50 protein-coding genes and 1 pseudogene (1 of these 51 cut by a window edge) are annotated in these 56446 nt (G+C 67.9%); 23 read left to right on the forward strand and 28 right to left on the reverse strand.

The features are described from left to right. The 5 genes from ACN469_RS14055 to ACN469_RS14075 form a co-directional block, all read left to right on the forward strand. On the forward strand, positions 1-352 hold a 352-nt coding region (locus tag ACN469_RS14055), incomplete at its 5' end, for an NUDIX hydrolase (protein WP_498768043.1). Between the two features lie 153 nt (positions 353-505). Beyond that, positions 506-1348, forward strand: coding sequence for an energy transducer TonB (locus tag ACN469_RS14060; RefSeq protein ID WP_498768045.1), 843 nt, complete (start codon positions 506-508; stop codon positions 1346-1348). A gap of 8 nt (positions 1349-1356) precedes the next feature. Continuing rightward, on the forward strand, positions 1357-2973 hold the full coding sequence (locus tag ACN469_RS14065) for a PepSY-associated TM helix domain-containing protein (RefSeq protein WP_498768047.1): 1617 nt from the start codon (positions 1357-1359) through the stop codon (positions 2971-2973). Positions 2974-3195: 222 nt separating this feature from the next. Continuing rightward, positions 3196-5409: a TonB-dependent receptor gene (locus ACN469_RS14070; RefSeq protein WP_498768049.1), complete on the forward strand. Its 2214-nt coding sequence runs from the start codon at positions 3196-3198 to the stop codon at positions 5407-5409. Between the two features lie 16 nt (positions 5410-5425). After that, entirely contained in the window at positions 5426-6106 is a 681-nt protein-coding gene (locus ACN469_RS14075) for a Fe2+-dependent dioxygenase (RefSeq protein ID WP_498768051.1), read from the forward strand. A gap of 6 nt (positions 6107-6112) precedes the next feature. On the opposite strand, the gene ACN469_RS14080 is transcribed toward ACN469_RS14075, so the two are convergent. Further along, complete coding sequence (locus ACN469_RS14080) at positions 6113-7834, reverse strand: DEAD/DEAH box helicase (RefSeq protein WP_498768053.1); 1722 nt, start codon at positions 7832-7834, stop codon at positions 6113-6115. A 288-nt stretch (positions 7835-8122) separates the two neighbouring features. Between ACN469_RS14080 and sitA6 the strand changes: the two are divergent. Then, positions 8123-8683 (forward strand): annotated as a pseudogene (sitA6, locus tag ACN469_RS14085) (SitA6 family polymorphic toxin lipoprotein). 7 nt (positions 8684-8690) lie between these two features. Beyond that, the gene (gene sitI6 / locus ACN469_RS14090) at positions 8691-9431 is read left to right on the forward strand and encodes a SitI6 family double-CXXCG motif immunity protein (protein WP_498768055.1); all 741 of its coding nucleotides are present in this window, start codon (positions 8691-8693) and stop codon (positions 9429-9431) included. Positions 9432-9509: 78 nt separating this feature from the next. Here sitI6 and ACN469_RS14095 read toward each other — a convergent pair whose 3' ends face one another. Continuing rightward, positions 9510-10250, reverse strand: coding sequence for a metallophosphoesterase family protein (locus tag ACN469_RS14095; protein ID WP_498768057.1), 741 nt, complete (start codon positions 10248-10250; stop codon positions 9510-9512). Positions 10251-10443: 193 nt separating this feature from the next. On the opposite strand from ACN469_RS14095, the gene ACN469_RS14100 reads away from it, so the two are divergent. Beyond that, a complete protein-coding gene (locus tag ACN469_RS14100) occupies positions 10444-11904 on the forward strand; it encodes a hypothetical protein (protein ID WP_498768059.1) in 1461 nt (486 codons plus the stop codon). A gap of 15 nt (positions 11905-11919) precedes the next feature. Here the strand turns inward: ACN469_RS14100 and ACN469_RS14105 are convergent, their stop codons facing one another. Next, a complete protein-coding gene (locus ACN469_RS14105; RefSeq protein WP_498768061.1) occupies positions 11920-14676 on the reverse strand; it encodes a phospholipase D-like domain-containing protein in 2757 nt (918 codons plus the stop codon). A gap of 192 nt (positions 14677-14868) precedes the next feature. On the opposite strand from ACN469_RS14105, the gene ACN469_RS14110 reads away from it, so the two are divergent. Further along, positions 14869-16575 carry a glycoside hydrolase family 99 protein gene (locus ACN469_RS14110; protein ID WP_498768063.1) on the forward strand — a complete coding sequence of 569 codons (1707 nt, stop codon included), beginning with the start codon at positions 14869-14871 and terminating at the stop codon, positions 16573-16575. Positions 16576-16647: 72 nt separating this feature from the next. Here ACN469_RS14110 and ACN469_RS14115 read toward each other — a convergent pair whose 3' ends face one another. The 7 genes from ACN469_RS14115 to ACN469_RS14145 all read right to left on the reverse strand — a co-directional run bounded on the left by ACN469_RS14115 (position 16648) and on the right by ACN469_RS14145 (position 24370). Then, positions 16648-17856: a DNRLRE domain-containing protein gene (locus ACN469_RS14115; protein ID WP_498768065.1), complete on the reverse strand. Its 1209-nt coding sequence runs from the start codon at positions 17854-17856 to the stop codon at positions 16648-16650. A gap of 530 nt (positions 17857-18386) precedes the next feature. Then, entirely contained in the window at positions 18387-19397 is a 1011-nt protein-coding gene (locus ACN469_RS14120) for an MlaD family protein (RefSeq protein WP_498768067.1), read from the reverse strand. Beyond that, positions 19390-20148 (reverse strand): ATP-binding cassette domain-containing protein, encoded by a 759-nt coding sequence (locus ACN469_RS14125; RefSeq protein ID WP_498768069.1) that lies wholly within the window; start codon positions 20146-20148, stop codon positions 19390-19392. Before ACN469_RS14125 ends, ACN469_RS14120 begins: the two co-directional genes overlap by 8 nt. Next, positions 20145-20891, reverse strand: a complete 747-nt coding sequence (locus tag ACN469_RS14130; RefSeq protein ID WP_498768070.1) for an MlaE family ABC transporter permease — start codon at positions 20889-20891, stop codon at positions 20145-20147. Before ACN469_RS14130 ends, ACN469_RS14125 begins: the two co-directional genes overlap by 4 nt. Next, entirely contained in the window at positions 20888-21694 is an 807-nt protein-coding gene (locus tag ACN469_RS14135; protein WP_498768072.1) for an MlaE family ABC transporter permease, read from the reverse strand. Before ACN469_RS14135 ends, ACN469_RS14130 begins: the two co-directional genes overlap by 4 nt. Beyond that, entirely contained in the window at positions 21691-22389 is a 699-nt protein-coding gene (locus tag ACN469_RS14140) for an ABC transporter ATP-binding protein (protein WP_498768074.1), read from the reverse strand. Before ACN469_RS14140 ends, ACN469_RS14135 begins: the two co-directional genes overlap by 4 nt. A 25-nt stretch (positions 22390-22414) precedes the next feature. Then, positions 22415-24370: a MopE-related protein gene (locus tag ACN469_RS14145; RefSeq protein ID WP_498768076.1), complete on the reverse strand. Its 1956-nt coding sequence runs from the start codon at positions 24368-24370 to the stop codon at positions 22415-22417. A gap of 201 nt (positions 24371-24571) precedes the next feature. Here ACN469_RS14145 and ACN469_RS14150 point away from each other — a divergent pair, with 201 nt between their 5' ends. The 4 genes from ACN469_RS14150 to ACN469_RS14165 all read left to right on the forward strand — a co-directional run bounded on the left by ACN469_RS14150 (position 24572) and on the right by ACN469_RS14165 (position 31034). Continuing rightward, complete coding sequence (locus tag ACN469_RS14150) at positions 24572-26029, forward strand: TolC family protein (RefSeq protein WP_498768078.1); 1458 nt, start codon at positions 24572-24574, stop codon at positions 26027-26029. Positions 26030-26034: 5 nt separating this feature from the next. Beyond that, entirely contained in the window at positions 26035-27246 is a 1212-nt protein-coding gene (locus ACN469_RS14155; RefSeq protein WP_498768080.1) for an efflux RND transporter periplasmic adaptor subunit, read from the forward strand. Beyond that, the gene (locus tag ACN469_RS14160; RefSeq protein ID WP_498768082.1) at positions 27243-30377 is read left to right on the forward strand and encodes an efflux RND transporter permease subunit; all 3135 of its coding nucleotides are present in this window, start codon (positions 27243-27245) and stop codon (positions 30375-30377) included. Before ACN469_RS14155 ends, ACN469_RS14160 begins: the two co-directional genes overlap by 4 nt. A gap of 198 nt (positions 30378-30575) precedes the next feature. Beyond that, a complete protein-coding gene (locus tag ACN469_RS14165) occupies positions 30576-31034 on the forward strand; it encodes a DUF2267 domain-containing protein (protein WP_498768084.1) in 459 nt (152 codons plus the stop codon). Positions 31035-31095: 61 nt separating this feature from the next. On the opposite strand, the gene ACN469_RS14170 is transcribed toward ACN469_RS14165, so the two are convergent. The 5 genes from ACN469_RS14170 to ACN469_RS14190 all read right to left on the reverse strand — a co-directional run bounded on the left by ACN469_RS14170 (position 31096) and on the right by ACN469_RS14190 (position 34880). Then, positions 31096-31647 (reverse strand): glutathione peroxidase, encoded by a 552-nt coding sequence (locus tag ACN469_RS14170; protein WP_498768086.1) that lies wholly within the window; start codon positions 31645-31647, stop codon positions 31096-31098. A 50-nt stretch (positions 31648-31697) separates the two neighbouring features. After that, positions 31698-32195 carry a hypothetical protein gene (locus tag ACN469_RS14175; protein ID WP_498768088.1) on the reverse strand — a complete coding sequence of 166 codons (498 nt, stop codon included), beginning with the start codon at positions 32193-32195 and terminating at the stop codon, positions 31698-31700. A gap of 61 nt (positions 32196-32256) precedes the next feature. Beyond that, positions 32257-33198, reverse strand: coding sequence for a protease modulator HflC (hflC, locus tag ACN469_RS14180; RefSeq protein WP_498768090.1), 942 nt, complete (start codon positions 33196-33198; stop codon positions 32257-32259). Next, positions 33195-34262, reverse strand: a complete 1068-nt coding sequence (gene hflK / locus ACN469_RS14185; RefSeq protein WP_498768092.1) for an FtsH protease activity modulator HflK — start codon at positions 34260-34262, stop codon at positions 33195-33197. The genes hflC and hflK overlap by 4 nt, the downstream gene beginning before the upstream one ends. 306 nt (positions 34263-34568) lie before the next feature. Further along, positions 34569-34880 carry a hypothetical protein gene (locus ACN469_RS14190; protein ID WP_498768094.1) on the reverse strand — a complete coding sequence of 104 codons (312 nt, stop codon included), beginning with the start codon at positions 34878-34880 and terminating at the stop codon, positions 34569-34571. A 189-nt stretch (positions 34881-35069) separates the two neighbouring features. Between ACN469_RS14190 and ACN469_RS14195 the strand changes: the two genes are divergently transcribed. Beyond that, a complete protein-coding gene (locus ACN469_RS14195; protein ID WP_498768096.1) occupies positions 35070-35513 on the forward strand; it encodes an RCC1 domain-containing protein in 444 nt (147 codons plus the stop codon). Here ACN469_RS14195 and ACN469_RS14200 read toward each other — a convergent pair. Next, a complete protein-coding gene (locus tag ACN469_RS14200) occupies positions 35501-35707 on the reverse strand; it encodes a LysR substrate-binding domain-containing protein (RefSeq protein WP_498768098.1) in 207 nt (68 codons plus the stop codon). The two genes, ACN469_RS14195 and ACN469_RS14200, sit on opposite strands and share 13 nt — an antisense overlap. Positions 35708-35862: 155 nt before the next feature. Between ACN469_RS14200 and gspG the strand changes: the two genes are divergently transcribed. The 3 genes from gspG (at position 35863) to ACN469_RS14215 (ending at position 37272) form a co-directional block, all read left to right on the forward strand. Continuing rightward, positions 35863-36282 (forward strand): type II secretion system major pseudopilin GspG, encoded by a 420-nt coding sequence (gspG, locus tag ACN469_RS14205; RefSeq protein ID WP_498768100.1) that lies wholly within the window; start codon positions 35863-35865, stop codon positions 36280-36282. Between the two features lie 88 nt (positions 36283-36370). Further along, positions 36371-36652 carry a hypothetical protein gene (locus tag ACN469_RS14210; RefSeq protein WP_498768102.1) on the forward strand — a complete coding sequence of 94 codons (282 nt, stop codon included), beginning with the start codon at positions 36371-36373 and terminating at the stop codon, positions 36650-36652. 290 nt (positions 36653-36942) lie between these two features. Next, a complete protein-coding gene (locus ACN469_RS14215) occupies positions 36943-37272 on the forward strand; it encodes a hypothetical protein (RefSeq protein ID WP_498768104.1) in 330 nt (109 codons plus the stop codon). Between the two features lie 69 nt (positions 37273-37341). Here the strand turns inward: ACN469_RS14215 and ACN469_RS14220 are convergent, their stop codons facing one another. Continuing rightward, positions 37342-37563 (reverse strand): NAD(P)H-binding protein, encoded by a 222-nt coding sequence (locus ACN469_RS14220; RefSeq protein ID WP_498768106.1) that lies wholly within the window; start codon positions 37561-37563, stop codon positions 37342-37344. A 25-nt stretch (positions 37564-37588) separates the two neighbouring features. On the opposite strand from ACN469_RS14220, the gene ACN469_RS14225 reads away from it, so the two are divergent. Then, on the forward strand, positions 37589-37825 hold the full coding sequence (locus ACN469_RS14225) for a Hint domain-containing protein (protein WP_498768108.1): 237 nt from the start codon (positions 37589-37591) through the stop codon (positions 37823-37825). Positions 37826-37954: 129 nt separating this feature from the next. Here the strand turns inward: ACN469_RS14225 and ACN469_RS14230 are convergent, their stop codons facing one another. Continuing rightward, positions 37955-39478, reverse strand: a complete 1524-nt coding sequence (locus tag ACN469_RS14230) for a DUF8189 domain-containing protein (RefSeq protein WP_498768110.1) — start codon at positions 39476-39478, stop codon at positions 37955-37957. 182 nt (positions 39479-39660) lie between these two features. Here ACN469_RS14230 and ACN469_RS14235 point away from each other — a divergent pair, with 182 nt between their 5' ends. Genes ACN469_RS14235 through ACN469_RS14250 form a run of 4 tightly spaced genes read left to right on the forward strand, consistent with a single transcriptional unit; the run spans position 39661 to position 41302 of the window. Then, a complete protein-coding gene (locus tag ACN469_RS14235; RefSeq protein WP_498768112.1) occupies positions 39661-40047 on the forward strand; it encodes a hypothetical protein in 387 nt (128 codons plus the stop codon). Continuing rightward, a complete protein-coding gene (locus tag ACN469_RS14240; RefSeq protein WP_498768114.1) occupies positions 40044-40577 on the forward strand; it encodes a M15 family metallopeptidase in 534 nt (177 codons plus the stop codon). The genes ACN469_RS14235 and ACN469_RS14240 overlap by 4 nt, the downstream gene beginning before the upstream one ends. 12 nt (positions 40578-40589) lie before the next feature. Continuing rightward, positions 40590-41042 carry a hypothetical protein gene (locus tag ACN469_RS14245; protein ID WP_498768116.1) on the forward strand — a complete coding sequence of 151 codons (453 nt, stop codon included), beginning with the start codon at positions 40590-40592 and terminating at the stop codon, positions 41040-41042. Then, positions 41039-41302 (forward strand): hypothetical protein, encoded by a 264-nt coding sequence (locus ACN469_RS14250; RefSeq protein WP_498768118.1) that lies wholly within the window; start codon positions 41039-41041, stop codon positions 41300-41302. Before ACN469_RS14245 ends, ACN469_RS14250 begins: the two co-directional genes overlap by 4 nt. Before the next feature lie 403 nt (positions 41303-41705). Here ACN469_RS14250 and ACN469_RS14255 read toward each other — a convergent pair whose 3' ends face one another. From ACN469_RS14255 to nhaA, 4 genes are all read right to left on the reverse strand, one after another. Next, on the reverse strand, positions 41706-42644 hold the full coding sequence (locus ACN469_RS14255) for a 2-hydroxyacid dehydrogenase (RefSeq protein WP_498768120.1): 939 nt from the start codon (positions 42642-42644) through the stop codon (positions 41706-41708). An 84-nt stretch (positions 42645-42728) separates the two neighbouring features. After that, the gene (locus ACN469_RS14260) at positions 42729-45803 is read right to left on the reverse strand and encodes an NACHT domain-containing protein (RefSeq protein ID WP_498768122.1); all 3075 of its coding nucleotides are present in this window, start codon (positions 45801-45803) and stop codon (positions 42729-42731) included. A 202-nt stretch (positions 45804-46005) separates the two neighbouring features. Next, positions 46006-47697 carry an ABC1 kinase family protein gene (locus tag ACN469_RS14265; RefSeq protein WP_498768124.1) on the reverse strand — a complete coding sequence of 564 codons (1692 nt, stop codon included), beginning with the start codon at positions 47695-47697 and terminating at the stop codon, positions 46006-46008. 35 nt (positions 47698-47732) lie between these two features. Continuing rightward, complete coding sequence (gene nhaA, locus ACN469_RS14270) at positions 47733-49088, reverse strand: Na+/H+ antiporter NhaA (protein WP_498768126.1); 1356 nt, start codon at positions 49086-49088, stop codon at positions 47733-47735. A gap of 151 nt (positions 49089-49239) precedes the next feature. Here nhaA and mutS point away from each other — a divergent pair, with 151 nt between their 5' ends. Then, on the forward strand, positions 49240-52014 hold the full coding sequence (gene mutS / locus ACN469_RS14275; protein ID WP_498768128.1) for a DNA mismatch repair protein MutS: 2775 nt from the start codon (positions 49240-49242) through the stop codon (positions 52012-52014). An 11-nt stretch (positions 52015-52025) separates the two neighbouring features. On the opposite strand, the gene ACN469_RS14280 is transcribed toward mutS, so the two are convergent. The 6 genes in view from ACN469_RS14280 to ACN469_RS14305 are tightly spaced (at most 41 nt apart) and all read right to left on the reverse strand, a layout consistent with a single transcriptional unit that may run on beyond the window. Then, positions 52026-52403, reverse strand: a complete 378-nt coding sequence (locus ACN469_RS14280; RefSeq protein WP_498768130.1) for a DUF4150 domain-containing protein — start codon at positions 52401-52403, stop codon at positions 52026-52028. A gap of 41 nt (positions 52404-52444) precedes the next feature. Then, positions 52445-53017, reverse strand: a complete 573-nt coding sequence (locus ACN469_RS14285) for a hypothetical protein (protein ID WP_498768132.1) — start codon at positions 53015-53017, stop codon at positions 52445-52447. A 9-nt stretch (positions 53018-53026) separates the two neighbouring features. After that, positions 53027-54091: a hypothetical protein gene (locus ACN469_RS14290; RefSeq protein ID WP_498768134.1), complete on the reverse strand. Its 1065-nt coding sequence runs from the start codon at positions 54089-54091 to the stop codon at positions 53027-53029. A gap of 25 nt (positions 54092-54116) precedes the next feature. Continuing rightward, the gene (locus tag ACN469_RS14295; RefSeq protein WP_498768136.1) at positions 54117-55172 is read right to left on the reverse strand and encodes a beta-ketoacyl synthase N-terminal-like domain-containing protein; all 1056 of its coding nucleotides are present in this window, start codon (positions 55170-55172) and stop codon (positions 54117-54119) included. Continuing rightward, positions 55169-56194: a DUF2169 family type VI secretion system accessory protein gene (locus ACN469_RS14300; RefSeq protein WP_498768138.1), complete on the reverse strand. Its 1026-nt coding sequence runs from the start codon at positions 56192-56194 to the stop codon at positions 55169-55171. Before ACN469_RS14300 ends, ACN469_RS14295 begins: the two co-directional genes overlap by 4 nt. Positions 56195-56219: 25 nt before the next feature. Next, positions 56220-56446, reverse strand: the end of a protein-coding gene (locus ACN469_RS14305; protein ID WP_498768140.1) for a TIGR02270 family protein. It continues 1045 nt past the right edge of the window; the window shows 227 of its 1272 coding nt (coding positions 1046-1272); its start codon lies off the right edge, out of view; its stop codon occupies positions 56220-56222.

Genomic DNA, 56446 nt, shown 5'->3' on the forward strand with positions numbered 1-56446 from the left:
GCGCGACGAGGACGTGGCGGCGTGCATGCGCCGTGAGATTCGCGAAGAGGCCGGCATCGAGTGCACGCGCATGGTCCTTCGCGGCACGCTGTCCTGGCCCGGCTTCGGCAAGCACGGAGAGGATTGGCTCGGCTTCGTCTTCCGCATCGACGCCTTCGAGGGCACGCCGCTGGAGCGCAACGCGGAGGGCACGCTGTCCTGGGTGCCGCTCACCGAGCTTCCTGGCCTGCCCATGTGGGACGGAGACCGGCACTTCCTGCCGCTCGTGTTCGATGCGGACCCTCGGCCGTTTCACGGTGTCATGCCGTATTCCGGGGGACGCGCGTTGAGCTGGAATTACACGCGGCTCTGAAACACGAGATGTCTGGGTTTTTGCTCGGGCAGTGCGTGTATTTGCGAGGGTGATGAAACAAATGTCTCAAGGTTGACCTGGCGCGTTGACGAGCCCTGGCTTGTGGGCGTAGTTCTAGGGCTCCTGAACATGAGAATGATTCTCAATTTCGACATGGCCTCCGTGGAAAGCGGCCCGCTGGCCGAGCGGAGCGTGGAGTCGTCCGGGCGGTTGTTCCGCCTGGGCGAGTCGTCGGAAGGAGAAGGTCTCTGGGCGCGCTGGAGCTGGGCGCTCGTCACTGCGGTGGTGGTGCACGTGGGCGTGCTCGTGGTGGGGCTGGCCCTGCCCGCGCGCGCGGAGAAGGCCCCGGTGGAGGAGGAGCCGGAGTTGGTGTTCCTGTCCTTCGCGCCTCCGCCTCCCGCGTCGGGAGGTCCGTCCCGTCCCGCCTCGGCCGAGCGCGCTTCTCGGCAGGCCCGCCCGCGCATGACTCGTCCGGTGGTGGCGCCTCGGGCCCTGGTGCCGACGCCGAAGCCCGAGGTCGTCGAGCCCACGCCATCCGAGGAGACTCCCGCCGCTCCCGAGGCTCCGACGAATGAGCCCGAAGCCTCCGCGCAGGCGGCCTCCGAGGACACCTCGGCGCCGAGCGTGCCGGGCGGTGTCGCCGGTGGCGTGGCGGGTGGCACGCAGGGCGGCATCGTGGGCGCGCCGGGTGGCATGGGCGAGGCGGTGGGCTTGGGGCAGGTGCTGCGGCCTCCGTCCGTCCTGAAGCAGCTCACGCCGGAGTACCCCCGACGGGCTCGCGTCGACGGCGTCCAGGGGCTCGTCCTGGTCCGCATCATCGTCGGCACCGACGGTGAGGTGGAGACCGAGCACACGCGGATCATCCGCTCCATTCCCATGCTCGACGCGGCGGCCATCGCGGCCGTCAATCGGTGGCGGTTCTCGCCGGCCATCGGACGCCAGGGCAAGCCCGTGCGTGTCATCCTCGAGCTTCCCGTCCAGTTCTCCTTGAAGTGAAGCAGGCCATGGCCCTCCCGTTACGCAAGACGCTCTTCTGGATTCACCTCGTCGTGGGTGTCATCGCTGGCCTCGTCGTCGCCATCATGTCGGTGACAGGGGTGGCCATCGCCTTCGAGTCCCAGATGCTCGAGTGGGCGGAGTCGGACGCTCGCACCGTGCTCGTTCCAGAGGGTGATGCACGGCGGCTGCCAATCGAGGCACTGGTGGCCAGGGTGCGCGAGGCGAAGCCCGAGGCCCAGGTGTCTGGCGTCACGGTGTATCCGTCCGCGACGGCCGCCGCGCAGGTGGCGTTGGGGCGCAGCGGTGTCGTGTTCGTCAATCCCTACACGGGCGAGGTGCGGGAGGGCGGGGCGAAGGGGTGGCGCGACTTCTTCCATGTAATGGAGGAGTGGCACCGGTGGCTCGCGACGAGTGGTGACGGACGCCCCGTGGGCAAGGCCATCACGGGTGCCTCCAACGCGGGCTTCCTCTTCCTGGCGCTGTCGGGGCTCTACCTGTGGTGGCCGCGCAAGTGGACGCTGAAGACGGTGCGCCCGGTGGTGTGGTTCCGCGGTGGCTTGAAGGGCAAGGCGCGCGACTTCAACTGGCACAACGTCATCGGGCTCTGGAGCATGCCGGTGCTGGTCGTGCTCACGGCGTCGGGCATGGTCATCTCGTACAAGTGGGCCTCGGACTTCGTCTACACGGTGACGGGAAGCCCGGCGCCCGCGACGCAGGGTCCTCCGGGATCCGCTGGAGTGAAGGTGGCGCCGCCGGAGGGCGGAGCGCAGCGCAAGGAGCTGGGTGTGCTCCTCGCGACGGTCCAGGAGCAGGTTCCCGATTGGGCGAGCATCACGTATCGACTGCCGTCGCCGCCCCGAGGCGCTGGTCCGCAGGGCGGGCAGGGCAAGCCGTCCGAGCCGTCGGGTCAGGCGCCTGCCGCGCAGCCCGCGACGACGGGGCAGGGTGATGCGGGTCCTCGCGCCGCTGCTCCTGTCGCCGAGGGTGAGCGTCGCCCGGGCGTTGAAGGTGAGCGTCGCGTTGAAGGTGAGCGTCGCGTTGAGGGCGAGGGCGAGCGTCGTGGCGAGGGCGAGCGTCGTGGCGAGATCGAGCGTCGTGGCGAAGGCGAGCGTCGTGGCGAAGGCGAGCGCCGTGGCGAGGGTGAGCGCCGTGGCGAGGGTGAGCGCCGTGGCGAAGGCGAGCGTCGTGCTGAGGGCGAGCGTCGTGCTGAGGGCGAACGCCGCGCCGAGGGTTCATCGCGCGGAGGGAAGGGCGACTCCGATGGCAAGGTCGACGCCGTCACCTTCGCGGTGAAGCAGCAGGATGGCTGGCCGTTGTTCGCGTCCACGCAGTTTTCGGTGGATCCGTTCTCCGGCGCCGTCGCGAAGCGCGAGGGCTTCGCGGACTTCAACACCGGCCGCAAGCTCAGGACCTGGCTGCGCTTCCTCCACACCGGAGAGGCGCTCGGTTGGGTGGGCCAGTTCATCGCCGCCCTCGCCTCGTTGGGCGGTGTCTTCCTCGTGTGGACCGGCTTCGCCCTGTCGTGGCGACGCTTCTTCCCGAAGCGCCGACCCCAGGCCTCGACGCCTGTGCCCGTCTCACCCGAGCCCGCGTCCGCGAGCTCGTCGGAGACCCCCGCCTAGGACACGTCGACACGGGCGGGCGATGTCCCCGCGACGCCTTCGAGGCGTCTCTCAGCTGATTCTGAAAATCGTAGTCATTCGCAATTTACCTGGAACGGGCCCTTCGGGACCGCGGAGTGGGAGAGAGTCATGTCGTTCATCAAGTCACGCAGCCCTGGAATCCGGACGAGCGCGGGTCACACCGGTGGAATTCGTTCCGCGCTGAGGCCGTGGGGTCCCGCCATGGGCCTCGCGTCGGCGCTGGCGGCCGGTGGGGCGGTGGCGCAGGAGCAGGCGCAGCAGGTGCCGGTGGCCGAGCAGTCCCCGTCGGCGCAGGTGGAGGGTGCGCCCGTCGCCGCTCCCGTGGAGCCCCAGGCCACCCCGGAGACGCAGGGCACCGAGGGTCAGTTCACCCTGCCCACCGTGCAGGTGCAGGGCGAGTCCGAGGGCTATCAGGTCCGTGAGAGCTCGCTGCCCCGCGTCCAGCGCGCTCTGGTGAACACGCCGCAGTCCGTGACGGTGGTTCCCGAGGAGGTGCTCGAGGAGCAGCAGGCCACCACGGTGCGGGATGCGCTGCGCAACGTCTCCGGCATCACCATGAGCGCGGGCGAAGGTGGCCGTCAGGGTGACGCCTTCATCCTGCGTGGCTTCTCCGCGCAGAACGACGTGTCCCGCGACGGCGCGCGAGACCTGGGCTGGTTCACCCGCGACACGTTCAACCTGGAGGGCGTGGAGGCGTACTTCGGTCCGTCCTCCGTGCTCTTCGGCCGTGGCTCCACGGGCGGCGCCATCAACCTGGTGACGAAGAAGCCCAAGCGGACGTCGTTCCAGGAAGTCGCCCTGAGCGGCGGCACCGCGCCGTCGGGCCGCGTCGAAGCGGACCTCAACGAGGCGGTGTCGGAGAACTTCCAGGCGCGCCTCAACCTCATGGGCCAGCTGGCCTCCACGGCGGGCCGCGACGTGGTGAAGGACAACCGGTTGGGCCTGGCGCCCTCGCTGCGCTTCAAGGTGGCGGAGCAGACCACGCTGGAGCTCGACTACCTCTTCCAGCGCGAGGACGGCCTGCCTGACTACGGCGTGCCCTACTTCAACGGCAAGCCCGTCACGGAGACGCTAGATGTCCCGCGCGGCAATTTCTACGGCGTGAAGGCGGACGCCGAGCGCGTGGATGCCCACGTCGCCACGGCGCGTATCACCCAGGGCCTGGGCGAGCAGCTCCAGTTCACCAACACCCTGCGCTTCGGCCGCGTGGACCGCTTCGCCAGTCCCACCGCGCCGCGCGGGCTCACCCCGGCGGGCGCGCCGACCACCATCGGCCGGCAGCGCTTCCAGACGGAGACCGACAACTCCGTCGTCTCCAACCAGGCCACCGTGGGCGGCGAGGTGGAGACGGGCTTCATCAAGCACACCGCGAACGCGGGCGTGGAGCTGTCGTGGGAGAAGCGCGGCCAGTCCCGTGACAACCTCAACGCGGTGGGGCTGCCTGGCGGCCCCAACATCCCCGCGGACCTGTTCAACCCGGACGCGGAGCCGGACCTGTCCGCGGTGTCGCCGGTGTTCTCCGGCTCCAACGTGAGCATCCAGCGGACGCTCGGCCTCTTCGCCGCGGACCAGGTGCAGCTCGGTCAGTACCTGGAGCTGGTGGGCTCGCTGCGCTGGGACGTCTTCAACACCGACTACTCCACCACGGGCAACACCGGCGCCAAGACGCGGCTGCGCAAGAGCGACCACCTCTTCAACTGGCGTGCGGGTGTCGTCCTGCACCCGACGGAGAAGGTGAGCGTCTACGGCATGTATGGCACCTCCTCCAGCCCCTCCGCGGAGCTGGGCTCGGTGTCCGCGGACACCGTGAGCCTGGACCCGGAGAAGAACGCCATCCTGGAGGCGGGCGCGAAGGCGGACCTGTTCGACGGCCGGCTCGGGCTGACGGGCGCGGTGTTCCGAATCACCAAGACGGACGCGCGCGTGCCCAACACGGACCCGGAGGGGCCGCCGCAGGTGCTCGAGGGTGAGCAGCGCGTGCAGGGCTTCAACGTGGGCATCGCCGGCACCATCGTCGAGCGCTGGAAGGTGCTCGCCAACTACACCCTGATGGACTCCGCCATCCTGGAGCACACCAACGCGTTCCTCGTGGGCCAGCGGCTGCCCAACACGCCGCGCCACAGCCTCTCGCTGTGGACGACGTACTCTCCGCTGAAGGACTTCACCGTGGGCGGCGGCGCCGTCTACCAGGACGTGACGAGCGTCAGCAATCCGGCGGCTGCCACCACGGCCACCAGCTACGTGCCGAACTTCTGGCGCTTCGATGCCTTCGCCAGCTACGCGTTCGGAAAGGCACAGGTCCAGCTCAACGTCTACAACCTCACCGACACGCTGTACTACGACCAGTACTACGGGGGTCACGCCGTCCCCGCGGATGGCGTGTCCGCGCTGCTGACGGCGCGCTACCGCTTCTAGCGAAAGGCTCGCGGTCATGATGTTGCACATTCCCAATGTCCTGACCGCCGCCGAGGTGGCTCGCTGCCGCGCGGTGATGGAGCAGGCGGACTGGACGGACGGCAAGGTGACCGCCGGCCACCAGTCCGTCCAGGTGAAGAAGAACCTCCAGCTCCCCGAGGGCGGCGCCGCCGCGCGGGAGCTGGGGGAGCTGGTCCTGGCGGGGCTGGAGCGCAGTCCGCTCTTCATCTCCGCCGCGCTCCCGCAGCGCGTGTTTCCTCCGCTGTTCAACCGCTACGACACGAGCATGTCCTTCGGCTCGCACGTGGACGGCGCCATCCGCTTCATGCCCGGGACGGGGCAGCGCGTGCGCACCGACGTGTCCGCGACGCTCTTCCTCTCCGAGCCGGACAGCTATGACGGCGGAGAGCTGGTGGTCGAGGACACGTACGGCCACCACGCGGTGAAGTTGCCGGCGGGGGACCTCATCCTCTATCCGTCCACGAGCCTGCACCACGTCACCCCGGTGACGCGGGGCGCGCGGCTGGCTTCGTTCTTCTGGATTCAGAGCATGGTGCGCGACGTGTCCCAGCGCGCCCTGCTGTTTGATTTGGACACCGCCATCATGCAGCTCAACCAGGAGGTGCCCAAGAGCGCCTCACTGGTCATGCTGACGGGCGTGTACCACAACCTGCTCCGCCAGTGGGCGGAGCCCTGACGTCCCTCAGTTGCCGCGGTCCTTGCGGACCACCACCTTGCGACCGCGAATCGTCGCCGCCTTCAGCGCGGCGATGACACGGTTGGCATCCGGCTCCGGGACTTCCACGAGCGAGAACGCGTCGGCGATCTGGATGGCGCCGATCTGCGACGACTCCAGGCCCGCCTCTCCGGCGATGGCGCCCACCAGGTCCGCGGGACGCATGCCGGCCTGACGGCCCGCGCCAATCCACAGCCGGGTGGTGTCCCACGACGGAGGGCCGGCGGGGCGCTTCGGCGGGCCCCGCTCCGAGCGGGCAGGACGTCCTCCCGGCCCGGCCGAGGGGCCACTGGACCGGGACGTCCGCTCCGACGAGGGCGCGCTGGCGGGAATCTCGTCCTCTTCCTTCGCGCGTCCTTCATCCTGCGAGTCCTGGAGCAGCTTCACGGCGGCCGCGGCGATGTCGAGCGGCTCGAACTCGCCGGCCAGGTCCTCCACGATGCTGCGCAGCGACTCCAGTCCGCCGGCCACCAGCGTCTCGCGCAGCGTGGCGCGCATCAGCTCCTGGCGCCGGGCCCGGAGGTCCGCCACGGTGGGGATGGTGGACACGGTGATGCGCTGGCCGGTGACCTTCTCGATGTTGCGCAAGAGCCGGCTCTCGCGTGCTTCGACCAGGGTGATGGCCACGCCCTCGCGTCCCGCGCGGCCCGTGCGGCCGATGCGGTGCACGTACGCCTCCGGGGCGTTGGGCACATCGAAGTTCACGACGTGGGACAGACGGGGGATGTCCAGGCCGCGCGCCGCGACGTCGGTGGCGACGAGCAGGTCGGTGCCGTGGGACTTGAGCTGCTTGATGACGCGATCCCGCTGCTCCTGCGTCATGCCGCCATGGAGCGCGTGCGCGCGCCAGCCCCGGCCGTTGAGGGAGACGGTGAGGTCATCCACCTCCGTGCGGGTGCGGCAGAAGATGATGGCGGCGGTGGGGGACTCCACGTCGAGCAGCCGGCCCAGCGCGGCGATCTTGAACGAGCGCGGGACGACGTAGGCGGTCTGCCGGATGCGGGGCAGCTCACCCGGCTCCACCTTCTCCTTGGCGATGCGCACGCGCACCGGCTCGTGCAGGTGGCGCTCGGCGATGCTGGCGATGCGCGGAGGCAGGGTGGCGGAGAAGAGGGCGGTCTGCCGGTTCTCGGGCGTCCCGGAGAGGATGGCCTCCAGGTCGTCGGCGAAGCCCATGTCGAGCATCTCGTCGGCCTCGTCGAGCACGACGGTGCGGACGTTCTCGAGCTGGAGCGTGCCTCGGCGCAGGTGGTCCAGGGCGCGGCCCGGGGTGGCGACGACGACGTCCACGCCGCGCTTGAGCACGCGCAGCTGCTGGCCGATGACCTGGCCGCCGTAGAGGGGCAGGACGGTGGCGCCGAGCTTCTGGCCGTAGCGGTGGATGGCCTCGGACACCTGCATGGCCAGCTCGCGCGTGGGGACGAGCACCAGGGCGGAGGTGTTGTGGGGGCCCGCCTCACCCGGAGTCAGGTGGTGGAGGAGGGGGAGGGCGAAGGCCGCCGTCTTGCCGGTGCCGGTGGCGGCGATACCGAGCAGGTCCTTCCCGGCGAGAAGGGGGGGAAGGGCGGCCTGCTGAATGGGCGTGGGCTCCTCGTATCCGAGGGCACTGAGCGCCTCCACGAGCTGGGGCTTGAGGCCCAGGGATTCGAAGGAAACATCGGGGGGCGAGGACGGCGGTGCGGAAGTCACGTCGGGGCTTGTACCACCGGCTTCCACCCTCGTGGCTCTAAGAATCACCGTTCTGTCCCACATCTATCGCGGCCCTGGTGGGCGCTGGTGGGCAAAAAGCCCGTGTTCCGAGGGTCCGTGAGGGGCCGAGGCGACAGAAAGACCCGATGGGGCAGGCTTCTTCGTCCGGAAGGAGTGTCCGGAGAAGCGCATCGTCGGAGCTGAGCGGCGCCAACTCGCGGGGGGCGGATTCGCGAGGAGCGGCACTTGGATTGCGGTCTACGATGATCGAATCCCTTGGGGAGACACATGCGCGCCACTCTCACCCTCACGCTCCTGCTCGCTGCATGCGCGAGCACCACGCAACCTCCTGGCGGAGAGTCGCGCAAGGTGCTCCAGCGCCCCGCGGGCGTCATCGCGCCTCCGCAAGCACCATCTTCTCCCCACCGTAACTGGGGGGCCGCACAGGCCAGCCGGTCCACCAAGGCAATGGTGTTCAACTGGTACCCGCCAGAACCCTTGCCATCCCAACGTGAGGCCGAACGGCGCTATGCGCTCTGGCGAAATCGGCCGCATGAGCGGCACCACATATTCCCCCAAGCTCAAGAGGCGTAGTTTCGGTCCAAAGGCATCGCCGTGCATGACTGGACCGTTATCATCGACGTGACCCATCACCGGGCCTTGCACAAGGACGGAGACGGGGGCCCGTGGAATACCGAGTGGCTTGAGTGGCGCCGCAGGACGGCGGGCCGCGCCACCAAGGCGGAGCACTTCGATTTCGCTCGCGAGCTGATACGCAAGTACAACGTGTTTGGTATCCCGGTGACGTACTATCAACACCTCTACCTCCCGCCTCTCCCGCCCCCGTGAGGACGTCATGCGCGTCTACGAGCTACGCCCCCCAGCGCGTCGGCGGTGGAGCGCGGCACTCCACGCCACGCGCAAGTGGAGCCTCCCTGGGGTCGAGGACTGTCCAGGATGTCGAGAGACTTGGGGCGGCATCCTCGCGTATCCATCCGTTGACCTCTCGGGCGCGGATTGGGCGAGACGCCTGGAGGAGCCGCGACCGGCGCAGTGGGGTGAGGTGGTGGAGTTGCGCGAGTTGGTGCGGCCCCTATGTCCTCCCGGAGCGCTCCTCGAGCCCGGGACGGAGTTTGGCCCCGCAACGGGGACCGCTCTCGGGCAATGGGGCCCCGTGACGCTCACGGACCCCTGGACGGTCTGGGTTCGCGCAGACGCGCTTGAGTATCTATCGGACCTGCGCGGCATATCGCCCGTCCGCCACGAGCTGCGCCGCAGCGTCGCGGAGTTGCTCGAGCTGCAGATTCTGCCACATGGACGACTGGCCCCTGAGTGTCTTCCATCCACCGTCCAGGCGCCGTGCGCCGTATGCGGCCGCACCGGTTTGGAACTGCCGCAGCGGTACTGGCTCGATAGCGCCCAGGTCCCCGACCTGGACCTGTGGAGGCTCGAGGACGCTCCCACCGTGGTCTGTGCGTCCGAACGATTCGCGCACGCACTCGACGCGATGGAGGACCCCAGTGACATCCTCCTGGTCGAGCTGGCGTCGAAGGACTTCGCCGGCCACCCTGATCGTCCACCACGGCCCGCGCCCTAGCGCCGAGGGGATAATCCAGCGTCGCTGGTAGCCGTTTCGGAAGAGCGGCGTGAGGGTCCACCCCCGCCGCCCCGGGCCTCAGCCCTGCTCGGGAGCCCCAAGCCGGGTGACCTCGAGAAGCCCCATCGGGGTGGCGTGGAAGACGGCGAAGGCGTCCGCGCCCTGCTCGACGCTGGCGAGACAACACACCTGGGAGACGCGGCCGGAGGCATGGGCAAGCGTGCCCCGGTAGCTCTTGTGCAGATGTCCACAGAGCACGAGCGAAGGCTCCAGCGCTTCGGCCACGAGCCTCGCGTAGTCGTTGCCCACGGCTTCGGCGTTGGGGCTGCGGCGCTGCTGCTCGAAGTCCTCGCGGTCCTGGGGCGCGATGATGCCGGAGGGCCAGTCATGCACGAGGAGGACGTCGGCCCGCTCCATCGCCATCGCGCGGTCGATGTCCTCTTCGTTGAAGCAGGTGAAGTCCTTGGAAGAGACACTCCCGAGCCGGGACAGAGGCAGATGGGGCTTCTGGAAGCCGCCCTCGTCATGGATGCCGGAGACGCCGACGACGCGCAGCCCTCGAGGCTCGACGACGCCCACGTGCCCCAGATTCTGGTGGTAGTCCGCGAAGTCGCCCAGGTGCTTGTAGCGGGCGGGGGCGGCCATGGTCGCCAGGTCCGCCTCGTCGCGGTGGGGCTCGAAGTCTCCGACCTGGAGGACGAAGGCCAGCTCCCGGTGCGCGTTCTTCGTCCAGGACTGGAGGAAGGACACCATCCGGTTCATCCGTCCGTGCACGTCACCTACGGCGGCGAAAAGGAAACCAGCGGAGCCCAGGGCCATGGTCGCCTCCCAGCATGACGCGTCCTGGCGTCGAGTGGCGCAGCGACGTTCCGATGGAGGGGAGGCCTGACTGGGAGGAGGAGTTGTCCGGGTTTCGCAACTTCTCCGAGGGTGCGGAGATAATCCCTTCAAGAAGTCGCGGCCGAGGTGCCCCTGGGGCCCGGCTGCCATCCAAACCTCCGGAGAACTCCCCATGACGCGCATTTCCTCCAACGGAGGCACGCCGACGCGCGCCTCTCGCAGCGAGACGTCCGCCCCCGTGGCGCAGCCGAAGCCGGAGGTCCGCAACTCCGTGGTGGCGTCGCAGGACTGCTTCTCCCGTCCGACGCAGAAGGGCGTGGAGCGGGCCGCGGTGGCCATCAACCCGGATGAGTTCGTTCCAGGACCCACGCGTCGGGATGTCTTCAACGACCTCGACGTCCAGAAGATCCGCCAGCAGTCGAACGTCAAGAGCCTCCACGACGGCGAGACCACGCCCCGCACGCGCGAGGAAGCGCTGGCCAAGGCGGACCGCCTCCTGGGTGGCGCGGACTTCCTGCTCCAGCGGGAGACGGCGCAGGGGGCCACCATCACCCGTGACGCCAAGGACGTGAACGACGCGGCGGACACGGACCCGACGTCGCCGCGCCACCAGGCGGCCGTGGCCGAAGTCGAAGCCAACGCGGCGCTGGAGCAGGAGGCGCTGCGGAGCCTGTCCCCCGAGGAGCAGCAGCAGTACCAGGCGGTGCGCGACGGGCTGATGGCGGTGGAGCCCGCGGGCGATCCGGTGGCGGCGCTCGCGCTCCAGAAACTGCTCCTGGAGGGCAAGCTGCCGGGTGAAGAGGCGCTGGGCGGCGAGGGAAATCTCCTGGAGCAGCTCCACACGCTGCAGACGCAGGAGCTGGGCGAGGGGATTGACCGGGGCGCGCTGCTGTCGGACGTGGTGCAGGAGCTGGCGACGCCCGAGTCCGTCAACCAGCGCAACAAGGGCACGTGCGCGGCCACCGCGGCGTCCATCCAGCTCATCCTGGAGAACCCGGCGGAGTACGTGCGCCTCGTCGCGGGACTGGCGAGCGAGTCGGGTGAGGTGACGCTGGCGGACGGCGAGACGGTGATGAAGCGCGAGGCGCTGGGCGCGGAGGCCAAGAACGGAGAGGACGTCCGCTCGGAGAGCCAGGAGCTGATCGCGCCGGCGTTCATGGAAGTCGCGAACGGCGGTGAGAGGGATTACCAGGACAAGACGGACGCCCACTACGAGGACGGGGAGAAGACGCACAGCGGCCTGTACCCGTCCGAGTTCGACCGGCTCGCGGAGGCGGTGTTCGACCGGAAGGTCGACACGGTGTCTGGGATTGGCGGGGCCGAGGAGGAGGCGGAGGCGTGGGACCTCATCCAGGAGCGCACGGCCGCCGGTGAGACGGTGGCGGTGGGCATGACCTGGGGCACCGGGGGCCACCAGGTGGTGGTGACGGGCACGGGCGTGGACCCGAAGACGGGCGAGGAGTACGTCGAGTACACCAACCCCTGGGGCCGCACCGAGCGCATGCCGAAGGACGAGTTCCTCGGCCGGCTCAACAGCATGCACACCCGCCCGGAGGAGAAGGTGAAGGAGAAGGAACTGGACCGCAATCCGAGGCACCCGGAAGCGCCCGACCGCATCGCGAGGACGGGGTAGTCGAGCGGGTGCGGCTCAGCCGACGAGCGATGGCCAGTTCCGGCCGACCCAGGCGCGCTGTTCGACTTCGTCGCGCCAGCTCCGGTCCTCGCGGTCGATTCTTCGCGAGGTGACGAAGAGTCCTTCGAGGGCCGTGAGCAGTCGCTGGGCGAAGGGCGCATCCTCCACGACGAGGAGCGCCTCGCTCTCCCAGTAGGCGGCGGTGACGTCCAGGTTGGCGCTGCCGATGGCGACCGCCGTGGTATCGCAGACCAGGAGCTTCGCGTGGACGTGGGGGAAGAGCTTCTCCAGTTCCGGCTCCCACTCCGGCATCGCGGGCAGGGCCCACTCGTAGGCGATGCCGCCCGCCTCGATGACGGCGTCCAGGCGACTGCGGACGTAGCGGTCCGCCACCTCGCGCAGCGCGCCGCCCGGGAAGTACGTCCTCGCGGAGCCGTAGTGCGGCCGGACGCTGCCGAACAGCACCTCCACGCGGACGCCCCGGCGCACGGCGGCGATGAGCGCGTTTTGCAACTCGAGCAGCAACGGGAAGGTGTTCACCAGCACGAGCCGTGAGCGCGCGTGGCGGATGAGCGCCAGCTGCGTGTCGAGGGTGTGCGTGTCCTTGAGTCCTTCGTGCAGGGCGACCCGGGCCGCCATCGTCCCCACGGGCGCCGTGGGTGGGAAGGCGTAGGGCTCGCCGCCCGCGCGGTTCCACTCGGACAGGAAGGCGCTCTCGAGGACGCTGACCAGCGGGCCCTCCAGTCGCGCGCCACAGTCGAGCCAGGGAATGTCGCGGTAGTGCGAGGTCCGCCGCAGGCCCACTTCGTCGAAGCCCGTGTAATAGGGCGCGCCGAGATTCCGGCCCGAGACGAAGGCGCGAGCGGAGTCGATGACGGTCAGCTTGCGATGGTTGCGTTGCTTGAGCTCGGAGAGGCTGGGCACGCCGACGAGGGGGGCGATGGCGCGTACTTCGGCGTTGGGTGTCTCCGCGAGCGTCACGAGGGCGGGGTTGAGGGCGCCGAAGGAGTCATGGCCACTGTAGAGCGCATCCGCGAGGAAGCGCACGTGCACGCCGCGCGCGGCGGCTCGCTTCAGGGCCTCGGTGATGCGGGCGGTGACGCTGTCGTCCTCGACGATGTAGCACTGCCAATGGATGGTGCTTCGGGCCGCGTCGATGGCCGCGAGCACCGACTCGCGCGCCAGTCCGTTGTCGAGCTCGAAGTCGATGTGATGGCCCTCCATGCGCGGGCTGCAGCCCGCGAGCGCCAGCTCCCGAGACCAGGAGTACGGCGCATCGTGGATGGGGATGGGCTCCAGGGCGGTCGCCCGAGGCAGGGCCAGACACTCCTCGGCGCTCAGGGTGCGAAGAAGCGGATGGACGGGCTTGTGCGCCTCGCGAGTGACGACAGCGGCGATGGTGATGCCCGCGCTGGCGAGGCGCGTGGCCACGCGCAGGAGTCGCTGTCCGTCGACCTGCTGGGGCACGTCGTCGGCGCGAGCGTCGTCGAGCCAGGCACTGGCATCGAGAAGGAGAGGCCAGGGCGTATCCGGCAGCATCTCGCGAAGGTGGGCGCGCTGGGAGTCGAGGGAGTCCGTGTCGCGCAGTCGAACGAAGACCAGGTGATAGCGGTCCATCGCCAGGGCGTGGGCCGCCGCGAGCGCGTCCTCGTCGAGCAGGCTGTCCACGAGCAGCAGGGGCTGCACGGGCCCGAGCACATAGCAGGGCGACAGGTCTCTGGGCGCGGCGGTGCCGGAGAAGGCGAACGCGAGTGGGTGGAGGCCGCGAACGTGCTCGAACCAGGACGCGCTGAGCGCGGCGGTACCACCTTCGTGGCGAATGGTTCCCAGAGCGGAGCCGCCCTCGAACACGGACAGCGTGCCCTCGTTGGGGACGGAGACACTCGACATGAAACCGACGCGCTCGACGGAGAAGCGGGGCGCGAGGCCGGGGGCCGCCACGGAGTCGGAGACCGCGTAGTGGTCCTCGAACAACACGGCCGTGGTCTGCGTGCGAGGCAGCAGCAGCGTGGGGACGTGAGCTTCCTGGAAGGCCTTGGCGCCGAGCATCCCGAGCACCAGGGCTTCCATGTCGGCGAGCGCGTCGGCGGGGATGACCAGGAGGTCCACGCCGGAACGGACGGCCGCGACGTCGAAGGCTTCGACGCGACTGTCGGCGGGGTTCTCGGTGAGCGACTCGACGTGGAGCGTCTGGGTGATTCCCAGGGCCCGGGAGAGGGCCTGGAGATTCGAGGTCTGCTCAGGAGCCGAGCCCGTGGTGAGGGCGATGAGCTCGGAGGGTGTGATGCAGCGGGAGAGGAAGGTGGCCATCGCGCCAAGGCCTCGCCCGTCCGGGGTGATGGCCACGGCCATGCGTGACGGCGTCGGGGGAGGCGTGGAGGGCGCGCGCCCGATGGAGAGCACGGGGATGTGCTCCCTCAACGAGAGCATGAGCATGGCCCCCACACGGGCGCGTGGGGACGTGTCGAGGTGGGGGCCGAGGACGACGAGGTCCGCGCCGTGCTGTGTGGCGGCCTGGACGACGGCGCTGGTGTCGAGGTGGGTTTCGAGGGCGCCCCGGACCTCGATGGAGGGGCTCCAGTCGTGAAGGGCGTGTCGGATGCGGTCCAGCACGGTGAGGCTGGCGGGAGGAGGGGCCTCCAGCTCGCTGCGCTCGGGGACCAGTCCGTATAGGTAGACAGCCTCGGGCGCGGCGCTCAGTCGCCTCGCGGCGTGAAGCACCAGCTCGGACTCCGAGCCGGCATCGAAGACGATCATCAGACGACGGAACATGGCGCGTGCGGTTCCCGGAGTATCCGGTCGCCCGCCTTCACCGTCGCACGGCTCCAGCGGTCGACCGGGGACCCATTATGCCGGGGTTGGGATGGGACGGTGTCCCTGAATCTCCGGGTCACGAGGGGGCTTGCAAGGACACACAGCCAGGACAGTAGGGTGCGGCCTCCCCTCGTCCCCCGGAGTCTGTCCATGAAGCGGAGTCAGTGGTTGCGTCTTGGCGTGGCCTTGGTCGCCCTGGTCCTCGCAGGCTGCAATGATACACATTCAGAAGAAGTCCAAGCGTCAGGGATTGAGCAGTCCTCGAACGCCGCCACCCTGGCTCCGGTCCGAGTGCCGAAGTCGGTGGGCAAGAAAATCTACGCCCACCTGATGCCGTGGTTCGAGACCTCGGCCTCGTCCGGCAACGGGGCCTGGGGCATCCACTGGACGATGGCGAACCAGAACCCCAACAACGTGGATGGTTCCGGCCGTCGGCAGATTGCCGCGCACTACTATCCGCTGATTGGCCCCTATGCCTCCGGGGACAAGGACGTCATCGAGTACCAGTTGCTGTTGATGAAGTACGCGGGCGTGGACGGCGTCCTCATCGATTGGCCGGGCACGGTGAATGCCTGGGACTATCCGAAGAACAAGCAGAACTCCGAGGCCTTCATCGCGCGCACGGCGGCGGTGGGGCTGGACTTCGCCATCGTCTACGAGGACCACAACATCCAGCTCGCGGCGAACGCGGGCATCATCACCGACAAGCTCGCCGCGGGGCGGGCGGACATGGGCTACCTGAGAGATAACTACTTCCCCCAGGGCAACTACATCCGGGTGAACAACGCGCCCCTGCTGCTCGACTTCGGGCCCCAGACGTTCCAGACGCCGTCGGACTGGACGAACCTCTTCGGAGTACTGTCGCCCAAGCCGGCGTTCCTCACCCTCTGGTACGAGTCCCAGGAGGCCGGAGCCAACGCGAGCGGCGAGTACGCGTGGATCTACTCGGACTTCATGGCGGGGCTGAACCACTTCTACGCCAACCGACCCCTGGGCCTGAAGATGGGCGTGGCCTACCCGGGCTTCCACACCTTCTACACCGCAGGCGGCTGGAGTGGTCCCACCTGGGGCCTTCCCCACAACGGGCTGAGCTCCTTTCAGCAGACTCTGGACGCGGCCCTCGGCAGCAGTGTCGGCCATGTCCAGCTCGCGACGTGGAACGACTATGGCGAGGGCACCATGCTCGAGCCGACGCGTGAGTTCGGCTACGGCTTCCTCACCACGCTCCAGCAGAAGCTGGGCGTGCCCTATTCGCAGCGTGAGCTGGAGCTCATCAACACCCTCTACCAGCAGCGCAAGCAGCACGCCGGAAACGCGGCGAGGCAGGCCGAGCTGGACCAGGCCTTCCAGCACCTCGTCGCCCTCCAGGTCGCCCAGGCGGAGACCATTCTCAACGGAGGCTCCACGCCGACCACCATTCCGCTCACCAACCCCAGCTTCGAGTCGGGCATGACGGGCTGGTCCACCTGGTCTCCGAATGGCACGGAGTGGGCGGCCTTCAGCGAGACGTACAACGGGGCGCAGTCCGGGGCCTATCACCTGACCCACTGGGGCACGCCGGCGTACGAGACGTGGACGTACCAGGTCGTCACGGGCGTTCCGTCCGGCAGCTACAAGGTGAGTGCTTGGGTTCGAAAGGGCGGCGACTTCGGGCTCGCGCGCCTCCAGGTGAAGACCTGTGTCTCCTGCACGCCGGTCTTCACCACCCTGGGGACGTATGGCTCCTGGACGCGGGTGGAGACGCCGAGCATCTCCGTCACAGCAGGCACGCTGGAGCTGGGCTTCCACACGCAGGCCCCGGCCCAGAACGGAGCCAACTTCATCCACATGGATTCCGTCGAGCTGCGCAGGCAGTGAGACATGGCGCCCGCCCTGGCCTCCCAACACAGAGGCCAGGACGGGGCATGGGTCAGCAGACCCGGACGCGAATCAAGGCGAGTAGAGGATCTCGAGCTTGGGGCGCCGCGCCGGGTCCGCGGTCTCGCGTGAATAGTAGTAGCCCTTGTAGTCACCGGCGGTGATCCTGAAAGAGATGCGCCGGTCGACGGCATCCGAGGCGCTCTGCACGGCGGGGATGAGCGCGGGGCTGTCATTGACGCCGACCCGGTCGAAGAGGTCGAAGTTGGGGTACCAGATGAACCACCAGCCCAGGGGCTCGCCCGACGTCGCCGGGTGGTTGCTGTAGTTGAGCGTGTTCTCCCCCCAGGAGTTGTCGGGGACCAGGTAGGTATAGACGTTGCCGTCGCCTCCGGGTGACGTGCCTTGCCTCGATACGGCGGAGAGCTTCACGCTCTTGATGAGCGCACCGGCGGGGATCGCGCCGAGGTTGAAGCGCAGGAAGGGAGACTCGGGCCAGAAGAACGTGCCGTTCAGGATCTCCTGGGAGCCATAGTCAGCGGTGCTCTCCCACGGATGACCCGAGATATAGGTGTCCGCCTCGGGCTCGAGCGTGGTGACGACGTCCGGGGGCGTATACGTATACGCGATGATGAGGCGAGGCCGCTGGGCGACGACGGAGTACTCGCGCGAGCGGTAGACCGTCCTGTACCCCGGCGAGTGCAGCCGGAGGCTGAGAAGCTTGTCCCCGTTGAGCTCGCCCTGGACCACGGGGACGAGCGCCGGACTGGCATTGACGCCCAACTTGTCTTCTGGAGTGTTGTTGTACCAGAGGAACCACTCGCCCAGCGTGCTTCCCGTGGCGGGGGGCTTGTTGTTCCAGGTGAGGGCCGTCTCCGACCAGGAGTCATCGGGCACGAAGGTGGTGTAGACGTTGCCGTCACCTCCATAGGCGAAGCCCATGTAGGCCAGCGCCTCCAGGCGAACCGACGTCACGGTGGCATTCGCGGGCAGCCCGCTCAGGTCGAACCGGAGGTAGGCGTGGTGGGAGCCGCGATTCACTTCCCACGAACCTGACACTCCGAAGTTGGTGGCGGGCGCCGAAGACGTGACCAGGGTGTCGGCCACCGGCGTGAGTGTCACGCTGGCACTGAGCGCCGAGGTGTGTGTCGACAGCGAGGGAACGGCTGCCGCCGAGGCCTGTTGCTCCTCGGAGGGCAGGGCGCCACAGCCAAGAGAGGACAGCAGCAGCAAGGTGGACAGCGAAGAGAGCTGGGTGTTGTTCGCAGCGAGGTGTCTCAAGAAACGCATCCAGTATGCCTTCGGTGAGAGGAGTCGCCGCTCAGTGCAAGTTGGAGCCCACGCTCGCGCCAGGGTGTGTGGACAGGCGCGTGGTGGGGGTTTGCGTGTCGCGAGGACGCAGGGCTCCGGGTCTGCGTTCCGGCACAACGAACTTCGGCGGAAGTCACCAGAGGTGTGCTTGTTGACGCATGGGTCTTAATTTATTTGCTTAGGCTGAGAAAACAGTAAGGAGCTGGAGGTGATGCAACCCGGTAGCTAAAGTATCGGCTCCCCCCAAGGTTGAAGGGGAGTTTCCATGTCGACATCGCAGGTGAGCCCAGCGAGGCGCAGCTCGCAGGCGAGAAACAGGCCGACCGGGCCAGCTCCAGCAATCACGACGTCATAGAGCATCTTGACACCAGCAGCACCTCGTCGAGCGCGCCATCGTGAAGCTCCGTCGCGGTGAAGCTGATCGGGCTCTCTGACACTTTCCGACGTCGGAGCTCTCAGCCGAGGGGGCGCCCAAAGCCGTGGCGTCAGTCCGCGCCGCGCTAGTCCTTCCACAGCATCTTCCACGGATGCTTGCGCAGGTCCGTCACCAGGGTGCGCAGCTCGTTGTAGAGCGTGGGGTCCTGGAGCACCGCGCCGACGGTGCCCTCGCCGGCCTCAATCTTCGCCAGCACGCGGTCCGCTCGGGCCGCGATGCTGTCCAATTGCCCCACGGCGGTCGTGAGCTTCTCCAAGGCCTGCTTGACCCGCTTCCCATCCTCCGGGCTCAGCTCTCCCGTGACTGCCGCCAGTCCATCCAGCGTCGTCCCCGCGGACTTCGTCAGCCCAGGCAATTCGCTGCGCAGCACCGCCGCCGAGGCCGCCGCGTCGTCCAACAGCCGAGCCGCCTTGCCTCCGGGCTGGAGTGATTCGCGCGCGAGCTGGGCAAGCTGCCTCAGGTCCTTCGACGCCGCCGCCAGCTCCGAGGCCAGCACCTTCACGTCGCCCTTGTTCTCCGTGAGCAGCTCATCCAGCGTCCTGGACAGCCGCGAGATGTTGATCACCAGCCCCGTCACCGCCTCCGGGTCCTTCTCCAGCATCCCCGACATCATCTCCACGAACTTGGAGAGGTGCTCCGCCAGCAAATCCAGACGCGGTGCATCCGTCCCCCGCAAGGCCTCGCCCTCGGGTCTGCCGCCCGGCCGCGTCCCCGGATTCAATTCCAGATAGGGCTCGCCCAGCAGGCCCACCGAGGCCACCGTCACCCGCGCATCCTCGCGCAGCGCCCCCAGGGACTCCGGCGTCACCGCCAGCTCCATGCGCACGGGCAAGGGCTGCCCCCGGTCATCCCTGCGCTCCGGCAGCAGTCGAATCGCTTGCACCCGTCCCACCTGGACGCCGCCCAGCTTCACCGGCGCGCCCTCCACCACGTTGCCCGTGTGCCCGAAGTCCACCGGCAGCACCGTGGACGAGCCCAACGACAGCTCACCCATCAACCACAGCAACACCAGCACGCCCACCAACGCCGCCAGCACCAGGGCGCCCACCTTCAATTCCAGCCGTCGCTCATCCATCCGTCGCACCCTCCATGAACGGCGCCGTCAGCACCCGCAGCTCTGGCGCGGAGGACTCCAGGAAACCCGCCGGAGGCCCCAGGTACGCACACCGGCCTTGCGCCACCACCAACACCCGGTCCGCCAGCCCCTTGAGCTGTCGATAGTCATGCGTCACCACCAGACCTCCCAGTCCCCGCGTCCGCAGCGACGCGATGACCTCTTCCACCTGCGTCGCCGCCCGTCGGTCCAACCCCGTGGTCGGCTCGTCCAGCAGCAGATATCGCGGCTTCAACACCAGCGCCCTCGCGATGGCGGCCCGCTTCTTCGCTCCAGGCCCCAGCTCGGGAGGCAGCCGGTCCGCCCACTCCAACAGCCCCACCTGCGCCAGCGCCGAGTCCACCGCGTCCTCGGGCGCCTTCGGGTCCGCCAGCCTCACGTTCTCCCGCAGCGTCCGCCAGTCGAGCAGGGCAGGGCCCTGCACCAGATAGGGCGCTCGACGCCGCAGGCGGACCAGCTCGCGCTCGGGCTGCGTGTCCACCCGCTCGCCCCACAGCTCCACGCTTCCGGCGTCCGGCTTCAGCAGACCCACCGCCATCCGACACAGCACGCTCTTGCCCGAGCCGCTCGCCCCCGCGATGAACGTCAGCTCTCGCGTCGACACCTCCGCCGTCACGCCGTCCAGCACGCGCCGCCCACCCCCGAACGCGACGCGCACGTCCGTGAAGCGGAGCGTGTCCTCGGGACTCGTGTGGGGTTCGTTCGTGCTCACAGGCGCAGCAGTTGGAATGCGAGGGAGACGCCAAAATCAATCAACAGACACCCCAGGCTCGCGGCCACCACACCCTCGGTGGTGGCCTGTCCCACGGCCTCCGCGCCACCTCGGGCCCGCAGGCCCGCCACCGCCGCCGCCAGGGGGATGTACAGCCCGCACGCCACGGCCTTCATGCCCGCCGCCAGCAAATCCCAGCCATCCACATACCGAGGATCCATGAAGGCCCGGCCGTCCACGCCGAACACCAGGCTGGCCACCAGCGCCGCCGACAGCGTCGCGGCCACCGTCCCCATCGTGCTCAACAGCGGCACGCCCAACAGCCCCGCCACCATGCGCGGTGCCACCAGGTCCGCGTACGGGTCCCCCGCGGACATCTCCAGCGCCTCCACCTGCTCGTTGACGCTCATGGTGGACAGCTCCGCCGCGTGGCCCGCGCCCGCGCGCGAGGCCGTCAGCAGCGCGGAGACCACGGGCCCCAGCTCGCGAATCAGCAGCTCGAAGTACGCGGGGCCGAGCACCGCCACGTTGCCGACGAAGCGCCGCGCTTGACTGTTGGCGATGGTCACCAGCACCGCGCCGAAGAAGGCCATGCCCGACACCACCAGCCACACGCTGCGCCCGCCCAGCTCGTGGAGCTGCACCGCGCACTCGCGCCACGACACGCCCTCGCGGGCCCAGGCCCGCACCGTGCGCGCGAAGAGCACCACCGGGGCTCCGAAGAACAACAGCACCCGGTTCATGCCATCCACCCCGCCAGCACGAGCGTGAGCACGAAGTCGATGACGAAGATGGCGGCGCACCCTTGCACCACCGCGCTCGCCGCCGCGCGTCCCACCGCCTGGGCGCCGCCGCGCGCGGACAGCCCCACCGACGTGGACACCAGCGAGATGGCCAGACCGAAGGCGCCCGTCTTCACCACACCGCCCAGGATGTCGAGGGGGCTCAGCATCTGCGCGAACGTGCCGAAGAAGACTCGCATGGGCAGGCCGAGCGTGAAGAGGGCCGCCACGGACTCGAAGAGGATGGCGACCAGGAACGTGAACGTGCTCATCGCGAGCATGCTCAGCTCCATCGCCACCACGCGCGGCGCGACGAGGATGGCGAACGGGTCCAGGCCGATTCCCCGCAGGCCTTCTATCTGCCCGCCCACCTGCATGGTGGCCAGCTCCGCCGCGTTCCTCGCGCCAATCCGCGCGGACATGATGAGGCCCAGCAGCAGCGGACCGAACTCCCACAGCACCCCGTAGCCCGCGGCCCAGCCGAGGAACGCTCGCGCGCCGAAGCGCTGGATGTAGAGCCCTGACTGCAACACGACGATGACTCCCGCCAGCGCCGCCGTGGCCAGGGCCAGGGGCAGGGAGTCGTAGCCGAACTGCACCAGCGCCCGTGCCAGCTCGCGTCGCTCCAGCCGGGGGAGTCCGAGCACCGTGCGCGCCGCCACCAGCGCGAGCGCCCCGGTGCCTCGCACCGCCTCCAGTCCGAGGCTCCCCGCGCCGCGCACCGTCTTCAGCCCGGGGCTCTCGACGCGCGGCGGTGGACTCACGGGAGGACCTCGTCCTGTTCGCGCTCCAACTCCGGCGCGGGAGGCCCGTCGTACACCAACCGGCCACCGCGCAGATAGAGCCAGCGGCGCAGGGGCAGGTCCAGCGGTGCCTCGGGCGCGGCGACAATCAAGGTGCCGCCCTGGGAGACCTCTAGCAGCACGCGCGCCACCTGCCGGGCCGTGCCCGGATCCAGCCCCGCGAAGGGGTCGTCCGCGAGCAGCACCGACGGCCGCGCCGCCAGCGCTCGCGCGATGCCCGCGCGCTTCTTCATGCCTCCGGACAGTCGCTCTGGCAGCGTGTCCGAGGCATCGCGCAGGCCCACCGCGCCCAGCACCTCGTCCGCGCGCGCCTCGGCCTCCTGCTGTGGCACCCGCCGCCGGACGAGCGGCAGCAGCACGTTCTGCCGCACCGTCATCGAGTCGAACAGCGCATCCGTCTGGAACACCATGCCGAACGAAGCCTGCCGCTCACGCCGCGCCGAGGCTGACAGGCGCGCCACGTCCTGGCCGTCCCACAGCACCTGTCCGTTGAACGGGGAGACGAGGCCCGCCAGCGACTTCAGCAGCGTCGTCTTCCCCGCGCCGGAGCGCCCCAGGAGCAGCGCCTGGGTCCCGGGTGGCAGCGCGCAGCGCACGTCCGCGAGGACCGTGCGCACGCCGTGCTTCACCGTCAGGGCTTCCGCGCGCAGGTCCATGGGCCTCTCCTCTAGGCCCTCCGTCTCACGGCGTCCAGCGCAGCAGCGTCCCGCCGTGGCCCGTGGCCCAGACGGCCATGGGGCCCGAGCCGCCCAGGGCATTCAGCGTCGCCTGAGACTGACTGACAGTGCTCCAGGTCGTTCCGTTGAAGAAGTGCACGTCGTTCACCTCGGACGACACCGCGTAGATCGCCGTGCGACCGAAGGCCCGGAGCGACCGGAGATTAGGCGTAGGCTTGTTCGACACCGTCAGCGCGGGCAGTCGGGTCCACCTTTCCCGCGAGCGCTGTAGCAGTAGCGCGCCGTCACCCGCCACATAGGCCAGCTGGGGCGTGAGGACCTGGACGGCGTTCAGGAACCCCCTGGTGTCCGAGACCCCTAGGTCTTCCTTCGTCCACGTCTCCCCATCCGTCGAACCTCGAAACACCACGGGACGCGTAACGCCATTCACCGTCTCCGCGCCCACCGCGAGCAGCGTTGTCGCGTCCAGTCCGTGGATGGCCTTCAGGTTGGCGGACACCTGGACGATGACCTCGGGCTGCACCTGTACCGGGCCCCCGTGGTCATAGAGCCAGCGCAGGATGTGGCCCTGGCTGGTGACGGCGTACAGGGTGACGACGTTGTCCGTCTCGTTCTGGAATCCGACCAGACCGTTGATGGCCCCGCCATGGCCACTGTTGAAGCTCTCGCAACTGGCGAGCGGCTGCGGAGCAGGCACCGTTCCGAGTCGCCCTGCCCTGGATCCGAGGAACACGCGGCCGTTGTTCGCGGCCCATGCCGACTTCCAGTCACCGGGGCATCCCGTCACGCTCGATAAGATGGCGTCCGCCACGTGGACGAGCCGATTGTCTTCGCCCGCAATCCATCCATGTTTCTCTGCGTACACCGCCACCGCGTCGAACCGCGCGTTCACCAGTCCCGGCTGCCGGATCCACGCCTTCGAGGCACATCCCGGCACCCCTTCGTCCGTCTGGCCATTGCAGTCGTTGTCCATCCGATCACACTCCTCGACGCGCTCCCGATACACCACGGAGGTTCCCTCGTCGCAGTCGGTGTTCTCGGTGGTCGCGCCCTCCACGGGCGTAATACAGCTGCGGCCCACGGAGTGACCGGCCGCGCCATCTCCGTCGTCGTCGACGAAGTACTCCGTGGGTTGAGCGGTGCTGACGCAGGCGGAGGCGGAGGTGTTCGCGCACGCAAATGTCCCCGTGCAGTTCTCCAACGTCGTGCACCTCTCGCCCACGGAGAACGCACCGTTGTCCGCCGCGCCGTCACAGTTGTCGTCCTGGCCATCGCAGCGGAACTCCGACCGACCGGGACGCACGTCGCCGTCCTTGTCGTTGCAGTCGTCGTTGTTCGCCGCATGGCCCTCCGTCGCGACACAGCCGGTGACCCGCGCGCCGAGCACCGCGCCATGGCCATCTCCGTCCTCGTCCGCCCAGAACGGTCTGTCTCCCGGCGCGTCGGTCTCGCCCTTGGCGCAGTTGTTGTCGAAGCCGTCACACAGCTCCACGGCGCCAGGGTGGATGTCCGCGTCTTCGTCGTTGCAGTCCGTGCCGGGGTAGGGCTGCTTCGCGGCGAAGTAACCGTCGTCGTCCGCGTCGTCGGCGCTCAGATCCAGCTCGAGGTCGGTGACACCCTCGGTGGGGAACAGGGCGTCCGCGGACTCGCGCGCGATGATGGGACCGTCACACGAGCCCTCGTGCGCCACGGCGGTCACCTCAAGGTCGGGGCTCCAGCCCGCTTTCCGCAGGATGATGGCGGTGCGCTTGTCGCGCCGGAGCTCCGCGTTCACCCGCACCTCGCCCGAAGTGGTGTGCGACGCGTCATGCACGTCCACCACCGTGAGCGTCAGGCACGTTGGCCGGAAGGTGGCATACGTGATGTAGACCCGAAGAACGCCTTCAGGGGCGGGGGTCTCCGTCTTGCAACCGAACAGCGGAAGTGTCACCAGCAGCACACCCACTTGGAATAAACGCATGGCTCGTGCATTCCCCGGCGCGCCGAGGCGCCCGCTGTCGTGACGTAGCGCCTTAAAACTCAAGCACCTCTGGAACTCCCCCCATAGACCGCGGCGCTGGCCATCGTTCAGAAGCCCCCATCTCGGGGTGCATCCTTTCGCTCATCGGGCCCCAGCGCGCGCCACCTCGTCTTTCCTGGCCCGAGCCCCGCCTCCTCGCTCATGTCCCCTGTTCGAATCGCCCTCGTCGCGCCCCTGTGTGCCTGGATGGTCTTGTCCCCGCCCGAGTCCCGGGCGGCCCAGAGCGACGCACCCGTGGCTCCCGCTCCCTCGCGTGACGCTGCGGATTCCGCACCCGGGGCTGCCGATTCCGCACGGCCCGCTGCGGAATCCGCACCGCCTCCGCCGAGTGAGGCCACCGCCTCGGGGCCACCGGGTGACACCGCGCCCCTGACGCTGGAGCGAGCGGTGTCGATGGCGGCCGAGCGCAACGAGTCCGCGCTCGCGGCCCAGCAGCGCGCCAAGGCCGCCGAGGCCCGCGTGTCGCGCGCCCGCGCGTTCTTCTTTCCGGAGCTGACGGCGACGGGCACGTACACGCGCCGCTCCAACCAGTCGACGCGCGAGGTGGGCGGGCAGCAGGTTGTCCTCCAGCGCTACAACGCCTTCGGCGCCAACATCGTCGCGCGCATGATGCTCTTCGACGCGCGCGGCTTTCCGCTCTACCGCGCGGCGCGCCTGGAGGGCGAGGCCGTGGGCCTGGAGGCCGTGGAGGCCCGGCGCCAGATTTCGTTCGAGGCCGCCAACGCCTTCCTCATCACCCTCCAGGAGCAGCAGGTCTTCACGGCCGCGGAGCAACGCATCGCCTTCGCGCGGCAGTCGCACGCGGATGCGTCGGCGCGGGCCAAGGCTGGGCTGGCGAGCACCAACGACGTGACGCGCGCGGAGGTGGAGGTGGCCACCGCGGAGGTGGAGCTCATCGGCGCTCGCAACGCCGCGCAGACGAGCCGCCTGGAGCTTGGCTATCTGCTGGTGGAGACGGTGGAGGGGGCGCTCGTCATGCCGCAGGCGCTGCTCGACGACGCGGCCCGGCCGCTGCAAACGCACGACGGCATCATCCCCGGCGCGGTGGAGCGACGCCCGGACATCCTCGCCTCGCGGCTGCGGGTGGAGTCGCTGGAGGCCAGCGCGCTGGAGCCCCTGGCGCGTCTGCTGCCCGCGCTCGGCGTGGGAGCGACGTACCGGCTCACGAACGAGGCGGGCCTGGCGGGCCGCACGGGAGATGGCTTCCTGTCGGCCGATCTCACCTGGAACCTGTTCGACGGCGGCGAGCGCTACGCGGAGCGCCACGAGCGCGTGGCCCTGGCTCGCGCGGCGGAGCTGGAGCAGCAGGCGGGCACGCGGCGCGTGGACGTGGACATCCAGCGGGCGCGGGTGGCCTTGGAGAACGCGCGGGCGGCGCTCACCCAGAGCGAGCTGGCGACCCGCGCGGCACGGCAGAACGCGGAGGAGCAGGGCATTCTCTACCGCCAGGGATTGTCCACGGCGCTGACATTGGCGGATGCCTCCCTCCGGTTGTTCGAGGCGGAGGTGGCCCTGGCGCGCAGCCGGTATGCGCTGGGCGTGGCCCTGTTGGGCCTGAGGGCGGCAGTCGGACTCGATCCCCTGGGGAAGGAACCGTGAAGGCGATGCGACGCGCAGGAACGCTGACGCTGGCCGTGGCCATGCTGGCCATGGGGGCATGCAAGAAGGACGGGGAGGCGGCGAAGGGCGGGGACGCTCCGGCGACCGGCAAGGCGGGCGGTCGTCCCGGCGGCGGTGGCGCGGGGGGCCGAGGTCCCATCCAGTTCCCCGTCGAGGTCGCCGCCGTGGAGACGCGCGACGTCGAATACGTCGTGAACGCGGTGGGCTCCGTGGAGGCCTTCGAGCGGGTGCAGATCACCGCGCGAGTGCCCGGCGCCGTGGAGCGCGTGCTCTTCATGGAAGGGCAGACGGTGAAGAAGGGCGACGTGCTCGCGGAGATTGAGCCGGCGCGCTACGCCATCGCCGTGCGCGCGGCCGAGGCCTCGTTCGCCAAGGCGCGCGCGTCCCTGACGGAGGCCCAGGCCGGCGCGGACCGTCGCACCGCCGTCAATGAGGCGAGCCCCGGGCTGCTGCCCGCCGAACAGCTCGACACCTTCCAGGCCCGAGCGCGCACGGCGGAGGCGGACGTCGCCTCGGCGCGCGCGGCGTTGGACCAGGCCCAGCTCAACCAGCGCGACGCGTACGTGCGCGCGCCCATGGACGGCGTGCTCCAGACTCGCACGGTGCAGACGGGGCAGTACGTGCAGCCGGGAATCGTGCTGGCGACGCTCCTGCGCAAGGACCCGCTGCTCTTGCGCTTCACCGTGCCGGAGGCGGACGTGGCGCGGCTCAAGCCGGGCCTGGCCGCGCGGTTCTCGGTGCGCTCGGAGGGGGGCTCGTACACGGCGAAGATCACCCACGTGGCGGAGGCCGCCGACGAGGCCAGCCGCATGGTGCCCGTGACGGCGGAGATCTCCGGCGAGGACGCTCACAAGCTGCGACCCGGCGCCTTCGCCTCCGTGGCGGTGCCGGTGGAGACGCGCGGCGGCAGCCCGGTGGTGCCGCAGACGGCGGTGCGCGCCAGCGAGCGTGGCTTCATGGCCTTCGTGGTGGAGGGTGACAAGGCGCGCGAGCGCATCCTGGAGCTGGGCATGCGCACGGCGGACGGACGGGTGGAGGTCCGCGAGGGCCTCAAGGCGGGAGAGCTGCTGGTGGTGCGCGGCGGGGAAGCGCTGCGCGAGGGCGCGGTGGTGCGCGTGGCCCAGGAGAAGAAGCCCGCGCTGACGGCCGAGCCCCGCGTCGAAGACGGCGGTGGCGGTGAGGGAGCGGGGCGATGAGCCTGACGGAAGCCTGCATCAAGAAGCCGGTCCTCGCCTGGATGATCATGGCGGCGACCATCGTCTTCGGCATCGTGGCGTCGCAGCGCATCGGCATCAGCCAGTTCCCCGACGTCGACTTCCCCACCATCAACATCAGCGTGACGTGGGAGGGCGCCAACCCGGAGGCGGTGGAGAGCGACGTCATCGAGCCCATCGAGGAGGCGGTGACGCAGGTGGAGGGCGTCACCAGCATCACCTCCAACGCCCGGCAGGGCGGCGCCAACATCACGGTGGAGCTGGACCTGTCGCGCAACGTCGACACGGCGCTCGCGGACGTGCAGACGAAGGTGAGCCAGGCGCAGCGCCAGCTCCCCGAGGACATCGACCCGCCCATCGTCACCAAGACGAACCCGGAGGACCAGCCCATCATCCAGGTGGGTGTGTCCGGGCCCTTCTCGCAGCAGGTGGTGAGTGACTTCGCGCGCTACCGCGTGAAGGAGAAGCTCCAGACGGTGCCGGGCGTGGGCGAGGTGCAGATCGGCGGCTCGCTGGAGCGCAACGTCCGCATCTGGGTGGACTCCAGCAAGCTGGACTCGCTGGGCCTCACCGTGATGGACATCACCGCCGCGCTCCAGCGGGAGCACGTGGAGCTGCCAGCGGGGCGCATCGAGACGGCCGGCCGGGAAGTCAACGTGCGCGTGCTGGGCGAGGCGTTGGACCTGGAGACGCTGCGCGACATCGTCATCCGGGAGCAGGGCGGTCAGCCGATCTACCTGCACGACGTGGCGCTGGTGGAGGACGGCTTCGAGGACATCCGCCGCATGGCGCGGGTGAACGGCACGCCCGCGCAGGGCCTGGGCATCAAGAAGCAGCGCGGGGCCAACGCGGTGTCCGTGGCGCAGGGCGTGCGCGCGGAGCTGGTGCGCATCCAGAAGGAGGCCCCGGAGGGCATGGACGTGGCGGTGCGCTTCGACTCGACGCAGTTCATCGAGGAGAGCGTCCACGAAATCGAGTTCGAGCTGCTCCTGGCCTGCATCCTCACCGCGTTCGTGTGCTGGGTGTTCCTGGGCTCGCTGTCGAGCACGATGAACGTGGTGCTGGCCATCCCCATGTCGCTGTTGGGGACGGTGGCCGTCATCTACTTCCTGGGCTTCACGCTCAACACCTTCACGCTGCTGGGGCTGGCACTGGCGGTAGGCATCGTGGTGGATGACGCCATCATGGTGCTGGAGAACATCTTCCGGCACGCGGAGGAGGGGAAGGACCGGGTGCGCGCCGCGCGCGAGGGCACCGCGGAGATCACCTTCGCCGCGCTGGCGGCGACGATGGCGGTCATCGCCATCTTCCTGCCCGTCGTCTTCATGAAGGGCATCATCGGCCGGTTCTTCCTCCAGTTCGGCGTCACGCTCTGCGTGGCGGTGCTGCTGTCGTACGTGGAGGCCATCACCCTGGCGCCGGCGCGGTGCGCGCAGCTCTTGAAGACCTCGCGCGAGGGCCGCAGCAAGATGGGCGTGTGGGTGGACAAGGGCTTCTCCAAGCTGGAGCGCGCCTATGGCCGGGTGCTGGGCTGGGCGCTGAAGCGGCCCTGGCGGGTGCTGGGCGCGGCGGTGGTGATTCTCGCCGCCAGCGTGTTCGCGTTCCGCGCGCTGCCGGGCGAGTTCGTCCCGTCGCAGGACCAGAGCCGGTTGATGGTCCGCCTGCAGACGGCGGTGGGCAGCAGCCTGGAGGAGTCGAATCAGATCTTCCAGCGGGCGGAGGCCTTCGCCTCTTCGCGTCCGGAGGTGCTCAGCGTCTTCGCGGTGGTGGGCGGAGGCGGTGGCAACACGAGCGCGAACGGCGGCTTCATGATGTTGACGCTGAAGCCACCCGACGAGCGCATGCCGCAGTCGGAGTTCCAGCAGATCCTCCGCAAGGAGCTCAACAGCTACCCGGGCCTGCGCGCGGTGGTGCAGGACCTGTCGCAGGCGGGCTTCACGGCGCAGCGCGGGTTCCCGGTGGAGTTCAGCGTGCGTGGCTCGGACTGGGACCAGCTGGTCAAGGCGAGCCAGGAGATGCGCGAGAAGGTCCAGGCGAGCGGAAAGGTGGTGGACGTGGACACCGACTACCAGCTCGGCATGCCGGAGCTGCGCATCACCCCGGACCGGGCCCGCGCGGCGGACCTGGGGGTGCCCATCCAGGCGGTGGCGACGACCATCAACGCGCTCGTCGGTGGCGTGCGCGTGGGCAAGTACAGCACCGGAGGCCGGCGCATCGACGTGCGCATGCGCCTGCTGGCCGGGCAGCGCTCGCGTCCCGAGGACCTGGCGATGCTCAAGGTCCGCACGGCGAGCGGCGCGCTGGTGCCCCTGTCGTCGCTGGTGACGCAGGAGGAGCGGCCGGCGTTGCAGGCCATCACCCGGAGAGACCGCGAGCGCGCCATCAGCATCTTCGCCAACGTGGCGCCGGGCTCCAGTCAGGAAGAAGCGCTGGCCACGGTGGAGCGGCTGGCGAAGGACCTGCCGGGGGGAGTGCGCGTGGTGCCGGGCGGCGCGAGCGTGGCGTTCCGCGACTCGATGAGCAGCCTGTTCTTCGCGCTCTTCCTGGGGATTGGCGTCGCGTACATGGTGCTGGGGGCGCAGTTCAACTCGTTCCTGCACCCCGTCACGGTGCTCACGATTCTGCCGCTGTCGGTGGCGGGCGCGGCCTTCGCGCTGTTGGGCACGGGTAGCACGCTGAACATCTTCAGCATGATTGGCTTGTTGCTGCTGATGGGCATCGTGAAGAAGAACTCCATCATCCTGGTGGACTATGCGCTCCAGCAGCGGGAGCTGGGGTTGGACGCGGTGGAGTCGATGCAACGCGCCGGCCCTGTGCGCCTGCGGCCGATTCTCATGACGTCCACGGCGACGATGATGGCGGCGGTGCCGGCGGCGCTGGCGCTGGGCGCGGGCAGCGAGACTCGCGCCCCTATGTCCATCGCCGTGCTGGGGGGCCTGTCCGTCTCCACGGTGCTCAGCCTGGTGGTGGTGCCGGCCTTCTATGTGGTCGCCGACCGCATGAAGACGCGGCTGGCCACGTGGCGGGGCAAGCGCCCGGATGACGAAGCCGGTGGCCCCACGGCGCATGGGCGACCGGATGGTGAGGAGCCTCGTCCAGCGGCGCACGGCTGAACACGTAAGGCCCTCGGCGGGGAGCCTGCCTGCCGTGGGCCCTGTCGTGTTTTGGGGACTTCATGACACGGGCGGGGCAGGGGCTGGCGACCTGCCCTCCGCGCGTCCTCCCGCTGAAGCGCGTGTGCACCATGGCCACCGTGACAGGCACGTCCGTGGATGGGCATGCGAGTCCACGGCGAGCAAGGAGATGACCCCATGGCGCACGAGACCGAGCTTCCTCCCTCCATCACCCCGGTGAAGGAGCGCGACGAGTCGCTGGACCTCCAGGCGTTCCTCGACGAAATCGGCAACAGCCGCGAGGTCAGCGTCAACAATGTGGAGGCGCGGGACGCGGCGCACGCGGTGCTCTGCACGCTGGCGCGCCGTCTGTCCGACGGTGAGGACGTGAAGCTGATGCGCGCGCTGGGCAGCGACATCGGCGCCATCGTCGGGGAGTGCACCATCCTCCGGGGCCCGTCACATGCCCGGCGCATGCACCGCGAAGAGTTCATCTCCGATGTGGCGGACCACCTGAAGATTCCCGTGGACCAGGCGGACCGGGTGATGAAGGTGGTGTTCACCGCGGTGAGGGACCGCATCCCCGAGGACGAGGTGTCCGCGGTGGCCTCGCAGCTCCCCCCGGACCTCGCGGACAGCTTCCGCCGACCGGTGTAGCCAGGGGAGTCGCCGACACCGGGCTTCCCGTCTCCAGGAAGCCCGGCGCGGCTCACGGAGTTCAGGCTGCCCTGGTCAGCGCCGCGTCGATGGCCTGGACCAGACGCGGGTCCTCGGCCGTCACGTCCGGGGCGAAGCGGGCGGCGACGCGGCCATCACGGCCGATGAGGAACTTCTCGAAGTTCCACTGCACCTCCGGAATCGGATTCGCCTCGATGCCGTAGCCCTTGAGCTTCTGGCGCATCGGCCCTTCGCCGGTGGCGTCGGGGAAGGCGCTCGTCAGCTCGCGGTAGAGCGGGTGCTTGTTCTCGCCCACGACGGAGATCTTCGAGAACAGCGGGAACTTCACCGCGTACGTCAGGTCGCAGAAGTCCTTGATCTCCGCCTCGGTGCCCGGCTCCTGGCCCATGAAGTTGTTCGCGGGAAAGCCGAGCACCTCCAGCCCCTGGGCGTGCTTGCTCTCGTAGAGCTTCTCCAGGCCCTCGTACTGCGGGGTGAGGCCGCACTTGGAGGCGACGTTCACCACCAGCAGCACCTTGCTCTTGAACTGGCCCAGCGTCAGGGCGGCGCCGTCGATGGACTTCAGAGGGATGTCGTAGAGGTTCTGGCTCATATGGGCGCAGAGCCTCTTACTTTGGCCCCGCGCCCGTCAATCTCCGCCTTTCAAGGGACAGTCCATCGTCCGAAGTTGAAACGAAGATGAGCCTTTGACGTTTCTGTCGTGTCGCCGCGGGAGGCCCTGTTTCGCAACTTGCGTTTGTCGCTGTTGCTCAGGTCTCTCCACGGCTCGAATTGGAGCGCGGCTCGAGACCGCCAGAGAACGATGCCCCTCCAGCCACCTTTCAGCGACTGTTCGTGAAGAAATGAACCCAGCTTCTGAGTGGGCGTCAGGAGTCTCAGGTCCGTGCTGAGCAGAAAGTCGAGAACCGCGGGTTGTCTTGATGCAACGGCTCTTTCGATGGAGCGCGCGACGACAACGGTTCGCAGGTTCGGGAAGGCATGCTTCGAGAGCATGGCCTTCACTTCGCTCAGGAGTCCCTCGTCGATGGCGCGGTAGAGCTTTTCGGCGAGTTGCTTCTCACGTGCGGTCGAGAAGAGCCAGAGCGAGACCAATCCACCGAATGGTAGAAGAACCAGGAGCCAATCAGTCAGCGTCTCCATGCGTTCATCCTACCATTCGGTCGAGAGGGCCTGATGGGAACCCGGGCCAGCGCCCGCGTCCCTACTTCTTCGCGCTGCTGCGCAGGTAGCGATAGAACTCGGAGTCGCTGCCCAGGAAGAGGGACGTGGAGCGGTCCACCACCTGGGGGTAGGCCTCCAGGGTGCGCATGAACTGGTAGAACTCCGGGTCCCTCCCGAAGGCCTCCGCGTAGATCTTCGTCGCCTCGGCGTCGGCGGTGCCGGTGATCTCCTGGGCCTTGCGGTAGGCCTCGGAGCGGATCTCCTTCAGGTCGCGCTCCCGCTGTCCGCGGACCTCGGCCGCGCGGCCCATGCCCTCGGAGCGCGAGCGCTCGGCGGTGCGGCGCCGCTCGGAGATCATGCGCTCGAAGACCTTCACCTGGACCTCGTCGACGTAGTTGATGCGGCGGATCTGCACGTCCACCAGCTCCACGCCGAACTCCTTGACGATCTCCGCCGCGCGGTCGCGAATCTGCCGGGTGAGCTTGTCGCGCCCCTGGGCGACCTGCTCCAGCGACTCGCCGCGCTCGGCCTCGGTGGTGTACTCGTCGTCCTCGAACGGCCGGTTGGTGGAGCGCACCGCTTCAATCAGCGCGAACGAGGCGATGGTGTTGCGCGTCTCGCCGTCGATGATGTCATCGAGTCGGGACTGGGCGTTGCGCTCGTCGCGCAGGCGCTGGAAGAAGCGCAGCGGGTCCACGATGCGCCAGCGGCCGAAGGTGTCCACCCAGATGTACTTCTTGTCCTTGGTGGGGATCTGGTTCGGGTCTCCGCGCCAGTCGAGCCAGCGCTTGTCGAAGCGGTTCACCGTGTCGACGAAGGGCTGCTTGAAGTGGAGTCCGGGGTCGGTGATGGACTGGCCCCGGGGCTGACCGAAGCGGGTGATGACGGCCTGCTCGTGCTCGCTCAACGTGTACGTGCTGGAGAAGCCCAGCACCACGGCGATGACGGCGACCGCGAGGAGAATCAGTGTGACGCGGCTCATCGCTGGGCCTCCTGCGCCTGCGCTGCACCCGCGGAGGCGGCGTCGGCGCCGTCCATCCGAAGGAGGGGCGTGAAGCCCTTGAGGTTCTCATCCATGACGACCTTCTGCCCGGCGCCCGTGAGCACCTGGCTGACGGTCTCCAGATACATCCGGCGGCGGGTGACCTCCGGCGCCTTGCGGTACTCGTCGTAGACGCGGGTGAAGCGCTCGGCCTCGCCCCTGGCGCGGTTGACGCGTTCAATCGCATAACCCTCCGCGGAGCGCAGGGCCTCCTCGGCCTCGCCCTTGGCGCGAGGGATGGCGCGGTTGCGCTCGGCGTACGCCTCGTTGATGGCGCGCTCCTTCTCCTGGATGGCCTGGTTGACCTCGTTGAAGGACGGCTTGACGGGGTCGGGCGGGTTCACGTCCTGGAGGACGACCTGCTGGATGTCCACGCCCGTCTCGTAGCGGTCCGCCAGGTCCTGGAGCAGCAGCTTGGACTGGGTGGCCACCGTCTGGCGGCCGGTGGTGAGGACCTCGTTGACGGAGTGGTCGCCGACGACGGCGCGCATCGACGCCTCGGAGATGTCGCGGAGCATCCCCTCCACGTTCTTCACCTTGAAGAGGTACTTGTACGGGTCCTTGATCTTGTACTGGACGATCCACTCCACGACGGCGACGTTGAGGTCACCGGTGAGCATCAGGGACTCGCGCTTCAGATCCGAAGAGTTGGCGGAGTAGGACGTGTTGCGTGTGCTGACCGACTCGGTGCGGAAGCCGAACTCCGCCTTGAGCTGGCGCTGCACGGGCACCTTGACGATGCGGTCTATCCAGAACGGCAGCCGGAAGTGCGGGCCCGGTTCCACCGTGCCCACGAAGCGACCGAGCCGGAGGATGACGCCGACCTCGTCGGGCTCCACCTGCGCGTAGCTGGTGAACAGCCCCACGATTCCGAGCAGCCCCACGGCGCCCAGCAAGAGCCGGCGCCCGAGGCCGCGATTCAGTTGTCGCCGCAGCTCACGCAGAATGTCCGCGGGGTCCCGACCATCGGGGTCGGGGTTCAATACTCGAGGATCCCATGCCATCCTTCAGTCTTTGGACTACATAACATCTGGATGCAAGCGGAACCCGGGCGGCGTGTGAAACGAGCCTGAACGCCTGGTGCTGGGGTGACCCCTCGCTTGCCGAGCGCGCCGTGAGGGTGACGCCCGGCGTCAAGCCCCATCGCGGCGGCCGGGCCGTGCCCTTCACCACGCGGCGCAGGTGGCGGAGTTGTTCTGGAACTCCTTTGTGTTTACCCGAGGGGTCGGCTCATCCGTGAAGGAGTGACCGCTGCGCTCGTCCGAGCCCAGACCGCGCCGGGACGATTGGTGACGTGAACGCCCGCGGGCCTACCTGACGTCCAGCCGCTCGAGCGTGCGGGGCGTCGTCGAGTCGCGCTCCGTCGCTCGCGAGGCGTCGTCCCGCGGGCGAGGGACCGCGTCGGTGATGCGCTTGAAGCTCACGGTGATGGTCTTCTCCTCCTCGCGCGACGCTGTCTGGATTGCGGTGCGGGTCTTGTCGAGCGCTGCGACGAAGTTCGAGAGAGACCTCTTGAATCGTGCCACCCGATCCGACGGCGATGCTCCTGAGCCGTAGTCGTGTGACTCGTGGGATGGGGTGGCCTCGACGAGGACTCCGGATTGGGTCGGCGTGGTGCTCATGGATCCGTACTCCTTCTGTCCCTCAGGTCTAACCGGGGCCGGCTCGCATTGTCGATAGTCGGGGGCTTGCTTTTCTTGCGAGAATCCTGCGGTGCTGGGGGTGGAAGTCATTGCATTGGGGGGACCATGCAGCCACTTCGCCGGTACACAGACGTAGCGTTAAAGGCCATCTGTTTGTTGAGCGTATTGTTGAGCGCCTCCAGTTGCCTGGAGTTCCATTCGATAGCGCTGAAGGCGGACCCCGGAAACCTCTGGGCCTGGGGCAACAACGCCGACGGTCAACTCGGCGTGGGCGGCACCTCCCAGGTACTGGTGCCTGCGCGGGTGCAGGCCCTCTCGAATGTCAGGGTTGTGAAAACCGGACCGAGGCACTCGCTGGCTTTGACGGCGGATGGCCTCGTCTCCTCTTGGGGCGCCAACAGCAATGGCCAGCTGGGTATCGGCACCAACACCAGCGTTTCGATACGCATCCAGGTGCCCGGGTTGACTGGCGTGGTGGCCATCCTGGCGGGTGCCCAGCACTCCCTCGCCGTGACGGCGGACGGGGTGATGAAGGGCTTTGGCGACAACACCTACGGCCAGCTGGGGACTGGCCTCCCCCTCGTCAGGCTCTCACCGATTCAGGTCTTGTGAGGCGTGTACCGCACCGCCGGGTCTTCCAACTGCCGTCGGTAGGCGATGCTCCACGTGCGCTGGGGTGGCCCGGAGCCCAGGCGTCTGGAGACCCGGTCTCCCCTGAGCAGGTGGGGCGCGCTGAGCCACTCGGCCAGGATGGCGATGCCGAGTCCCGCGCGCGACATCTCGAGGATGGCCTCCGTCAGCGGCATGTGGCCTGCATTGGAGGCCCCCGGGCCCGCCGCCGGTGGTCGGAGGAGGGCCCGTCAGGGCAGCGCCATGCGCGAAGCCAGGGTGCCGAAGGACAGGGCGACACGCGAGGCGAGGTGGGGGCCTGCCATTACGTCACATGAGGTGAAGAACAGTCATGAACCAGAACAAGTCCAGGCAGCGGCGCCGTCGCAATCGCGGCATGACGCTCATTGAAATCATGGTGGTCATCACCATCCTCGGCCTCATCGCCGCGGCCGTCGGGGTGGCTGTCATTCCGACGTTGGGCGAGGCGAGGGAGGACCGGGCCTCGTTGGATATCAAGACCATCGAAACCGCGCTCAAGCTCCACTACTCGAAGACAGGGCGCTTCCCAGACACACAGTCAGGGCTTGGCGCGTTGGTGGAGAGTCGGACGCTGGAGCAGCTCCCCAAGGACCCGTGGCACAACGACTACGTGTACCTCAACGAGGGAGGCCGGCCCGTCATCATCTCCTACGGAGCGGACGGCAGCGCGGGGGGTGAGGGAGAGAACGCGGACATCTCCTCCTCGCCCGCGCAATCCCAGAAGGGCTGAGGCGGCCCGTCCGATTTGCACCCGTCGCCCCGAGGCCTGCTAACCTGGAATGGCAATACAGTCAGGAAGCTCATTCCAGGAGGAACGCATGCAAGCGAAGCATCTGCTGGGAGGCGTGCTGCTGATGGGACTGCTGTCCGGGTGCGGTGGGGCCATCCCGGAGGAGGGGGCGGATTCCGCCGCCCTCGAGTCCCGTGAAGACGCGCTGCCCGCCTGTCAGCGTCAGTCGTACGAACTCATCTTCTTTCGTGAGCCGGAGATGATCAACGAGATAGGCTGGTGGCACTGCTACTGCGGCCAGAGTTCGGCGTGGGTCTCCGGCGGGACGTCGAGCTACTCCGCGTACACCTACAAGAACGCTTGCCGCTGAGCGTGGCGTCCGCGAAGTCTTGTGTCCCAAGAGGCTCGTGACATCGCGGCCCGCATCGGAGCTTCCGGTGCGGGCCGTGTCCATTCTCATCACCTGAAACAAATCCCGCCTCATGTCTTGTCATGGACAGGGGGAAGGGTCGCGATGCACCGTGGGTGTTGAATGCCCGCCACCCAGGTCGGGTGTGTTTGTGTTTAATTGAGTTCCAGCTTAGTCCAGTAAGACCGGATGCCGACAAGGTATCTGGTGGCGCCCCTCGGGCGTCCTCACGTTCAAAGAAAGGCATGACCATGAAGAAGTTGCTCCTGGGAATGTTCCTGGCGACGTTGCCGCTCGTGGGCTGTGGCACCGAAGAGGCGCCCCTGCCGGAACTCGGGGAGGTGGTGTCCGCCCCGGATGGCAGCGAGCTGGTCATCGAGCAGCGGACGGCCGGGCCGGGTGAGGAGGCACCGGAGGTCAGCGCCGCCAACGTGAGCGTGGACGAGGACAGTCTCGCGTGTTGGGTGGTGCTCAACTACTGCAGGCACCCCAATACGGGCCGGCCGCACTGCACGGCCACCGGCTGCACCATCGCCCAGGCCATCAAGAACTGTCAGGCGCTCATCAAGAAGACCTGCTGAGCCGTCACCGCGGGCACCCCAAGGGATCTCTCGGCCGCGGCCGGGAGGTCCCGGCGTGGAGCAAGCAACCTATTGGGGTTTATTCACCCCCAGGCTGCGCCGGACTTCCAGCCCGGGTGACTCCGCCAGTTTGACGACCAGGGCCGCGACGCTCTTGCGGGAGACCGTGCCCCCCTTGAATGGCTGGCCCTTCTGGGTCACCTCGTAGTCAATCTCATCGTCCTGGGTGAACCAGGCGGGCCTGAGAATCGTGTAGTCCAGGTCCGAGGCTTCGATGACCTCCGCCTCCACAGTATAGCCTTGTAGTTACGGGCACATGGAGGACGGCCGGGTGCTCGTGGTGACGCCCGACCATCGATGGCGGACGGTGGAACGGGGTTGGACCCGCACTGATGCACTGAACCCAGGAGAGATGAGCGACGGCTTTGCGCCGGGCCGTATGGCGAGCGTCGAACCCACGGCGGCCGGCGACGTGATGCAGAGTACCGTGCGCTTCGCGAAGACCTACGTCGTAAAGGGGCTCCTCGCGCACAACCTCAAGCCCCGCGAGTGAGCACTTTCACTGACTGAAGAAGCCCAGCACTCTCGCGATTGCTGGGCTTCCACGAGCCCGAGTGGCGCCATGTGTCCTTTGCGTGCTTCGTATGTGGGGACCACGGACCTTCGGGTTCACCTCAACCGTTTACCAGCCGTTCCTGTACAGGGATTGTCGCATCGCTCCATCAGGGGCGGTGTAGAAGACATCTAGATGTCCAGATGCCTTGCTCACTGCGGTTGGCGCGGACGCCAGCTCACCGCCGAGCCACTTCCATCCGCTCCAACTTGCGCCATTCCAGGTGTTGATCCACAGGCTGTTGTCCGCGCTTCGGGCGAACACGTCCAGTAGATTCGCGCCCCTCGAAGCCACTGCGGGAGCCGAAATGAAGTTGCCGCCTAGCGACAACCAGCCCACCCAGTCGGTTCCATTCCAATACTTCTGCACAATGGAGTTGTCAGCACCTCGGGCGAACACGTCGATGCGGTTGGCACCCCAACTCACCGCCGCCGGGGCCGACACGATATTGCCGCCGAGCGAAAACCATGAGTTCCACGTAGTCCCAGTCCAGTATGCTTGGTACAACTGGTTGTCCCTGCCACGGACGAACACGTCCATCCGGTTCGGACCCCAGGATGCCACAGCAGGCCCCGACGCAAAGTCGCCGCCCATCGACAACCAGCCACTCCACGCGGTTCCATTCCCGGACTTCTGATAAATAGCGGAGTCCCAGCCCCGTACAAACACGTCGAGGGTCGTGCCGTCTCGGCTGACCGCCGCCGGATCTGCCGTGACCCATCCGCCGAGCGAGCCCCACGTGTACCAATAGGTCCCGTCCCAAAAGGAGTGATACAGCTCGTCGTTCGCGCCGCGGGCGAATACGTCCAACCGGGTCGCGCCACGCGCGGCCACCGTGGGCCCGGAGGTGAGATTACCTCCCACCGACCCCCAGGGAACACCATACGTCTGTTGTACTCCCTGCTGGTCCGTGACGCTGAGGGACGCATTCCCCACCCACTGAGGATTGCAATAGTTCATCACCGAACTCAGGTCCCACGCGCCGATGGTCTGGTCCCCATTGTCGCCCTGCGCGGGTTCCCGACAACTGCCCGGCGTGTCCGGACGGTTCTGCTCGTGGGCGTAGCCCAGGGCGTGGCCGAACTCATGCACGGCACTGTTTTCGATGCAGTATTGGCGCGAGTTCTGGCAGGCCGGGCTCCAGTTGTTGAAAGTGAAGTTCAGCACCACACCCGCAGCGACACCGTTGAGCGTGTTTCCCAGCCCCTTCACATGGGGGCCGACGTCGCTGATGTTGATGCGGATGCCCATGGCCCCTGCCGCGCAAGTGCCCCAGCCGTTGAGTCGGATTCCGGAGCGGGCTTCCCAGGTACGTGCGACCGCGTCGCGCACCCACTGCCGCTGCGTGGCGTCCCCCGCTCCAGGGTTCTCCCAGCAGACGGACACGCTCATCGGCCGCCACAACTGCGCAGAGGCCACGTAGAGGTCCGCCTCGCTATTGCGCATGTCCCCTGCGGGCGACGTGCCGGGCTCTGCGGACTCAGGTGCTTCCGTGTCGCTGCCACAGCCGAGCAAAGTTCCCAACCCCAATGTAGCGAGCAACACCGCCCCCTGGCGGGATGCGATTCCAATCAGCATGGCATCCATCTCCATTCTTCTTTGCCAGACGGGCCAGGAATGGTCCTTTCGTCTTGGCAAGGAATTGGAACGGCTCTTTGCATGTTTGACTGGTGCACTGTTAGTGAATAGTGAGTGCCGGCGCTGTTCTGGTTGAAGTGGATGTTTCCTGTGTTGTCGTTGCGCACGGGAGCGCTGGGGGCTGAAGAGTAGAGGGGATGCAGAATGGCAAAGTGGGCGAACAGGCTTGCCCGCATGAGCCACTTCCAGAATCCGCACGCATTTACCAGAGGCAACCCCAAGCCCCTGGTGACGTCGTGACTGCCGAAGAGACCCAGTCCCTACAGCTTGTCGTTGGTTCCCTGCTCGGCACAGCGGGGGTCGGTGTCCTCACCTGGGCTGCGAAGTCTCTCGTTGGGGAGATCCGGTCTCTCGTCGAGAAGGTCGCCCGTCAGGACGAGCGCATCAATGCCCTTGCGGTAGAACTGGGTGCCCTGCGGCGGTGGCGCGACGAGTTCACTGTTGGCCTGCCCGCACAGGTCCGGCAGACCGTCGAACTGGAGTTGCTCCGCATGACCCAGGCCGGTGCGGGGGAGTCTCGATGACGCGGGCCAGCTTCAAGCGAGTCGACCTTGACCGCGTCTACATGCCGCTCGTGTCGGTTGCCCTTCAGGTTGTCGCGCGTTGCGAGGACCGGGGCGTGAGCTACGTCGCGACCTACGGCTTCCGAATCCTTGAAGAGCAGGCCGAGTTGCGGCGCCTCTTCCTCGCGGGCAAGGGCGGCAAGGCGTCTGCGTCTGGGCTGTCCGCTCACAACTACGGGCTCGCCTTCGACTTCGTCTGTGACGGGGACGCAAAGCCCGGAGTTCAACCCGACTGGCGCTTGCCGGCCTACCGCATGCTGGGCGAGGAAGTGACGAAGGCGGGACTCGTCTGGGGCGGCAGGTTCGGCGACGCGCCGCATGTGCAGTGGCCGGGCTACGTGAGCGCGCTTCAGTTCACACCGCTTCGCACGCTGGTGGAGAGCAGTTCGGTCGCGGCTGTGTCGGCTCGACTCGACGAAGAGCGCAAGTCGCCGCAGTGGCGTGCCGCAAACCCGAAGCTCGCGGCCGAACTGGAACGGCTGGGCTTCTAACTCGGAGGCAACATGATTGACGTGGGTGTAATCGGGCCGAGTCCCGAGCAGTTCGACGCGTTCGCGCAGCTCCTTTTCGACGCGGTGACGAGCCAGAACTACGCGCTCGTCGCTTCCCTGGTGGTGGTGCTGCTGGTCTTCCTGCTGCGGAAGTTCGGTGGCACGTTCATTCCCTTCTTCAACACGGACCGGGGCGGCGCGGTGTTGGTGTTGGGTGTCTCGCTGGCGGGGGCTGTGGCGAACGCGCTCGCGGCTGGGGCTCCGTTCTCGCTGTCCCTGATGCTGACCGCCGTGAAGGTGGCCTTGACGGCCGCTGGCGGCTTCACGCTCGTCAAGCGGCTGCTCTTCGGCACTCCCGCGATTGAGAGCGCCGAGCAGGCGGGGGAGATTGCCGCAGGCCAGGTCGCGGGCAAGGCCGCGGCGATTGCCGTCCTCGAGCAACTCGACAGGAGGGGCGACAAGTGAAGCTCGGCGCGCTCGTGCTGGTGGTGCTCGTCGCGGTTCCTGCGTCGGGCTCGGAGGTCATCGGCGTCGAGCGCTCTCAGCTTTTTCCGGAGGGTGGGGCGGCAGCCGTCGAGGTCGAAGGCGGCTGCTGGCTCTCCGAGAGTCGCTGTGTCCTTACCGCCGCCGAGATTGAGCGGCTACGCGCGGAGAACGAAGCGCTGCGGCAACAGACCGGGGATCATGCCCGGCGTCCCGGAGGGCTTGCACCTGGGCGAGCGTGAGGCGGCCGTACAGTCCCAGCCGGGTGCTGTGGACGTAGAAGGTGCCACGCATTCCACGCGCCTCCGGGATGGCGGCCCCCGTGGTCCGGGTGGCCAGGCCGTCATCGAAGTTCAGCGAGACGATGACCTGACCGGGCAACAGGACGATGGCTTTGCCCGTGGGTTCCATGGCGGATGCTCCCCGTGCGCGCTCAGGAGAGGATTGCCGGTCGCACCGGGCGCGCACGAGACGACGGCGTGAAGGCTTCCGCCAGAAAGGTGTGCATGGCCACCGACTCGCGGGGAGTCGGGACCTTCGACGGCGGAGGGGCACGGGCGTGATGCACTTCACCGGCTGCTGTCCGGAGTGCCGAACTCCGCGCTCGCCCCGCGACATGGGCGCGCGGGCTCTCCTGGGGGAGGCTCAGCGTGACACGGGAGTCAGCACGGGCTTGCCGGCGAAGTGGGCTCGCAGGTTGTCGAAGACCAGGTCCGCCATGGCGGTGCGCGTGGCCAGGGTGGCGCTGGCCATGTGAGGCGTCAGGACGACGTTCTCACAAGCCGTCAGGGCCGGCGGGATGTCGGGCTCGTTCTCGAAGACATCGAGGCCGGCTCCGGCAATCTTCCCCTGCTGGAGCGCGCGGATGAGCGCGGCTTCATCGACGATGGTTCCGCGCGCGATGTTGATCAGGATGCCCTTGGGGCCGAGCGCTTCCAGCACCGCCGTCCCCACCAACCCCCGGGTGTGCTCGCCACCCGGAAGTGACAGCACCAGGAAGTCGACCTCCGCCGCGAGCGTCTCGAGGTCGGCGACATGGCGATAGGGCACGCCGTCTCGGGGTGAGCGATTGTGATACGAAATCGCCATGTCGAAGCCCTCTGCGCGGCGGGCGATCGCCATGCCGATGCGCCCCAGGCCGACGATGCCGAGGCGCGCGCCGCTGACCTTCGTCGTGAACGGGAAGGGTCCCTTCTTCCATTCGCCGCTTCGCGCGAAGTGGTCCGCGCGGACCACGTTGCGCGCGACCGCGAACAGGAGCGTCATCGCCAGGTCCGCGACGTCGGCGGTGAGTACCTCGGGCGTGTTGGTGACGTGGATGCCGCGCTCGCGTGCCGCGGAGACGTCGATGTTGTCATGGCCGACGCCGAAGACCGAGATGAGCTCCAGGGCGGGGAAGCGGGCGAGGAACGCGCGTGACAACTGGCTCGAACCACTGGCGGCGATGGCGCGGATACTCGGCGCGATGTGGCGCAGGGCTTGTTCCGACATGCCGTCCAGCAGGTGGTGACACTCGAAATGCCGCTGGAGCCGCTCGTCGAGCTGCTTCGGCAGTCGCGTGACGATCAACAGGTGAGGCGCCATGGGTGGCACTTTCGCGAGAGAGGCAGCGTACTGCTTCGAATCCAGGGCCTGGACTCGTGGAGTGCAGGAGTGGGGGCAACCGGCTCAAGCCGCCTTGGGTTGGCGCCTCTCCCGCCGCTTCACGGTGAGGAGTCGGTCGAACTCGTCGAGCCATGGAGCCAGTTTTTGTCCTCGCGCTGTATGAAGCGCGAACACAAGTTGCTCGGCCAGCTTGAGCGCTCCGGGCGAGGAGTTGTCGAGCAGGCCGAAGGCGAGGCTCTGCGCCGTCCCCACCGACGTGTGCTCGACGAGCAGGTCGATCACGAACTGCCAGTTGGTGGCCTTGGAGATGGTCAGTTGCGTCACCACATCTGGTTTCCGGTCCAGGTAGCTGGCGGCCAGGAATGCCGCGAGGCGATCATGCGCGAACTCCAGCCTCCCAGCTCGGAGTACGACGAGACGCTCCGTGCGCAGTGCTCCCAGGGCTCCGGGCGCGAGCGCGGTCGTGAGGTCCACCTGCGCTTCCTGCAGATGTTTCAGCGCGGCCTGGGCGAGCTGCTCGCCATAGTGCGACTGTCCGTTCGCCTCCCAGACATCATGGAGAGGATTGAGGATCTCGAAATAGAGACCGAACTGGCTCTGGGGAATGGGCTTCTTCGCCGCCAGAAGGGACGCCAGCGTCTTGAGGTTCTGGGGATTGCGCGCGAACTCGAGAACCTGTGGTGGCAGTCCGAGGACCTGCTCCCGGGTCACCTTGCCCTCACGGATGAGCAGCTCGCAGACCGTGGCATCCGTCAACGGCGCGAGGATGGTCGCGGGGAGGTCCTGGAACTCGAACTCATGCGCCTGTGACGAGAAGACAAACAAGTGGTTGAAGGCGTGATCTCGTCGGAAGGCGGACCATCGTTGGCGGGTACCCTCTGGCACCTCGTTCAATCCATCGATGAGAAAGAGAATCCGACCGTGGCGAAGGAGTTCATCTCGCAGGTCGTCATCGTTGAACTGCCCCAAGGCCTTGAGTTCGGAGGCGAACACGGCCTCAGGGGCATCCTGCGCATGTTCGCGAAGCCTGATGAGGATGGGCAGGTCGATCCTGCCTGTGCGCCAGGGATGTCGTGCCGCGTGGCTCGCGAGATAAGCCAGGAACGCGCTCTTCCCCAACCCGCTGGCTCCCGTGATGAAAATGCACCGCCGGGCTGTGAGGTGCTTCGTGAAGGCCCTGGCCTCCCACGTTCCTTCCGGGGGCGCATAGCCTTGAACGGAGTCCCTGAGACTCACGTCCAGGTTCTTCCGGTAGCGGCGAAGCAGGTGCCTGCGAAGTGATGGCACGAGCGTGAGGAAGAACGGCATGGCCAGGAGCGAGCCCCATTTGCGGATCGGGGGGCTCATGACCAGGGTGTTCGCGAAACGCCACCAAGGGGCAGCCAGGATGACGGCCAGGGAGACCGCGCCCCAAAAGAAATACAGGAGGACAGAGCCCACCAGGGGGCCCGCGACCACCGTGGCGTCGATCCGGTGCTGGAAGGCGTTTCCGAACCGGTCTCGCCCGTTGATGTGTAGCGTCGTTTGCCGGAATGGGACGGCCTTCTGGAGGTCGAACCTGTATCTGAAGTCCTCGATGGGAATCAGGTGGATCTGTTTCACCGGGCGATCTTCGGCCAGTGCGACGAGGAACTGCGCGGACTCGGCGCTGGGGGGAGCATATGCTGCCGGAGCCGCGACGCTCGATTCGTAGGTCACCGCGAGACGATGGTATCCGGAGACCACCGGCAGCCGACTTCCTGTCAGAGGTTGAACCGTGGCTTCAATCCCTGAATCGAGCTCTGTCCCCAATGCGCCGTGGTCTGGGGTGACCTGGAGGTTCAGTCGGAGGCTTGGGGACCAGAAGAAGTAGGTGGATTTCTTGTCGACGATCGCTTGGATGATGAGTCTGTCGCCCAGCGGCCAGATCGCTTTAATCTTCCCGGAGTCAGGAGGTGACCACTGCAGCTGCTTGAAGGGCTGGTCTCGCCGGTCTTGATAGTAGATCCGGTGGGGAGAGGAGGCCCAGAGCCTCTGGTGATGTGGCTCCATGACATCGACTTTTTCGTTGTCATGGAGCTCGAGGAGGACCGTGGGGGCCCGGTCCTCCTTTGTCCACTGATACAGGAGCGCGCGACGAGGGTCACCCGAACGCCGGTTCGTACCGACGGTGATCTGGACCCCGGCCTCCGCGGGGAGTGCTTTCATCGAGGTGAATGCGGAGCCCTTGATCAACCGTGGCTGTATCGTGAGGTCACCGGTGTCGAGGTCAATGCGGTGGATGTCGTGGGCGAACTGCAGGTGCAGGGCCGAGCCACACAGGTCCCATTGGTCAAACAACTCAGGCTCACGCTCGGTGGATGACGGGTCGCGCGCGGGGGCAATCGGAATCGGACCTGTGGCGACCAGCGAGGTGTTCCAGGAAGTGAGGTCGAGCTTGTGCACTTCGTACTGGGCCCCCTCGGCTCTCTGAATGAACCAGATGTCTCGTCCGTTGCTCTGAACGTAATCAATACCCTTGAGTTCGCGACATCCGAGCGGGTTGCTCACGTCCCGACAGATACGAGTCGGTCTGCCGATTTCCCTGGATATTCCTGCCTCAGGGAGGTGCTTGGTGTGAACGGTTGTCCGCTGGGGGCCCGCGCCAGCCAGTGTGATGAGGGTCGCATCGGTTTTCAGGCCTTCGTGTTGATGCTTGTCCCAGATCGCGGTGTCGAGGTCCGTTGTGAAGAGGATGTAGTGCGCGTTTTCGGTGATGAATGGCCTTTGGACCAGGGTCGCGAACTCCTGGGTGCTGCCGTCGACGAGATCCATCGTCAGCAGTTGGGTCTGATCGGATTCAGCGTCGGATGGCGTTTCTTCGGACGGCTCGTGCGGACGCAAGAGAAACAGCCTTCCATCCGCGAAGTGAAGCTGGTCGACGCGTTCGATGCTGGAGACCTTGAGGAGTTTCGCGTCGGTCGCGGTCCAGCGATAGATGCCATCCGGATGCGCGAACCAGAGGGTGTTGGGTTCCTGCCGCGCAACCGAGATGTTCCGGTCGAGGGACTGTTTGATTGGATCGAAATGGAGGGGAAGTACGAGTCCAGGTGCTGGCTCCAGGGGGAGCCCTGTCTGTCCCCAGGCTGTCGGGCCGCGTAGGACGATGAGGAGAATCAAACAGCCGGTTGCCCTCGCGAGCCGAAGACCTCGCGAGCCTCCCTGATCGATACGGCGAGCACCGCTCCTCGAGTCCCTGGCGCGCACGTTCCTCCCCGTTTGGCCTCAACCATCTCGCAGTGCTGACGCGAAGGTCAATGTGAAGGGACCAGGGAGAATGGCACTTCACGGGGGGCGCTCGCTGACGCACCCTCCGGGCCGGCTACTTCTTGGGCTGCTTCTTCAAGAACCGGCTCAGCCGCACCTTGCCCAGTCCGCGTCCGCCGAACAGGTACCAGGTGATGGCCGCGCCGAAGAGGCCGGCCGCCAGGGCAATGCCCACCGCGCCGAGCACCGGGATGTTCCCATACATCCACGGCTTGGGCGCGAAGGAGATGAACGCCCCCACGATGAAGCCACACGCGCACAGCCCCATGAAGGCAATCACCGCCGCGCTGCGCAGGTTCTCGTTCAGCTTCTCGAACTGGTCCGCCCGCACCGTCACCGTGAACTTGCCGGACTCCATGTCGAGCAGGATTTGCGACAGCTGCGTAGGCAGGTCCTGCGCCATCGATTGCAACCGCAGGAGCGTCCGCATCAGCCCGCCCTGGAGCTGCGTCGGGTCATACCGCCCCGCCAAGAGCTCCTTCGCATACGGCAGCGCCACCTCGATGATGTTCATCTCCGGGTACAGCCCGCGCAGCATGCCCTCGGTGGAGATGGAGGCGCGGCTGAGCAGCGCGTACTCCTTGGGAATGCGGATGCGGTACTTCACCGCCAGGTCCAACAAGTCCCGCAGCAGCGTGCGCGCGTCCACCTGTCCCAGCGTCGTGGGCAGGTGCGAGCCGAGGATGCTCTCGATGTCGTTGCGGAACCCCACCAGGTTGGCCCGCGCGTCCGGCACGCCCACCCGGTAGAGTATGCGCGCCACCGAGTCGCTGTCCTTCAGCGCCACCGCCAGGCACAACATCACCAGCGTCTCCTGCATGGGCCGCGTCAGCCGCCCCACCACCCCGAAGTCCAGCAGCGCCAGCCGGTTGCCCTCCAGCAACAGGAGATTCCCCGGGTGCGGGTCGCCATGGAACAGCCCGTCGACGAAGAGCTGCCGGAAGCTCGCCTCCAGGACGTTCTGGGCAATGGCCTTCCGGTCCTCCTCGGCCAGCGTCTCCGGGGCGATCTTCACGCCCCGGATGAACTCCAGCGTCAGCACCGTGCGGCTGGACAGCGACGCGTAGACGCGCGGAATCTTGAGATAGGTCCGCTCCCGGTGGTTCTCCAGGAACGCGCGAACGTTCGTCGCCTCGTTGATGAAGTCCAGCTCCTCGTGGATGGCCCGGTCGAACTCGTCCACGATTCCCGTGGGCGTGTAGATGCCCGTCTCCTCCACCACGGCCTCCAGCAGCCGCGCCAGGCTGCGCAGCACCCCGAGGTCGGAGTCGATGCTCGCGGCGATACCCGGCCGCTGCACCTTCACGACGACTTCCTCACCCTCCAGCGTCACCGCGCGGTGCACCTGCGCAATCGACGCCGCCGCCAGCGGCACCTCGTCGATCTGCTTGAACAGCTCGCTGGCTTCCTTGCCCAGCGACTCGCGAATCTGGGAGAGCACCTGCTCCAGGGGAATCGGGTCCACGTTGTCCTGGAGCAGCGCCAGCTCGTCGACGAACTCGGCCGGCAGCAGGTCTCCTCGCGTGGACAGCACCTGCCCCAGCTTCACGAAGGTGGGCCCTAAATCGTTCAGCAACATCCGGAAGCGGCGCGCGGTGGAGGCGCGCTGGGCCTCCGGCGACACTTCCACCTTCTCCTGGCGACCCAGGATGCGCCACAGGCCCGCGCGCTCGAGCACCTCGCCAAAGCCATGTCGCGCCGCGATGACGGTGATCTGCCGCACACGGTTGAGATCCTGGAGAATCACGGGAGGGTCTGTCTCCTTGCCACGACGGTACGACGTTACGCCCGCGCCACCGGCTTCGCCACGAAGCGGAGCAGCACATAGCCCACCACCGCTGACAGCAGGGAGCCCACCAGGATGCCCAGCTTGGCCTCGTTCAGGAGGGCAGGCTGCCCCGCGAAGGCCAGCCCGGCCACGAACAGGGCCACCGTGAAGCCGATGCCCGCCACCACCGAGACGCCGTGGAGCTGCCCCAGCCCCGCGCCCCCGGGCAGGGACGAGACGCGCAGCTTCACCGCCGCCACGGTGAACAGGAAGATGCCCACCTGCTTGCCCACGAAGAGGCCCGCGATGATGCCCAGCGGCAGGGGCGCCAGCAGGTCCTTCCACCCCATGCCCTCCAGGGAGATGCCCGAGTTGGCCAGCGCGAACAGCGGGACGATGCCGTACCCCACCCAGCCGTGCCACAGGTGCTCGAAGCGGTTGAGCGGCGGCTCCAGCTCCTCGATCCTGTCCTCGATGTAGAGCAACTGCGCGCCGCGCATCGACTCGTCCTCGGCGTGCTGGGTGCAATCACGGATGTACGTGGAGAGCTCGTCCAGCACGTCCCGGCCCGGCCGCGTGGGGCGCGAGGGGATGCACAGTCCCACCACCACGCCGGCCAGCGTGGCGTGGATGCCGCCATGGTGCATCGTGTACCAGAGCGCCGCTCCGGCCAGCAGCCAGGCGATGCCGTTGCGGACGTAGAAGCGGTTGAGCGCCACCAGCACGGCGACCACCGCGACGGCGCCGAGCAGCCACTCGACGTGCAGCCCCGTGCCGTAGAACAAGGCGATGACGAGGATGCCGCCGATGTCATCGAAGATGGCCAGCGCGGTGAGGAAGACGATGAGCCCGTGGCCCACGCGCGCCTTCACCAGCGTGAGGCAGCCGATGGCGAACGCGATGTCCGTGGCCATGGGGATGGCCCAGCCCGCCATGGCCGGTGTGCCCGCGTTGATGGCGACGTAGAGGGCGGCGGGCACCACCATGCCGCCCAGCGCGGCGATGAGCGGCAGCATCGCCCGGGAGAGCGTGCGCAGCTCCCCGGAGCTCAGCTCGCGCTTGACCTCCATGCCGACCAGGAAGAAGAACAGCGTCATCAGGCCGTCGTTGATGAGCTGCTGGAAGGTGAAGGTCGCCCGGGTGCCCGCCACCCCCAGCTCCAGGCGGGCGTCGAACAGGCCGACGTAGGAGGAGGCCCACGGCGAGTTGGCCCACACCATGGCGAGGACGGCGCACAGGGCCAGGAGGATGCCGCTGCTGGCCTGGAGGCGGAAGAACGCCTGGAGCGGAGCGATGGCCACCCGGAAGAGCGCGGGTACGGGCGCGGGTGAGCGGGTCCGGGGAGAGTGCGAAGGCGAAGGAGTCTCCATGGTGGAGGCCAAGATGCCCGCGCCTTCCGGTGGGCGCACCCGTTTTCGGACGCCCGTCCGCCGAAATGTCACCCGTGCGTGTTAGGGAACTCGGCGGGTAGGGTCAGCCGTTCGTTGATCCACGGGGCGGGGGCATGAGAGAAGGGCGGGGATGGCCGTGACGCAGCAGATGAAGGCAGCCAAGGCAGCAGCGGTGGAGCTCCCCGTGGACCCGACGCCCGACGTCGGCTCGGAAGGGGAGAAGGCGAGCGACGGCTCGGGCGCGAGAGAGATCGCTTCCCTGACGCCGATGATGCGCCAGTACCTCGAGGTGAAGGCGCTGCACCCGGACTCGGTGCTCTTCTTCCGGCTCGGGGACTTCTACGAGATGTTCTTCGAGGACGCCGTGCGGGCCTCGGAGATCCTCCAGATCACCCTCACCGCCAGGGCGAAGGGCGCCGACAAGGTGCCCATGTGCGGCATCCCCTACCACTCGTCGCGCCGCTACATCGCGCGCCTCATCGGCGAGGGCCTCAAGGTCGCCATCTGCGAGCAGGTGGAGGAGGCCGGCACCGGGCCCGGCATCGTCCGGCGCGAAGTCACGCGCGTCATCACCCCTGGGATGGTGCTGGACGATGAGGTGCTGGAGCCTCGCGACAGCAACTTCCTCGCCGCCGTGTGCTGGAGTGAGCGCGGGTGGGGCGGGGCGCTGCTGGAGGCGTCCACCGGAGAGTTCCTCGCCCTGGAGGCGACCTCCGCGGAGGAGCTGGCGGAGTCGCTGTCGCGCGTGGAGCCCCGGGAGCTGCTGGTGCCCGCGGGGCAGCGCGACTCGGCGGAGGTGGCGCGGGTGTGCGCGCGGCTGCCTCGCGTGCCCTCCATCGCGGAGAGCGAGGGCGCCGCCTTCGAGCCTGTGCGCGCGGCGGGCTTCCTGCGCACGCACTTCGCGGTGCAGTCGCTGTCCGCCTTCGGACTGGATGACGCGCCAATGGCCACGAGCGCGGCGGGCGCGGCGCTGCGCTACCTGAAGGACACGCAGAAGACGCCCGCGGCCCACGTGGACCGGCTCAGCCGCCAGGAGCGCTCGGGCAGCCTGCTGATGGACGAGTCCTCGCGCGCGAATCTGGAGGTGCTGCGCTCGCAGCGCGACGGGGGACGCAAGGGCTCGCTGCTCGGCGTGCTGGACCGGACGGTGACGAGCCTGGGCGCGCGCAAGCTGGCGCGCTGGCTGGCGTCCCCGCTGGGCTCGCTGCCGGAGATCCACGCGCGGCTGGACGCGGTGGAGGAGCTGTCCGCGCGCAGCGTGTGGCGCGAGGAGCTGACCGGCATCCTCAAGGAAGTGGCGGACCTGGAGCGGCTGACGGGCCGGCTGTCGCTGGGCGCGGGCAACGCCCGGGACTTGCGCGCGCTGGGCCTGTCCCTGGCGCAGCTCCCCCGGCTGGGGGTGGCCCTGGCGCGGTGCCAGACGGCGTTGCTCCAGTCGCTCGCGGGGCCGCTGACGGCGCTGCCGGAGCTGGCGGACCTGCTGGCGCGCGCGGTGGTGGACGAGCCTCCCGTGGTGCTGAAGGAAGGCGGCCTCATCCGCCAGGGCTACCACGCGGAGCTGGACAAACTGGTGGAGCTGTCCACGTCCGGCAAGGACATCCTGCTGAAGATCGAGCAGCGCGAGAAGGAGCGGACCGGCATCGGCTCGCTCAAGATCCGCTACAACAAGGTCTTCGGGTACTACCTGGAGGTGACGAAGTCGAACCTGCACCTGGTGCCGGCGGACTACATCCGCAAGCAGACCACGGTGGGGGCGGAGCGCTTCGTCACCCCGGAGCTGAAGGAGCACGAGGAGTTGGTGCTCACCGCGGAGGAGAAGCGGTGCGCGCTGGAGCTCCAGTTGTTCGAGGAGCTTCGGGCGAAGGTCTCCTCGGCGGCCCCGCGCATCCGCTCGGCGGCGGAGGCGGTGGCGGCGGCGGACGCGCTGCTGTCCTTCGCGCGGTGCGCGTCCGAGTATGGCTACACGCGGCCGGAGGTCGACGCGTCGGAGGTGCTGAGCATCACCGCCGGGCGGCATCCGGTGGTGGAGCGCATGCTGGGGGCGGGGGACTCCTTCGTTCCCAACGACGTGCGGATGGACCCGGAGGACGCGCAGCTGCTGGTCATCACCGGTCCGAACATGGCCGGCAAGAGCACGGTGATGCGGCAGGTGGCGCTGACGGCGCTGATGGCGCAGGCGGGCTCGTTCGTCCCCGCGAAGGCGGCGCGCATTGGCCTGTGTGATCGCATCTTCACGCGCGTGGGCGCGGCGGACAACCTGGCGCGGGGCCAATCCACCTTCATGGTGGAGATGACGGAGACCAGCCACATCCTCCACCACGCCACCCGCAAGAGCCTCATCATCCTGGATGAGATTGGGCGCGGGACGTCGACGTTCGACGGGCTCTCGATTGCGTGGGCGGTGGCGGAGCACCTGCATGACCACGTGAGCGCGCGCACGCTGTTCGCCACGCACTACCACGAGCTGGTGGATCTGGCGCGCGAGCGGACCCGGGTGAAGAACCTGTGCATCGCCGTGAAGGAGCAGGGCGGCAAGGTCATCTTCCTGCGCAAGCTGATTCCCGGCGGGGCCAGCCGCTCCTACGGCATCGAGGTCGCGAAGCTCGCGGGGCTGCCCTCGGAGGTGGTGGGGCGCGCGCGGGAGCTGCTCCAGAACCTGGAGTCAGGAGAGCTGGACGACGCGGGACGTCCCCGCGTGGCGGTGCGGCAGAACCCGAAGCGCGCGGCGTCCACGGCCCAGCTCGGCCTGTTCGGAGAGCCCGCGCCCGTGGCCCCGGTGGCCCCTGTGCTGCCTGCCTCGCACCAGCATGCGTTGGAGACGCTCAAGGCGGTGTCGGTCAACACGCTGACGCCGCTGGATGCGCTCAACCTGCTGGCGAAGCTCCAGCGCGAGCTGGAGGGCTGAGCGGCGCGCGGTCAGCCCACCGTGTTCTTCTTGTTGTGAAAGAGCGGGTCGCCCAGGCGACACACGTTCTTGCCTTCGAACTTCACATCGAAGGAGTACATCATGAACTCGCAGGGCCCCTTGGTGGCGCTGCTGGCCACGCCACCTCCCGCGGTGCCGGCTTCATCGCCCGAAGAGACGCGGTAGGTGGCCCCCTTCACCATGGGCATGTGTCCTTCGATGGTGACTGTCTTGGGGCCCTCCGCCGCGTCCGCCGAGCGACCCACGTTCGGGTAGGGAATGGGAACCGGGCCGGCGGGAGACGGCGTCTTGCAGACGTCTGGCAGGACGATGCTCTGTCCCTTGCTTCCACCATGGGTGACGCCTCGGCCATTGACGAAGGTGGGCACGGGAAGGTCCTTTCTCGAGAGGGCTCAGGGGGCGTGAGCCGTCATGCGCTCACGAACTCACGGGGTTCCAGGAAGCGGAGATGCGGGAAGGACTTCGACTCCAGCACGCGCTTGACGTCCTCATGGACGAGGACCGCGCTGACGTTCTCCGCGAGCCTGAAGAGCTTGAGCCCGCGAGGCTTGTCACCGTCAATGGCCAGGTGGTCGATGCTCGCATCGATGAGGGTGGAGCTGTCTGGAGAATGGAAGACGGTCTCCGCGAGGTTCGCGGCCCTCACCAGCCCGATGACATTGAAGGCCTTGTATCCCCGGTGGGCGATGGTTCCATCCTCGCTCTGGATGACGGCGTCATAGACGTCGACGTTGTCCACCCCGGCCTCGAGCAGCGCCGCATGGAACGCATTGCTCATGAGGGAGGCTGTATTGAAATAGTCCAGCAACTCCCCCCGCTCATTCCCTGGCCTGATGTCGGCGATGATGGGTTGCTCGGGCGGATGCTGGAAGGGCCTGCCCGCCCACCACCGATCTCGACTCCCCGGGTCCAGCGGGGGATAGATGAGCATCATGTCGTGGCTGCTCGACGCGAGGATGTAGTATTTCGGGGGCGCTTGCATTGTGATGGCTCAGAAAATCTGGGTGATACGGCCCTTGGCTCGGGTCTTGGGGATTCTTCCCAGATCTACCAGGGTATTGGCATACTCCTCGGTGAGGGAGTCTGTATACAGGGGAGGGCGCCAGACGGATTCCGTCAGCAATCCGCGGAGGTTCTGGGAGAGCGCATTCAAGCGTGCGGTGAGTCCCAGGGGAGGCGCGCATTTGTCCTGGTCCTTGCTGTTTTTTGCAAGAGGACAGGCCACGTTGGCCATCACATTGAGGCGTTCGCCAATCGCCTGGAGCATGTCGCCCACCTTCTCTGAGTAGGCCTTGTGTCGCATGTGGAACTGCCTGCCGCCGGAGGCGTCGATCGCGGCGGCGACGTAGTCCTTTTTGAAGAACGTTGTCTGTTTGCCTATCTCTTTGTCCGGGCCTTTGAGGAGGGCCGCGAGTCCTGGACCCGTGGGCCAGAGTTTCTTGTTGGAGAGGGCATAGGGACTCGGCAACCAGACCCCGTTCTCCGCGGCGTTGACGTCATAGCCAACAGAGCGGCCGTCCTTGATTCGGCTCGTCATCCTGGGTGACTTGTAGTTCTTGATGGAGTTGTCATCCCCCATGAAGGGAACGACGGAGGAGCCCTTGAGCGACTCATTGCCTGGGATGAGGTGATGGGGGGCGTATTGGAGGTCGTATTCAAATGCGTCTTCGTGCGGGTTGTAGGTCTGCGTTCGCACGCGCTTGCTGGCTTGCTCGATGACGTCTCCCGTCTCGAAATGCAGGCTGACCGTGTCCGCTGGGGGCGGGATGTCCTCGGCGGACTTCATCTTCTTGCCCAGGACGCCTCCGTCCGTCTCCGGAATCAGGAAGAGCTTGCCCCCTCCGGGAGGGAGGTCCTTGGCGGCCTTCATCTTAGTGACCAATGCGCCTTCGCCCAGCAGCGGGACGGGGGTCTCCGCGTCATCGTCGGGTTCCTGCGGCAACATCTCCTGGGTGGGAAACGCGTCGCCCAGGGCGTGCCAGGGGCACGTCTTCTCGTCATGCACTTCCTTCGAGAAGAACTCCGAGACATCCGTCACCGCTTCACCAATCTCCATGGTCCTCCTCCTTCTGGATTCCAGTTCAGGCGGGCAGCAGGAGCGCCGCCGCACGGGCCTCCAGGTCCGACGTGCTCCAGACCAGGGTGGGGCCCTTCACGAGCCCGGCGCGCAGGCGCTCCGCGGCCAGCACCAGCATCAGGGGCCCCAGCGCCGCGCCGGCGTCGCCCACGCAGTCCGCGGGATGTTCGATGCGATGCGCCTCCTGGAAGCGCTCCGCGTTTCGCAGGTAGGCCACGCCCCACTCCTTGGTCGGCAGGCTCTCGCCGTTGAAGCCCGCGAACACGCAGTGCACCTTGGGTGCGTTGCCCGGCATCCCCGCGAAGAGCGCTTGAACCGCGTGGGCCAGGCCGTCGCCAAGATAGGGCTCCTCGGAGTAGCGGTGCCCCTGCTCCGCGCCGACTCCGATGCGGGTGATGCGCGCCAGGGGCACGAGACCGGAGCGGCGCGCGGCGACAGGGGTCGACAGGAGCAGGAAGCTCGCGGCCTCTCCTGGAATGAAGCCGTCCGTACCCCGGGGACGCAGTCTGTCCTCGGAGTCCAGCCCGGCCAGCCTCCGGGGATGGTTGAAGGTGTCCAGCCCGCCGACGATGACGGTGGAGGCCTGCCCCGTGGACAGCAGTCGCATCGCGTCGCGCAGGGCCATCAGGCCACCCGCGCCGCCGTGGCGGTACAGCCGGCTGTGGGCGACCTCGAGCCGCACTCCCGTCTGGCGGGCGAGCTGCTCCATCATCACCCGTGTGGAGGGGAGCTGAATCCCCCAGCGGTCCTCGGGGAGCGCCAGGAGCAGGGGCGCCGCGCCAGCGAGTCCCGCGCAGGCCTCCGCGAGGGCGTACGTGGACAACCGCAACATGCGAATCCAGGCGCTGGAGAGTCGTGTCCCGTCGACCTCCAGGGGAGGCAGGTAGTGCTCGGCGAGGAACGACGCCACCTGTCCGTCAAGGGCGCGGTTCAAGAGGCCCGACTCCGTGAACCGCACGAGCCCCGCGCGGACGGAGGTCTCCGTGGTGGGCACGTCGAGCCCCACCGGGGTGGTGGCTCCCAGCCCCACCACCTCCACGCCGGGGAGGGCGCCGCTCACGAGCGCACCCCCGTCATGCGCTTCACCGCCAGCGTCACCTTCTCGACCTTCAAGGCGCGCTTGTCGCAAGGCACGAAGCCTCGCCACGTCAACGAGAAGCGGTGCTGGTCCGCCTCCAGGAGCAGCGTTTCAAGATGCAGGCGCGGCTGCTCCTCCTTGCCGGCGATGCGCACCGAGGTCTCCAGAGCTATCTCGGGAAGGTTGAAGCGCTGCACGCCTTCGGGTGCCGCGTTGATGAGCTCCACGGGCTCGCCGCCCTTCAGCCAGGTCGGGTAGATCTGCCCCTCGGGGGCGGCCTGGAAGAAGCGCGTGTCGAAGTCTCGCGGGAAATAGGGCGCGCGATGTTTCTTCCAGGCTTCGTCATACGTCCCCGCGAGGCCCATGCGCGGCTGCCAGGAGGGCGCGACGAAGCCGACTCCGTGAGGCGGTGTCTTGTCGGACAGGCTGGTGAGGGGAAAGCCAGGGTGTGTGAGATTGGGCAGCGGTGTGCCGTTCATCTCCTTGACCGCGCGCTGCCCCCGGAAGCCCACACCCACGGGGTTTCGCATCTCGGCGAGGAAGCTCTGGGGGCCCGTCTGCTGTCGGCCTCCGTAGGCTCGCTCCCACGTCAACGGCACCCGCGTCGTCGGAATGGGCGCGGTGGGCGATGCCCCCAGGAGGCCCGCCTTCCAGGTCCTGTCTCCGTGGACCTGCACCTGCTTCTTGAGCGTGCCCACGGAGAGGGACAGGCCAAAGTCCGTCGTGGGACGTCCCTTGGGCGCATGGGCGTCTCCCACGAGGACGACGTCCGTGCCGCGCTTCATGAGGTGTGATTCGCCCGCGTACTTGAGGCTGGACTCCCCAGGGGCGCCCCAGTGCTCATCCACGTGCGCGACGGCCTGCTGTGCCTCGGCGACGTGGAGCCCGCTGGCGGTCATGGTGAAGGTCGCCTTGAGGACCACGTACAGCGTGTCCACGCCCTTCTCGTCTGGAAACAGGTAGATCGCCGGCGCGAAGGGCGTGGTGTTCTGGAGTTGCAGCATGGCGGTGTTCTCCTGGCTGACATGCTCAGCGCGCCGTGAATCGCTGGTGGCCCGCCACGCCCGTGGCCAGGACCGCGGCTTGTCGTGCCGCCCAGGTGCGTGTGTCGAAGCGCACGGCGCCCCGGGTCTGGAGCGCCAGCTCGAGCGCGAGCTGCTCGCGCCCGCGCATGGGCTCGGTGGAGAGGGCCTTCCACACGACCTCGGGGGAACGGGGCTGGCCACGGAGGTAGCGCGTCCTCGGCGCGAAGAGGT

This window comes from Corallococcus terminator (assembly GCF_049194865.1).
Taxonomy (GTDB): domain Bacteria; phylum Myxococcota; class Myxococcia; order Myxococcales; family Myxococcaceae; genus Myxococcus; species Myxococcus terminator_A.

What these genes read in the sequence shown, in the direction of transcription:
- ACN469_RS14060 (WP_498768045.1), top strand. Translation starts at nt 506, where the DNA reads ATGGCCTCCGTGGAAAGCGGCCCGCTGGCCGAGCGGAGCGTGGAGTCG.
- ACN469_RS14065 (WP_498768047.1), top strand. Translation starts at nt 1,357, where the DNA reads ATGGCCCTCCCGTTACGCAAGACGCTCTTCTGGATTCACCTCGTCGTG.
- ACN469_RS14070 (WP_498768049.1), top strand. Translation starts at nt 3,196, where the DNA reads ATGGGCCTCGCGTCGGCGCTGGCGGCCGGTGGGGCGGTGGCGCAGGAG.
- ACN469_RS14075 (WP_498768051.1), top strand. Translation starts at nt 5,426, where the DNA reads ATGATGTTGCACATTCCCAATGTCCTGACCGCCGCCGAGGTGGCTCGC.
- sitI6 (WP_498768055.1), top strand. Translation starts at nt 8,691, where the DNA reads ATGCGCGTCTACGAGCTACGCCCCCCAGCGCGTCGGCGGTGGAGCGCG.
- ACN469_RS14095 (WP_498768057.1), bottom strand. Translation starts at nt 10,250, where the DNA reads ATGGCCCTGGGCTCCGCTGGTTTCCTTTTCGCCGCCGTAGGTGACGTG.
- ACN469_RS14100 (WP_498768059.1), top strand. Translation starts at nt 10,444, where the DNA reads ATGACGCGCATTTCCTCCAACGGAGGCACGCCGACGCGCGCCTCTCGC.
- ACN469_RS14105 (WP_498768061.1), bottom strand. Translation starts at nt 14,676, where the DNA reads ATGTTCCGTCGTCTGATGATCGTCTTCGATGCCGGCTCGGAGTCCGAG.
- ACN469_RS14110 (WP_498768063.1), top strand. Translation starts at nt 14,869, where the DNA reads ATGAAGCGGAGTCAGTGGTTGCGTCTTGGCGTGGCCTTGGTCGCCCTG.
- ACN469_RS14120 (WP_498768067.1), bottom strand. Translation starts at nt 19,397, where the DNA reads ATGGATGAGCGACGGCTGGAATTGAAGGTGGGCGCCCTGGTGCTGGCG.
- ACN469_RS14130 (WP_498768070.1), bottom strand. Translation starts at nt 20,891, where the DNA reads ATGAACCGGGTGCTGTTGTTCTTCGGAGCCCCGGTGGTGCTCTTCGCG.
- ACN469_RS14140 (WP_498768074.1), bottom strand. Translation starts at nt 22,389, where the DNA reads ATGGACCTGCGCGCGGAAGCCCTGACGGTGAAGCACGGCGTGCGCACG.
- ACN469_RS14145 (WP_498768076.1), bottom strand. Translation starts at nt 24,370, where the DNA reads ATGCGTTTATTCCAAGTGGGTGTGCTGCTGGTGACACTTCCGCTGTTC.
- ACN469_RS14150 (WP_498768078.1), top strand. Translation starts at nt 24,572, where the DNA reads ATGTCCCCTGTTCGAATCGCCCTCGTCGCGCCCCTGTGTGCCTGGATG.
- ACN469_RS14155 (WP_498768080.1), top strand. Translation starts at nt 26,035, where the DNA reads ATGCGACGCGCAGGAACGCTGACGCTGGCCGTGGCCATGCTGGCCATG.
- ACN469_RS14160 (WP_498768082.1), top strand. Translation starts at nt 27,243, where the DNA reads ATGAGCCTGACGGAAGCCTGCATCAAGAAGCCGGTCCTCGCCTGGATG.
- ACN469_RS14165 (WP_498768084.1), top strand. Translation starts at nt 30,576, where the DNA reads ATGGCGCACGAGACCGAGCTTCCTCCCTCCATCACCCCGGTGAAGGAG.
- ACN469_RS14170 (WP_498768086.1), bottom strand. Translation starts at nt 31,647, where the DNA reads ATGAGCCAGAACCTCTACGACATCCCTCTGAAGTCCATCGACGGCGCC.
- ACN469_RS14175 (WP_498768088.1), bottom strand. Translation starts at nt 32,195, where the DNA reads ATGGAGACGCTGACTGATTGGCTCCTGGTTCTTCTACCATTCGGTGGA.
- hflC (WP_498768090.1), bottom strand. Translation starts at nt 33,198, where the DNA reads ATGAGCCGCGTCACACTGATTCTCCTCGCGGTCGCCGTCATCGCCGTG.
- hflK (WP_498768092.1), bottom strand. Translation starts at nt 34,262, where the DNA reads ATGGCATGGGATCCTCGAGTATTGAACCCCGACCCCGATGGTCGGGAC.
- ACN469_RS14190 (WP_498768094.1), bottom strand. Translation starts at nt 34,880, where the DNA reads ATGAGCACCACGCCGACCCAATCCGGAGTCCTCGTCGAGGCCACCCCA.
- ACN469_RS14200 (WP_498768098.1), bottom strand. Translation starts at nt 35,707, where the DNA reads ATGCCGCTGACGGAGGCCATCCTCGAGATGTCGCGCGCGGGACTCGGC.
- gspG (WP_498768100.1), top strand. Translation starts at nt 35,863, where the DNA reads ATGAACCAGAACAAGTCCAGGCAGCGGCGCCGTCGCAATCGCGGCATG.
- ACN469_RS14210 (WP_498768102.1), top strand. Translation starts at nt 36,371, where the DNA reads ATGCAAGCGAAGCATCTGCTGGGAGGCGTGCTGCTGATGGGACTGCTG.
- ACN469_RS14215 (WP_498768104.1), top strand. Translation starts at nt 36,943, where the DNA reads ATGAAGAAGTTGCTCCTGGGAATGTTCCTGGCGACGTTGCCGCTCGTG.
- ACN469_RS14225 (WP_498768108.1), top strand. Translation starts at nt 37,589, where the DNA reads ATGGAGGACGGCCGGGTGCTCGTGGTGACGCCCGACCATCGATGGCGG.
- ACN469_RS14230 (WP_498768110.1), bottom strand. Translation starts at nt 39,478, where the DNA reads ATGGAGATGGATGCCATGCTGATTGGAATCGCATCCCGCCAGGGGGCG.
- ACN469_RS14235 (WP_498768112.1), top strand. Translation starts at nt 39,661, where the DNA reads ATGCAGAATGGCAAAGTGGGCGAACAGGCTTGCCCGCATGAGCCACTT.
- ACN469_RS14240 (WP_498768114.1), top strand. Translation starts at nt 40,044, where the DNA reads ATGACGCGGGCCAGCTTCAAGCGAGTCGACCTTGACCGCGTCTACATG.
- ACN469_RS14245 (WP_498768116.1), top strand. Translation starts at nt 40,590, where the DNA reads ATGATTGACGTGGGTGTAATCGGGCCGAGTCCCGAGCAGTTCGACGCG.
- ACN469_RS14255 (WP_498768120.1), bottom strand. Translation starts at nt 42,644, where the DNA reads ATGGCGCCTCACCTGTTGATCGTCACGCGACTGCCGAAGCAGCTCGAC.
- nhaA (WP_498768126.1), bottom strand. Translation starts at nt 49,088, where the DNA reads ATGGAGACTCCTTCGCCTTCGCACTCTCCCCGGACCCGCTCACCCGCG.
- mutS (WP_498768128.1), top strand. Translation starts at nt 49,240, where the DNA reads ATGGCCGTGACGCAGCAGATGAAGGCAGCCAAGGCAGCAGCGGTGGAG.
- ACN469_RS14285 (WP_498768132.1), bottom strand. Translation starts at nt 53,017, where the DNA reads ATGCAAGCGCCCCCGAAATACTACATCCTCGCGTCGAGCAGCCACGAC.
- ACN469_RS14290 (WP_498768134.1), bottom strand. Translation starts at nt 54,091, where the DNA reads ATGGAGATTGGTGAAGCGGTGACGGATGTCTCGGAGTTCTTCTCGAAG.
- ACN469_RS14300 (WP_498768138.1), bottom strand. Translation starts at nt 56,194, where the DNA reads ATGCTGCAACTCCAGAACACCACGCCCTTCGCGCCGGCGATCTACCTG.